The following is a 57070-nucleotide window of genomic DNA, read 5'->3' on the forward strand; positions in this document are numbered from 1 at the left end:
CGGCAGGACAGAGGGGGGTGGGAAGGATCGCCGCCTTGGTCATGATTGTGAATGCTTCAAGCGGCGTTTCTCCGCCACGACGGCCAGCCCTTCGACCGGTTGGCGGCGATCCTGCCGGATAATGGTTGGCTGCAGCGACAGGACCGAAAAGCCGTTGGCGGCCAGAACCCGCTCTACATAGCGTTGCGAATGCGCGTAGCGGCGCGACGGCTGCAGGGCGAAATCGCCGCTGCCGGACGAGTCGCCGCCGGCGAGCGTCTCGACGGAGAACGCAAACAGACCGCCGCCGGCAAGCATTCCGGCAATCTTGGTCACCACCCTGTCGAGTGCGCCGACATAGATGAACACATCGGCCGCCGTCACCAGATCGGCTTTCGAGCCAGAATAGCAAAACTCCTGCAGGTCCGTCTTGACGAGCAGATCGTAGACGCCTTTGGCGCGCGCCTGCCTCAGCATGCCGGCCGAGATATCGTAGCCCTCCAGCCGATCAGCGATCGGCCGCAGCCTCTGGCCCATCAGGCCAGTGCCGCAGCCGAGATCGAGCACCAGCGAAAACCGGCCCGGCCGTGCTGCCCGGACGGCACGGTCGAGGCATTCGGGCAGACGATAGCCGAGCCTGTCGACCAGCTCACCCTCGAAGCTCTCGGCATAGTGGTCGTACAGCGTCTCGACAAAGGCGCTGGGCGGCGCCGGAGCCGCCGCTGCCCTGCCGATCAATTGCAGCTTGAGCGCCGCGCCGAGCCTGTCCGCCGGGTCGAGCCGCAGTGCCGTCGCCCAGGCCTGCGCGGCGAGATCGGGCGCGCCCGCCGTCTCCTGCATCTCGCCGAGGCGGAACCAGCCGGCCGCCCAGTGCGGCGCCAGTTCGAGCGCGCCGAGCAGCAATTCCGCCGCTGCCGCATGATCGCCGGATGCATGGAGCATTTCGGCATAGTCGGCGCGGCGGTCGGCGGTCAAATCGCCGGACGAGGTCTGGAGCGGCTTCATGTGGTCGGGTTCCGCCGGGTGTTTGCAGCCGGCTTGCGCTCTATGCTGGAGTCAGCAGTGACTTACAACAGGCTTCCCGCGCCGGAATTAGCGCCTATCTTGGGGCCATGCGCGCCAGCGACCTGCTTCATCCCCGGCCGGAAGGGCTGTATTGCCCGCCCGGCGATTTCTTCATCGACCCGGTGCGGCCGGTCAACCGGGCGCTGATCACGCATGGCCATTCCGACCATGCCCGCTCCGGCCACCGCTCGGTGATGGCGACGCAGCAGACGCTCGACATTATGGGCCTGCGTTACGGCGACGGTTTTGCCGGAACGACGCAGGCCGCCGTGCTCGGCGAGACGATCGCGTTCGACGGCGTCACCGTCAGCTTTCACCCGGCCGGCCATGTGCTGGGCTCGGCGCAGATCAAGGTCGCGCATCAGGGCACATGCATCGTCGCATCTGGCGACTATAAGCGCCAGAAGGATGCGACCTGCGAGCCGTTCGAGCCGCTCAAATGCGACGTCTTCATCACCGAGGCGACGTTCGGCCTGCCGGTGTTCCGCCATCCGCCCGATAGCGAAGAGATTGCCCGGCTGCTGAGATCGACCGAGCAGTTTCCCGAGCGCACGCATCTGGTCGGCGCCTATGCGCTGGGCAAGGCGCAGCGCGTCATGCGCCTGCTGCGCGATGCCGGCTACGAAAAGCCGATCTACATCCATGGCGCGCTGGCCAAGCTCAGCGAATATTACCAGAGCCAGAATATCGATCTCGGAACATTGGAACCGGCGACCGTCGAGAGCGGCGCGAAAAGCGACTTTGCCGGCGCCGTCGTCGTCAGCCCGCCATCCGCCTTCGCCGATCGCTGGGCGCGGCGTTTTCCCGATCCGATGTCGTGCTTCGCCTCGGGTTGGATGCGCATCCGCCAGCGCGCCAAGCAGGGCGGCGTCGAGCTGCCGCTGATCATCTCCGACCATTCCGACTGGGACGAACTGACAGCGACGATCAAGGAGACCGGCGCGGAAGAAATCTGGGTGACGCACGGCCGCGAGGAGGCGCTGGTGCGCTGGTGCGAACTCGAAGGCATTGCCGCCAGGCCGCTGCATCTGGTTGGCTATGAGGACGAGGGCGATTGATGGTGGAAATCGCCGGTATAGCGTTCTGTCGCGCCCCCCTCTGGCCTGCCGGCCATCTCCCCCGCGAGGGGGGAGATTGGCTGCTTCGGCGCCGCGCTCATTCCTGCGACGTTCGGAATTGGCGAAACCAGTCGCGACATCCGATCTCCCCCCTTGCGGGGGAGATGGCCGGCAGGCCAGAGGGGGGTGTGACAGAGCGCAAACTTATCCTATTGGCGCCCCTCCCATGAACCGCTTCGCCGAGCTCCTCGATCGCCTCGTCCTGACGCCGTCGCGCAATGGCAAGCTGACGCTTTTGACCGACTATTTCCGCAGCGTCGAGGATCCGGACCGCGGGCTGGCGCTGGCGGCCATCACCGGCGATCTGTCCATCGCCGCGGTCAAGCCGGCGATGCTGCGCACGCTGGTCGTCGAGCGCATGGATCCCGTGTTGTTCGGCTATTCCTACGACTATGTCGGCGACCTGGCCGAGACCGTGTCGCTGGTCTGGCCGCAAGCGCCGGTCGATATTGCGAACCACGAGCCGACGCTGGCCGAGGTGGTGGCCAAGCTGCAGGCGGCGAGCCGCTCCGACGGGCCGCAGGTGCTGGCCCGGCTGCTCGACAGCGCTAGCACTTCGGCGCGCTTTGCCATCATAAAGCTGGTCACCGGCGGCCTGCGCATCGGCGTCTCGGCGCGGCTGGCCAAGCAGGCGCTGGCCGATTTCGGCAAGGTCGATATCGCCGAGATCGAGGAACTCTGGCACGGGCTGACGCCGCCTTATACGGCGCTGTTCGCCTGGCTGGAGGGCACGGCGGAAAAACCCAGGAAGACGGCACTGGCGCTGTTCAGGCCGGTAATGCTGTCGAATGCCGTCGGTGACGGCGACCTCGAAAAGCTCGACCCGGCCGACTACGCGGCCGAATGGAAATGGGACGGCATCCGCGTCCAGGCGGCTTGCGAAGGCGGCATTCGCCGGCTCTATTCGCGCACCGGCGACGATGTCTCCGGCGCCTTTCCGGATCTTGCCGAGGCGATGGATTTTTCAGGCGCCCTCGACGGCGAGCTTCTGGTCGGTGACCCCAGGCAGGCGACGGGCACGTTCTCGGACCTGCAGCAGCGGCTGAACCGCAAGAGCGTGTCACCCAAAATCCAGCAGCAATACCCCGCCTTCATGCGCTGCTACGATGCGCTGCAGATTGGTGACGAGGATGTGCGCGGACTTCCGTTCCGCGAACGGCGCGGCCGGCTCGAGGCCTTCGTGAGGACACTCGATCCGAGCCGCTTCGATCTGTCGCCGCTGGTCGAATTCACCAACTGGCAGGCGCTGGAGGAATTGCGCCGCAAGCCGCTGCATCCGGTCATCGAAGGCGTCATGCTGAAGCGCTGGGATTCGCCTTATGTGGCCGGGCGGCCGAAGGGCCCGTGGTTCAAATGGAAGCGCGATCCGCACACCGTCGACGCGGTGCTGATGTATGCCCAGCGCGGCCACGGCAAACGCTCGAGCTTCTATTCCGACTATACATTCGGCGTCTGGTCCGGGCCGGAAGGATCGGAGGAGCTGGTGCCGGTGGGAAAAGCCTATTTCGGCTTCACCGACGAGGAACTGAGGCAAATCGACAAATATGTCCGCGACAATACGATCGAGCGCTTCGGCCCGGTGCGCTCGGTACGGGCCGACCGCAGACAGGGCCTGGTGCTCGAGGTGGCGTTCGAAGGGCTCAACCGCTCGACACGGCACAAATCCGGCGTTGCCATGCGCTTCCCCCGCATTTCGCGGCTGCGCTGGGACAAGCCGACGGCCGAAGCCGATAGCATCGAGACGCTGCAGGCGCTGCTGGATAGTTAGGGAACGACTGAAACGCGGATCTCGTAGATGTCGACCGACTTGCCCTGCTTGTCGAAGTCGGAATTGATGGCGATGGTGCCGGCAGCACCCGGACGCTTGTCGGGAAAGCGCACGTCGAACAGATATTCATTGCGCTCGCGACCGACCGCATAGCGCTTGCGGCCGCAGTCGCCGAGTTCGCCGAAATTGCAGTCGACGGAAATCTGCGTCTCCTGGCCCTCCTCGGAGCGTGCGATGATGTCGAATGTGGCATGCTTGCCGGCGAGTTTTTCCAGCACGCCTTGCCCGACGTCGAAGCTGATGGCCGAGCCGGATGCACCCGAGCGGATGCGCAGGAAGGAACCGCTTTCGTCCTGGATAACGTCGGCCTTGGCGTCCGACGGTGCATTGACCTGCGTCGGGTCACCCGGCGAAAAGACGTTGATCCAGTCGTGCGCCTGGTCCTGCTCGCCCTGCTTCGGCGGCGAAGCGGTGTCGTCCGGCGTGAAATCATCGCCGTCGACCGTTGGCGGCGCTTCCGGTGGTGCCGTGTCGAGCTCGGTCGCCGATTTGAAGACGCCGGTCTGGTTGGCGAAATAAAGGCCGATGCCGGCGGCGGCGAGTAGCGTCACACCGAAGAAGATCGCGGTCAAAGGCAGGCGCCGCCGCCTCGCCCGCCGGTCGTCGCGGTCGGGCGTCACTTCCGCGTCGTCGATTTCGGCTTCGGTCGGAGCCGAGGCCCCCATGTCGATCACCGGCGCCTCGGGAACAGGCGCATCGGGCATGATGTCGGGGACGACGGGCAGGACGCGCGACCGGGGCGCATCGGATTCGGGCGGCTGCGCCGGGCCGTCGACGATGACATCGGGCGATGGCGCGGGCTCGGCTTCGGCTTCGGTTTCAGCCGGAGGCTCCACCGCCGGTGCTGCCTCCAAGCCGTCGGTCGGCGCGGCGACGTCGGGAATCGCCGGCAGGAATTCCGATTCGATTTCGGTGATCTTCGCCTGGACCGCCTTGCGGCGCTTGATGGCGACCTCCACGGTGACGTTTGGATTGGCCTGCAGGGCACGGTCGAGTGCCGCGAAAGCCGATCGATAGACCCGCTCGCGAAACGCCCGGTCGTCGGCATTGCCTTTCTCGAAGGCGTTGCGGATCGCTTTTTCGATCGCGTCCAAGCGAATTCCCTCTGCAATTTCACTCACATTGTCATGATCGTTAGCCGCAGGCGACCAATCAATCAACAAGCGAGCGGCCGCATTCTGCCGTACCGAGGGATACAAAGGTGATTTCGGCGCTTTTCGGTAAAGGAATCAACATTTTTCGCTGATTTTCCGGTCACGGCCAACGTGGCGGTCGCGCGGCGTACCGATGCGGCATCACGCGGCCGATGGTAGATCCGCGCGGCGGCTGCCCTTTGCGCCCGGCCGGAGACGGCACGAATTGGCTCGTCCTGAAATCGCGGCTGCCATCTTGAATTCGCAGCCGGTTGCGTCTATCACGCAGCCCATCTTGGAAGCTCGGCTTCCCGGGCCGCTTTAGCTCAGTTGGTAGAGCACATCATTCGTAATGATGGGGTCGCGTGTTCGAGTCACGCAAGCGGCACCAAAAATATCTCACAATAACAGTGATTTGAGGCAGTTTACGCTGCAAGCCGTTCTCATCCTAACAGCCATAGGCCACAGATAGCCACACAGAGCACCCCGCTTTTTTCGTTACGTTTGCCGAACCGGCTGCTGCCGGGACTCGCTCATCAGCGTTTCGCAACTAAGGATGAGTTGACGCCCGTACTGATTGGACGCCTCCATGACCGCCTTCTTGCCCACGCAAGATTGGGCAAGCGCCGGAAACCCGGCCCCAGTCCGCCCCAGCCACCCACGACGAAGGCGACAGGCCACGTGAGCACCAAGGCTCCCATCCACGCCAGTCCTACGATCTCTGACGGAGCGGGTTTGAGTGCAGAACGTTCAGAACCGGTCGAGAGCAGGACCCGTTCAACGCCGCATGCGCCGAAAAATTGTTATGACCACAATTGCAAAAATCAGCCCAAGCGTGAACCACGGTGCAACATCGAATAATATTCGAAGGCCACCCGCCATCTCGCTCGATCCTCTCGTTTGCCGGAGCCAGTCGATTGACCCTCAATATTCCACCCTCGACAGCAACACGCTCGTTTCACATGGCCGCGACGATTTGGCAAATCACCCCTCGGAGGCGGGCGTTATTTGGTCCCGGAGCCGATATGTTTGCTGCTGCCATAGGCATGAAGACTACAAAACAGGCAGACAACCAAGGCGGCGGCAAGACCTAGCGAAGCGGGCTGGATAGCCTCACTTCCGTGATGATAGCGTGAAAGAAACGCGTTCCATCGATCCAGCCCAAAGCCCATCTCATCGTCGGCCGTTCCGGCCTCACGTTCAACAGGGGGAGAAAATCATGGAAGAGGAGGACGATGTCCTAAGCGACCTGAGCTATGTCGCCGAAAATTTCGATGATGTGGCGAAGGAAACGGTCGTCCTGGTGCTGGAGGCTGCGATCGCCGAGATCATTGGCCTCAGAATTGCCCTGCGGACTGCCGCGCCGAAGGCGACATGGACGACAGACTGAGTTGCAGCCGGGTTTAACGAGCGCCTTAGCTCGGCGAGGTGTCGCCCAGCGTCGCCACGGTTTTCAGCGCGCCGTCGAGCATGTCGCCCTTTTCGTCCTTCAGCGCCGCTTCGCGCAGGCGCCGGATCCAGTCGGCGGCGTCCGGGCGGCCCTTGAGCAGGTCGAGCGCCGACAGCACCCGGTCGAATTTCGACTGTGCACGGGCGTGGGTGTCGCTGTAACCTTTGATCAGGCGGCGGCAGTTGAGGATCTCCGTGCCAAGCGCATAGTCCTCACCGACTTGGCCCAGCGCCAGCGCATACCAGCGCTCGAGATGCGCGGTCTCGACCTTGTGGCGCAGCAGCTTGCGGCGCCAGCGGCGCAGGCCGCCGATGAACCACAATGCGGCAAAGCCGGCAAAGCTGTCGGTGCGGATATGGCGGCCGCGGTTGATGCGGCGGTCGAGGAAGGCGGCGAGCTTCGGCCGGCTTTCGATGTAGCTGCCGAGCCCGGCCGGCAGCGTGCCGCAGAATTCCTCGATGCGCGGATGGAAATATTCGGTCACCTGCAGCACGGAGCCGTCCTTGACGCCGACCTCGCGGCGTACGCGTCGGTCGCGGCTAGAGCGCGTCTTCAGGTCGGCGACCCGGATCATGTCGTCGTAGCACATGGCGTTGGCCAGATGCTTGGCGGCGGCGATCGACAGCGCGTAACCATGTCCGGCATCGTCCAGGACGACCGCCCGATCGAGCCTGTCGAGATATTCGCCGCCATAGGCGACGTCCTGATAGTCGACCACTTTTTTCAGGCCGCGAAGGGCCATGTCGTGCACGGATACAGGCAGCGTGGCGACGCGCGCCGCGAGTTGTCGCCAGCCGCTCAACAGGCTTTCCGGACCGCTGACTTTTGTCGCCGCGCGCGAGCCGGTTTCAGCGGTCGCCGGTCCTGCAGTCTTGTCGCCCGAAGGCGCACTCGCGATGCCGCGCGCCCGATCATAGGCGGCGCCGAAGGCGGCGAGGCTGGCTTTGACGCCGCGGCCGCCGGCACTGACCGCCTGCTCATAGCTTTCGCGTGTGAACGGCAAGGCATCGGAGCCGGCCAGCGCGCCGAGCAGGCTGGCCGAGATCATCGAGCCATTGTCGGCGGCGATCTTCTCCATGTCGAAGGCGATGAAGCGCTTGGCCGCGGCTTCCGCCGTGGCGTGCACCTTGGAGGACGAGGCGCGGCCATCGCCGGGTTCGATCTTCTCCGAGACCGCTGCGATGCGATGCGACGAGGCGATCAGCGTCGTGCGCTCGGGCGTGACGAAGCCGCGGATGATGGCGCGGCCGGCCTCCATCAGTTCGGCGGCAATCAGGATGTCGACGTCGCCCTGCGACGGCGACAGCGCGAAGATTGGCAGCCGGCCGGTGTCGCGGCACATCTCGACGTAATAGATGGTGGCGCCGGTGCGCTGGGCGACACCGGCGACCGAGGTCGATTGCGCGACGTAACCGTTGCGCTCGGCGACATCGGTGATCCAGTCGGCCAGCACGCCGCCGCCCTGGCCGCCGACCGCCAGCACGGCGAGCTTGATAACGGGCTCGTCTTCAGTGGGGCCCGCCTTCGGGCGCAATGGCGAAGCGTTATCAAGCATCGGCGAAGGTCAGGCGCCGGCTCTCGCGACGACGCTGCAACAGGCTGATGGTGGCGCGGCGGGCGGCTTCGAGAAAGCGATCCCAGCGGCTGGGATTATGGACGACGTCGGCGCGGTAGAAGGACGGGCAAAGCACCGCCGCATCGGCCACCTCGCCGCAATTGCCGCAGCCGACGCAACTCTGGTCGATATGCGCCACCGGATCGTCGCGCAGCGGATCGTCGAGCGACTTTACCGACAGCGACGGGCAGCCGGACAGCCGCATGCAGGCGTGGTCGCCGGTGCAGATGTCCTCGTCGATGCCGAATTTCGGCTTGACGATGCGCTCGCCGTCCTTGATCGCCTTGTCGACCAGCGGCTTTTCGCGGCGCTGCCGGTTGAGCATGCATTCGGACGAGGCGACAATGACTTTCGGGCCCTTTTCGTCCGTCGTCAGCGCCTCGCGCAGCGTGTCCTGCATTTTGGTTACGTCGTAGGTGCGGTCGATGTGGCGCAGCCATTTGACGCCCATGCCTTTCACCGCCTCGGTGATCGGATGCTTGGTCGACTTGGTCTTGTTGCCGGCGCGGGACGACAGGATATCCTGCCCTCCGGTCGCGGCCGAATAGAAGTTGTCAACAATGACGATGACGCCGTCGTTCTTATTAAAGACCGCATTGCCGACCGAGGAGGTCAGGCCGTTGTGCCAGAAGCCGCCGTCGCCGACGAAGGAGATTGAGCGGCGCTTGGCATCGGGCGAATTGAACGCCGAGGCCGAGGCCGGCCCCAGCCCGTAGCCCATGGTGGTGGCGCCGAGCTCGAAAGGCGGCATGATCGAGAACAAATGACAGCCAATGTCGGAAGCGATGTGGTGCTTGCCCAACTCCTGCTCGACCAGCTTGGTGGCGGCGAAGATCGGCCGCTCCGGGCAGCCGACGCAGAAGCCGGGCGGGCGGCCCGGGACGACGTTGATCAGGTCGGCGGTATCGAGCCCGTCGCCGATCTTGTTCGGCGCGCGGACCTCGCTTGGCAGCAGATGCGGGATGGTGGCGCGCAGGAACGATCCGATGCCGTCGAGCATCACCTGGCCGGTGTATTCGCCGGCCATAGGCAGATGTTCCTTGCCGACGAGCTTGGTGCCGCGCCCGGCCTTGTGCAGCATCGCGGCGAAGGCCTGCTCGATGTAGTTGGGCTGGCCTTCCTCGACGACGAGCACGGCGTCCTTGCCTTCGCAGAAGGACAGGAATTCGTCATCGACCAGCGGGTATACGGCGTTGAGCACATAAAGCGGCACGTCGGTGTCGCCATAGGTGTCGGCGAGGCCGAGCCGCTGCAGCGCCCGGATGACCGAATTGTACATGCCGCCCTGCATGACGATGCCGACCGAGCCGTGTTCCGGGCCGAAAAACTCGTTGATCTTGTTGGTGCGGATAAAATCCACCGCCGCCGGCCAGCGTTTCTGCACCTTTTCCTTCTCGTGCAGGAAGGACGCGGGCGGCAGCACGATGCGGCCGGTGTCGCGGCGCGGCGCCTCGAGCGCATCGGCGACCGTCATTGCCGGGCGCTTGTTGTCCTTGGCAATGAAATGGCCGTGGACATGGCAGCAGCGGATGCGGACCTGCAGCATGACCGGCGTGTTGGAAACCTCGGACAGCTCGAAGCCGTCCTCCACCGCCTTGACGATCGACGGCAGGTTCGGTCGCGGGTCGAGCAGCCAGACCTGGCTCTTCATGGCAAAGGCGTGGCTGCGCTCCTGCATGATCGAGGAGCCTTCGCCGTAATCCTCGCCGACGATGATCAATGCACCGCCGGTGACGCCGCCGGAAGCGAGATTGGCGAGCGCGTCGGAGGCGACATTGGTGCCGACCGTCGACTTGAAGGTCGCCGCACCGCGGATCGGATAATGCACCGACGCGGCCAGCATCGCGGTGGCGGTCGCTTCGGAGGCGCTCGCCTCGAAATGCACGCCGAGCTCGCCCAGGATGTCCTGCGCGTCGGCCAGCACGTCCATCAAATGGCTGATCGGGGCACCTTGATAGCCGCCGACATAGCCGACGCCGCATTGCAGCAGCGCCTTGGTGATGGCGAGAATGCCCTCGCCGGAAAATTCCTCGCCGGCGCCGAGCCTGAGCTTTTCGACTTCCTTGGCAAAAGACCGTTCGGCCATTTTGGGCTCCTTCCGTTACCGCCCCGATGGCGGCGCGTAAGATCGTCAGATGTCGTGCTTGCGAATGTTCTTCAGCATCTTCTGCAATGTCGCGACCAGCGCCGCGTACTCTGCGTCATCGACATCGTCGAACATTGCCTCGAAAGCGTCGTGCATGGCCGGCCAGGCGCGCGCGAATTCGGCGCGGCCATCGTCGGTCAGGAACACATGGCGGATACGGCTGTCGGTGACGCCCTGCTCGCGCCGCACCAGCCCCTGCCCTTCCAGCGTGTCGAGCGTGCGGCTCAAGGTCGACTGTTCGATCACGGTATAGACTGAGAGGTCGTTGACGGTGACGCCGTCGGTGACCGACAGCACGGCCAAGGTGCGGACCTGCGGAATGGTCAGGCCCTGCTTGCGGAAATTGTCGCGCAAGGTGGCGTTGTAGCGGCCCATGATGCGGTTCATCAGATAGGGCGCGAACTGCTGCAGGCCGATCTGGCCCAAAGTCGAGATGCGCTGGCGCTTTTCAACCTTCTGTTCCATCACAGCCTCCCCGCCAGGAGAAAGCCGGAGCCGCCGCCCAAGCCAGCGCCGGGATGGGTCGAGGCGCCGATGTGGTAGAGTCCCTTGACCCCGGTGTCGTGATTGCGGCTCGTCTTGAACGGCCGCCACAGGAACGACTGGTCGATGGTCGAGGAACCGCCATAGGGGTCTCCGCCAACCAGATTGATGTTCATCGCTTCCAGATCGGCCGGCGAATAGGCACGACGTGCGATGACGCTGTCCTTGAACCCGCCGATATGGCTGGCGAGGATCGCTTCGGCACGGTCGGCATAGGCTTCGCGCAATGGCTCGGTCCAGCGGCCGTCCGCCGGTGTCTGCAGTTTGCCGGCGGCATCGCCCTTGATATGCCGTGGCGCCTCGGGCAGTTGCAGCCACAGGATCGCCTTGCCGTCCGGGCAGCGTGATGGGTCGAGCGCGTGCGGTTGACCGACACAGATGGTCGGCACCTCAGGCAGCATGCCGCGCACCGCCTCGTTGCAGGCCTTCGACACGCCATCCAACCCGGGCGTCAGATGCAGCAGCGCGACCTTGTCCAGGCCCTCGCCGCGCCATGCCGGCGGTTTATCCAAGGCATAGTGGATCTGGAAATTGCCCTTGCCGTAGCGGTATTTTTGCGCTGCCTCGACGTCGGCTTTCGGCGCCGCGTCGCCGAGCAGCCGCTCGTAGAGCTGGGTCGGCGTGACCGAGCAAATAACGCTCTTGTTCGCGGTGACCGTTTCGCCCGAAGCCAGCCGCACGCCTGTGGCGCGGCCTTCGCTTTGGACGATAGCCGCGACGTCGGCGCCGGTGCGGATTTCGCCGCCACGTTCCCTGATCAGGGCTTCGAACGCGGACAAAAGGTTTTTCGCTCCGCCCTTGACGATCGGCGCGCCGGCCGCCTCAAGCGCGAAGGCGATGACCTTGGCGATCTGGCCGGAGAACGCGTCTTCAGGCCCGAGGCCGGCATGCAGCACCCAGGGCGCCCACAGCGCGCGCATGGTTTCCGACTGGTAGGTGCTTTCCAGCCAGCCGCGCGCCGGCACCAGCGCGCTGCCGAGAAAGGCGGCAAGGCCGCGCGGGCCGCGTCGCCAGGCTTCGCCCGCCAGCAGCCTGGCCGTTGGGTAGGACCACAGGTTGCCACCGAGCAGTCCGAACAGCAGGCCGGCGTTGCGCTCGATCTCGCCGACATCGTTTGCGTGCCTGTCGCCGTCACCCGCGGCGATTGCATTGATCGCCGCTACATTGGCGGTACGGTCGGTGCGCAGGACGGCATGGCTGCCGTCCGGCCGCAGCACGCCGGTCGGCATGGAGGTGTCGCAAAACTCCAGGCCGTGCCGCGCCAGATCCTTGCCCAATGCCGCATAGGCCGGCGAGGTGATGAACAGGACGAAGGTCGTCGCCATCACGTCGTGGATGAAGCCGGGCGCGGTGATTTCCTCGGTGCGCACGCAGCCGCCGATGCGGTCGTTGCGCTCGAGCACCAGCACCTTCGCCCCCTTGCCGCCAAGCATCGCCGCGCAAACCAGCGCGTTGATGCCGCTGCCGACGATGATGTGATCGGGAGCGCTCATCGAGGGTTGCTCCCGGTGAGCGGAAGGTGGAATTCATTTGCGCGGGCTGGCGTTCCTGCGCGCCCCCCTCTGTCCTGCCGGACATCTCCCCCACTTGGGGGGAGATCGGCCGTCACCTTGGCCTTCGCCAATCTCCAATGCCGCAGGAATGAGCTAGGCACCAGAACTGCCAATCTCCCCACTCGTGGGGGAGATGTCCGGCAGGACAGAGGGGGGCGCCGTAGAGCCGCAGCCTTGCAGGACTGCCGCTCCCAACCCATCACCACAGCATTGCCTGCGCACATGATCTTCTCCCGAAGACCGCAGCTACCCTATTGCCTTGGCACCAATGCCAACGCGCGAATCGGGCTGCCGGTGCCGTGCTCGATCTTGAGCGGTGCCGCGATCAGGATCGCGCCTTTCGGCGGCAGCCGGTCGAGGTTGCAGAGGCTGGCGAGGCCGTAGCGGTTGGCCTTGTGCATCAGGCTGTGCGCCGGGAATGGCGGCTCCATGCCGCCGGCCTTGCCGGCATCGGTGCCGATCGTCTCGCTGCCCCAGCCCTTGATGTCCTTGCCGATCAGATACTGGATGGCTTCCGCGGTCGGGCCGGGCGTGTGCGGACCGGTCTCATTGGCGTTGAGGAACTCGGCTTCCGAGCCGTTGCGCTTATACCAGTCGGTGCGCATCACCACCCACTCGCCCGCGTTGATAGCGCCATGTTCGGCTTCCCATGCCTTGATGTGATCGACGGTGAGCAGGAAGTCGTGATCGGCTGCCGCTTGCTTCGAACAGTCGATGACGTTGACCGGGCCGACGAAGTTCTGCGCCGGAATGGTGTCGGTAGCGCCGTCCGGATAATCCTTGCCGGTAATCCAGTGGTTGGGCGCGTCGAAATGCGTGCCCGAATGCTCGCCGAGCTTCAGCCAGTTCCACGCCCACCACGGGCCATTCTTGTCATAGGCGGAGATGGCGTGGATCTCGATCCTCGGCGTGTCCACCGCCAGTTCTGGCGGCAGCTTGATCAGCGGCGTGTCGGGCCCGAGCGGCGCCGTCAGGTCGACCACCTGGATGGCGCCTGAAAGCAGCTGGCCGGCGACTTCGCCTAGAAGTTGTTGTGTGTCCATGGTCTCTGTTCCCTCTTTCTCGATGGTGCTGACGGCTCTCGCGGCCCTTAATATCCTACTAGACGAAAACATATGCATCTGCAATTATCTTTAAGCATAAAGGAAATGGGACGGGGCGTGAGCGAGTTCGACGCCATATTTGTCGGGGCAGGCCACAACAGTCTGGCATGCGCCGCGCATCTGGCGCTCAAAGGCTGGAAAACAGCGGTTTTCGAACGCAATCCAACGATCGGCGGCGCCGTCCAGACGCGCGAATTCACGCTTCCAGGCTTCCGGCACGATTTCGGCGCAATGAATCTGGGCCTGTTCGCCGGCTCGGCCTTTCACAAGAAATATGCAAATGAATTGAAAACCCACGGGCTGGAATTCGTGCCGGTGTCCGACTGTTTTGCCAGCGCCTTCTCCGACGGTCGCTGGTTCGGCGTCAGCAGCGACCTGGAGAAGACCACTGGACGGATGGCCGCTTTTTCCGAGGCCGACGCACAGACATGGCGTGGTCTGGTTGCGGCATTCCCGGCGGAGGCCGAGCATCTGTTCCGGCTGCTGGGCTCGCCGATGAGCGGCCGAGCACTCGCCGGCACCGCCTGGAACCTGTGGCGCAAGAAGGGTTTTGCCGGCGCGCTCGATACCGGTCGGTTGCTGCTTTCGTCACCCCGCGCGTGGCTCGAGGAGACTTTCCAGTCGCCGCATGTCAGGGCGACGCTCGCCACCTGGGGCATGCATCTCGACTTCGCGCCGGATATCGCCGGCGGCGCGGTGTTCCCTTACCTCGAATCCATGGCCAACCAGTGCTTCGGCATGGTGCTCGGCACGGGCGGCGCCGACACCATCATCCGCGCTTTGTCGGGCATGCTCACGGCTGCCGGCGGCAAGATCGTCACCGAGGCTGATGTCGCCGAGATCACGGTTTCCGCCGGCAAGGCGACCGGCGTACGGCTCGCTTCCGGCGAGACCCACACCGCCACCAGGGCCGTCATCGCCGGTGTCGCGCCCAAGGCGCTGACCGGGAAACTTTTGCGTAATGGATCGGGCGATGCCGGCTTCGACACGGCCATGAAAAACTTTCGCCATGCGCCGGGCACGTTGATGATCCATCTGGCGCTCGACGATCTGCCGGACTGGCGCGCGGGCGCCGAGCTTCGGCAGTTCGCCTATGTGCACCTTTCGCCGTCGCTCGATGCCATGTCGCGGACCTATCAACAGGCGATGTCCGGCATGCTGCCGGATGAACCGGTGCTGGTCGTCGGTCAGCCGACTGCGGTCGATCCCTCGCGTGCGCCGGACGGCAAGCATGTGCTCTGGGTGCAGGTGCGCATGCTGCCGGCCGAGATTGTGGGCGATGCGGCGGGCACGATCGCGGCGGCTCACTGGGACGAGGCTAGGGAGCACTACGCCGAGCGCGTCCTCGACATTATCGAGCGCTATGCGCCCGGCCTTCGCCGGAAGATCCTCGGCCGCGCCGTGTTCTCGCCCATCGACCTCGAACGCGAGAATCCGAACCTCGTCGGCGGCGACCAGATCTGCGGCAGCCATCATCTGGCGCAGAATTTCCTGTTCCGGCCGGCGCGCGGTTACGCCGGCTGGAACACGCCGGTCGGCAATCTGCACCTGACCGGGGCGGCAACATGGCCGGGCGCCGGCACCGGGGCGGCGTCGGGCTTCATGCTCGCGCAACAACTTGGCGGGAGGTAGGCTCCATTTTTCATCCAGGGTGAAGGAGGACAAGGCGCGGTTGCCCAAGGAGCCTGAACCCACCGATTGACAACGACACCGCGCATAAAAGCAACAGGGGAACGACCATGACAATCAACAGACGAGAATTGCTCGGATATGGCGCGGCCGCACTTGGCGCCACGGCGCTCGGCCTGCCGAAAATCGCCAAGGCTGCCGGCGAACTGACCATCGCCTACAATGTCAATCTGCCGTCCTGGGACCCGACCACCGGGCCTTCGGCGGTCAACCCGACCATCCAAGGTCTCTACCAATCGGTGTTCGACCAGTTCATCCCGCAGAAGCCGGATCTTTCTTTCGCGCCCGGCCTGCTCACCGAATGGGGCTGGAACGAGGATCGTAGCAAGATCATGATGACAGTGCGCGAGGGCGTGACCTGGCATGACGGCTCGCCATTTACGGCCGAAGACGTGGTCTGGTCGCTGCAGCGGGCGGGCGACGAAAAGACCGGCAACCCGATCCAGTTCGTCTGGAAGAACGTCAACAACTTCAAGATCGACGGCAACAAGATCACCGGCGACGTCGTGCAATTCGACCCGGTGTATTTCAAATGGATGTCGTTCCTCACCGGCTACATCATGCCGAAGGCCTATTACGAGAAGGTCGGCGCCGAAGGCTTCGAGAAAGCTCCGATCGGCACCGGGCCTTATATGGTCGACAAATTCGAGCGCAACGCCTTCCTGCGGCTTAAAGCCAACCCGAACTACTGGGGCGGCAAGCCGGCCTTCGAAAACGTGACCATCAAGTTCGTCACCGATGCCGCGAGCCGCGTCGCCGAGATCGAGTCCGGTTCCTCGCAGGTGACGCTGGAAATTCCTTACGAGGAATATGACCGCCTGATCGCCAAGGACGGACTTGCCGGCTCGTGCAAGAACGTTTCCGACATCGGCATGATCTTCTTCAACGACATCGACGTGATGCTGGACAAGAACGTCCGCCAGGCAGCGGTGATGGCGGTCGACAAAAAGCTTTTGGTCGATCGGTTGCTGCGCGGCTACGGCCAACCCATCGATACGCTGGAGACGCCGGAATACGCCGCCTACGATGCGTCGATCAAAGTCGAGCACAACCCGGAAAAGGCCAAGGAATTGCTGGCCGCATCCGGCTATTCGCCGGAAAAGCCGGTCAAATTCACGATACAGACGACCAAGGGCTTCAAGCCCAAGGACTACGAGATGATCCAGGCGATCGTCGGCATGTGGCGCAAGGTCGGTATCGAGGCGACGATCGAGGTGTACGAGATCGCCAAGCACTACGAGTTGCGCGCCGCCGACAAGCTGGCGCCGGCGGCCTTCTACAATTGGGGCAATGCCATCGGCGATCCCACGACGTCGACCGGCTTCGCCATGTATGGCCCAAGCCCGCATTCGGTATGGGACAGTCAGGACCTGATCGACATGATCAATCCGCTATGGGGTGAGAAGGACGAGGCCAAGCGCATCGCCGGCTGGAAGGCCGTCGACAAATACATCGCCGAACAGGCCTATGTGCTGCCGCTGATCCAGTATGCGCAGCCGATCGTGCATGCCAAGGGCGTCAACGTCGTGCAGCATGTGTCGGGCGCACTTCTGCCGGCGCTGATGAGCCCGGCCTGAGATCGGCGCGAGGAGGCCCGCGGTCGCAAGATAGCGTGCCTCCTCGGCTTGCGCAGGCCCCCTCATCCGGCCCTTCGGGCCACCTTCTCCCCAGCTGGGGAGAAGAGACTGGCTCAGCCGTCAGCGACCTCTTCTCCCCTCGGGGAGAAGGTGGCCGCGAAGCGGCCGGATGAGGGGGCCTGTTCGTTCCATCAGTCACTGAAACGCATTAGGCTTAAGCCAGAATGCTGCTGCAAAGATTCCTGATCCGTCTTCTGACGATGGCGATCACGCTGTTCGGTGTGGCCGTCGTCGTCTTTATCGTCATCCGCGTCGCGCCGGGCGACCCGATCGCGATGATGCTGCCGCCCGGCGCGACCGATGCCGACATCGCGCGGCTGCGCGCGCTTTACGGGCTCGACAAGACCATCGTCCAGCAATTCTTCATCTGGCTGGCCGGTGTCGTCAGAGGCGATTTCGGCACGTCGATCTCACTGCGTCAGGACGTGCTTGGGCTGGTCTTCAATCGCCTCCCGGCGACGCTGGAACTCGCCTTCGTCGCGCTTGTGATGGCGGTGGCGATCGGCGGCACGACGGCAATCCTCGGCGCGCGCGAGCGCGGCACCGCGGTCGAAGCCGGCATCGACATTGCCAGCGGTGCGGCGCTCTCGATTCCCGATTTCCTGTGGGGTCTGGTGCTGATCCTGTTGTTCGGCGTGCTGGTGCCTATCTTCGACATTTCCGGCCGGGTGTCGCCGCAGCTCGACCTGCCCTTCGCCACGCAATTCTATCTGTTCGAAAGCATCGTGCGACTGCGCTTCGACCTGACCAGGGACCTGCTGGCGCACATGCTGATGCCGGCGATCGCGCTGGCACTGCCGCTGGCCGCCATCATCTCGCAGCTGTTGAAACAGTCGCTCAAGGAAGTGCTCGACCTCGACTATGTCGTGCTAGCGCGGGTCAAAGGCTTTTCGGAAACGCAGGTCATCCTGCGCGAGGCGCTGAAGAACGCGGCGCTGCCGACGCTCACTCTGGTCGGCGTGCAGTTCACCTTCCTCATCGGCGGCACGGTCATCGTCGAGCGGCTGTTTTCCTATGAGGGCCTCGGCAATATGGCGATCGATGCCGTCATCAACCGCGACCTGCCGCTGATCCAGGGCATCGTGCTGGTGTTCGCGCTGCTGTTCGTGCTGATCAACCTTGCCGTCGATATGATGTACGCGCTGCTCAATCCGAGGCTGCGCCATGGATGAGGCCCGCATTTCAAGACATGGCTCGCGGGCACGCCTGTGGCTGGCCGGCGGCTGGCTATTGCTGGCGCTGCTGGCCGCAATTTTTGCGCCGCTGGTCGCGCCGCAGGACCCACTGGCGCAGGATTTGATGCTGGAGCGGCTGCCGCCGTTCTGGCTGAGCGGTGCCGAGCCCGGCTATTGGCTGGGCACCGACAGCCTCGGCCGCGATCTGTTGTCACGGCTGATCTTCGGCGCTCGCATCGCATTCATCGTCGCGTTCGCCGCCGCGATCGCCGCCTGCCTGGTCGGCTCGACGCTCGGCCTGATATCAGGCTATTTCGGCGGCTGGGCCGACCGCATCATCTCGCGCATCGTCGATGTCTGGATGGCGTTTCCGCCGGTGCTGTTTGCCATCCTTTTGGTTGCCGTGCTCGGCACCGGCTTGAGCTCGGTCATCATCGCGATCGCCGTCATCGACTGGACGCGCTTCTGCCGGGTGATCCGCGCCGAGGCGATGGGCCAGTCGCGAATGGACTATGTCGAGAACGCCCGCATCGCCGGCTATGGCCGCATCGGCATCATGCTGCGCGAGGTACTGCCAAATGTGGTGCCGTCGATCGTCGCACTGCTGTCGCTTGAGATGGGCATTGCCGTCATCGTCGAGGCGATCCTGTCCTTCGTCAATCTGTCGATCTCGACCGACGATCCGACCTGGGGCGGCATCATCGCCGAGGGCCGCCTGTCGATCCATCAGGCCTGGTGGGTGTTGGTGTTCCCGCTGGTCACGCTGATCCTGACGGTGCTGTCGTTCAGCCAGTTCGGCGAAGGTCTCAGGGCACGTTTCGATCCGGTGCTGCGATGAACGCGCCCGCGAAACCCTGCCTGGACATACGCCGCCTTAGCGCGGTGCTGCCTAATGGCTTGCGCGTGCTGCGCTCGGTGTCGCTCGCCGTCGAGCCCGGAGAAGTCCGGGCGCTGGTCGGCGAGAGCGGCGCCGGCAAGACGATGATCGGCAAGGCCGTGCTCGGCGTGCTGCCACCCAGCGTGCGCATCGTCGAAGGCGATATGCTGCTCGAGGGCGAGGACCTCGGCAAGCTTCAGCCCAAGGCAAGGCGCACGCTGATCGGCGCTCGCACGGCGCTGATCCCACAGGATCCCTTGACCGCGCTCAATCCGTCGCGCCGCATCGGCCCGCAGATGACCGACCGGCTGGTGCGCATCCTGCGCTGGAGCGGCGACAAGGCCGATGCACGCATCCGCCAATTGCTGGACGAGGTCCAGATCCGCGACCCCGAGCGTGTCCTCAAATGCTATCCGCACGAACTGTCCGGCGGCATGCGCCAGCGCGTGCTGATCGCCGCAGCGTTCGCAGCCGAACCAAGGCTGATCGTCGCCGACGAGCCGACCACGGCGCTCGACGTCACCGTACAGAAGCAGATCCTGCGGCTGATCGCGCAATTGCAGCGCGAGCATGGCACGGCGATCCTGTTCGTCACCCACGATCTCGGCGTCGTCGCCAAGATCAGCCAGAAAGTCTCGGTGCTCTATGCCGGCAAGGTGGTGGAGGAAGCCGAGACGGCTGCTCTCTTCGCCGCCCCGCAGCACGCCTACACACGGGCGCTGATGGCGGCGACGCCGCGCTACACCGATCCATACGCTTCGCTGAAACCGGTGGACGAGGCGGTGTTGGCTGGACTGGCCGCGGAGATCGCCGCTGCCGACCGGGGTTGGAGGCCGCCGCATGGTTGAGCCGCTGTTTTCCGTGCGCGGGCTGAAGGTCGCGCTGCCCGATATGACGCGCAAGCCGCTGATCGGCCGGGCGCCGCTGGCCGAGATCCTGAAGGGCCTCGATTTCGACCTGCCCAGGGGCTCGGTGACCGGCATCGTCGGCGAATCCGGCTCCGGCAAATCGACGCTTGGCCGTGCCTTGGTGCGGCTTCTGGAGCCGAGCGCCGGCAGCATCAGCTTCGAGGGCCGCGATATCACCCATCTGCCGGAAGCGGAGCTGCGGCCGCTGCGCCGCAATCTGCAGATGATCTTCCAGGATCCGATGTCGTCGCTCAATCCGCGCCGCACCATTGCCAGCATCATCGCAGCACCGCTCAAGCAGAACGGGCTTGGCGACAATCTCAAGGGGCGTGTCGCGGAGGCATTGCAGCGCGTCGGCCTGCCGCAAAGCTTTGCCAGCCGCTACCGCCACGAACTGTCAGGCGGCCAGCGCCAGCGCGTCGGCATCGCCCGGGCGCTGGCGCTGTCGCCGAAATTCGTGCTGGCCGACGAAATCGTCTCCGGCCTCGATGTGTCGACCCAGGCGCAGATCCTAACGCTGCTGGAAAAACTCGCCGCCGAAATGGGCCTGACCGTTGCCTTCATCAGCCATGATCTTTCTGTCATTCGGCGGCTGTGCCGGCAAGTGGTCGTCATGCGCGAAGGCGCGATCGTCGAAGCCAGCGCGACGGATACTTTGTTCGAGAAGCCGCAGCAGCCCTACACGCGCGACCTCCTGGCCGCCATTCCGCTGCCCGAGATCGATGACGGCTGGCTGCTTCCCGCCGCGAAGGCGACGGCATGAGAAAGCTCAACGCATCCGCACGCCGAAAAGCGGGCCTCGGAACGTGCGCCGACAAGTCAGCTCGCGAACGGAGGAGAACTGGAATGAAATACGCAATCAGAAACACGATGTTTGCGGCCGCCCTGCTCGGCTCGATGGGGACAGCCTCGGCTGATTCGATACCCGGCATGCGGGGCCACGACCACACCGGGGTCACCGTCCCCGACATGCAGCAGGCGGTCGATTTCTTCACCGAAGTGGTTGGCTGCAAGAAGGCGATGTCGTTCGGCCCGTTCGCCGACGACAAGGGCACATTCATGCAGGATCTGCTGGGCGTCGATCCCAAGGCGGTGATCGAGGAGATCACCCTGGTCCGCTGCGGACACGGGTCGAACATCGAGCTGTTCAAATACACAGCGCCGGACCAGAAGGACCTGACGCCTCGCAACAGCGACATAGGCGGCTTCCATATCGCCTTCTATGTCGACGACATCGCCGCCGCAAAAGCCTATCTTGACGGCAAGGGAGTCAAGACGCGGATGGGACCGCTGCCAGTTACCGAAGGCCCAGCCGCCGGCCAGACCATCCTCTATTTCCAGGCGCCTTGGGGCTTGCAGTTGGAAGCGATCAGCTATCCCAATGGCATGGCCTATGAAAAAGATGCGGAGACGGTGCTGTGGAGCCCGAAGAACCTGGAAAAATAGCCCGGGACGTCTCTGGCCTGCGCAAGCCGACTGCCGGCAAGCCGGGTTTCTGAGGCGGATTGTTTCAATCCTGAAACTTCAAGCTTGAATTAATCTGCCTCAGGCGTAAACTCGACAAATAGAAGCGAAGAGGAGATCGCACGATGAAAGTTGCGGTTCTCGGCGGCGGACCAGCCGGGCTCTACTTTGCCATCTCGCTGAAGCTCAGGGATGCCGCGCATGAAGTGACGGTGTTCGAGCGCAACCGTGCCGATGATACGTTCGGCTGGGGCGTCGTGCTGTCGGCCGAAACGCTGGAGAACCTGACCAAGAACGACCCGGTCAGCGCCGTCTGGATCCGCAAGCACTTCGCCTATTGGGACGACATTGCCGTCATCCATGACGGCGTGCGCACGGTCTCGACCGGCCACGGCTTTTGCGGCATCGGCCGCAAGCGGCTGCTCACGCTGCTGCAGCGGCGGGCGCGCGAACTAGGCGTCAAACTGGTCTTCGAAACCGACATCGCCGATCCCAAGCCGTATATGGAGACGCACGATCTGGTTGTCGCCGCCGACGGGCTGAACTCGAAAGCGCGGGGCGCCTTCATCGACGTGTTCAAGCCCGATATCGACATCCGCAAATGCAAGTTCGTCTGGCTCGGCACCCACCAGAAATTCGACGACGCCTTCACTTTCATCTTCGAGAAAACCGAGCATGGCTGGGTATGGGCGCATGCCTACCAGTTCGATAGCGATACCGCGACCTTCATCGTCGAATGCAGCGAGCAGACTTGGCAGCGCTTCGGCTTCGGCGCGATGTCGCAGCAGGAGTCGATTGCCGCCTGCGAGCGCATCTTTGCCAGCCATCTCGGCGGCCACGCGCTGATGACCAACGCCAATCATATCCGCGGCTCGGCGTGGATCAATTTCCCACGGGTCTTGTGCGAACGCTGGTCCTACAAGAACCTGACGCTGATGGGCGACGCGGCGGCGAGCGCGCATTTCTCGATCGGTTCCGGCACCAAGCTGGCGCTGGAAAGCGCGGTGGCGCTGGCCGACTATGTCGAGTCCGAACGGGACCTCGAGGCCGCCTTTAACAAATATGAGGATGCGCGGCGCACCGAAGTGCTGAAGCTGCAGTCGGCGGCGCGCAATTCGCTCGAATGGTTTGAGGAGGTCGAGCGCTATCTCGGCCTCGATCCGGTGCAGTTCAACTATTCGCTTTTGACACGCTCGCAGCGCATCAGTCACGAGAATTTGCGGCTGCGCGATGCCGAGTGGCTGGCCGGCGCCGAGGAATGGTTCCAGCGCCAGGCCGGCGCCGGGGGCAATAATCTGCGTCGCGCGCCAATGTTTGCGCCGTTCCGGCTGCGCGACATGGCGCTGCAGAACCGTGTCGTCGTCTCGCCGATGGCACAGTACAAGGCGGTCGACGGCTGTCCGACCGACTGGCATTTCGCCCATTATGCCGAACGGGCCAAGGGCGGCGCCGGCCTCCTCTACATCGAGATGACCTGCGTCAGCCCGGAGGGCCGCATCACGCCTGGCTGCCCCGGTTTCTATGCGCCCGAGCATGAGGTCGCCTGGAAGCGGCTGGTCGAGTTCGTCCATGGCGAAACCGAGGCCAAGATCTGCGCCCAGATCGGCCATTCCGGTGCCAAGGGGTCGACCATGCTCGGCTGGCAAGGAACCGACGTGCCGCTGACCTCGGGCAATTGGCCGGTCATGGCAGCGTCTTCCGTGCCGTGGTCGCTGGAAAACCAGGTGCCGAGGGCGATGAACCGCGCCGACATGGATATGGTGCGCGACCAGTTTGTCGGCTCGGCCGAGATGGCGGCGCGCTGCGGCTTCGACATGCTCGAAATACACGCCGCGCACGGCTATCTCCTGTCCTCCTTCATCACGCCCTTGACCAACCGGCGCACCGATGCCTATGGCGGCTCGCTGGAAAACCGCATGCGCTACCCCTTGGAAATCTTTCATGCGGTGCGCGCCGCGTGGCCGGCCGAGAAGCCGATCTCGATGCGCATCTCCGCCAATGACTGGCTGGGCATTGAAGGCGTGACGCCGGCCGATGCCGTAGAGATCGCGCGGCTGCTGCATGAGGCCGGCGTAGATATCTGCGACGTATCTGCCGGCCAGACTTCGGCCGTGGCAAGACCGGTCTATGGCCGCATGTTCCAGACGCCGTTTTCCGATCGTATCCGCAACGAGGTCGGCATGGCTACGATGGCGGTCGGCAATATCTATGAGCCGGACCACGTCAACTCGATCCTGATGGCGGGCCGTGCCGATCTCGTCGCACTGGCTAGGCCGCATCTTGCCGATCCCTACTGGACGCTGCACGCGGCTGTCACGCTTGGCGATCGCGGCGTCAAATGGCCGGATCCCTATCTGCCCGGCCGCGACCAGCTCTACCGGCTGGCCGAACGCGAAGCGGCAGCGGGGCTGAAAGTATGAGTGCCGCCGCGACGATCTCAGGGCGTCATGCGCTGGTCACCGGCGGCGGCTCCGGCCTCGGCCGCGCAATCGCGCTGGCACTGGCCGGTGCGGGCGTTAACGTGACCATCTGCGGCCGGCGCGAAGCGGCGCTGGCTGCGGTCGCCGCCGAGAACAAGCGCATCTTCGCCAATGCCGCCGACGTCGCCGACGAGGCATCGATGGCGTCGCTCTACCAGGCCGCGGAAGCGGCACGCGGACCGTTCGACATCGTCGTTGCCAATGCCGGCATGTCCGGCAGCGCCCCGGCGCAACGGACCTCGCTGGCAGACTGGCAGCGCACGCTCGACGTCAACTTGACCGGTGCGTTCCTGACCGTGAAGCCGGCATTGGCCGGCATGGCAGTGCGCAAGACTGGCCGTATCATCTTCGTCGCTTCCACTGCCGGACTGAAAGGCTATCCCTATGTCGCAGCTTATGTTGCCGCCAAGCATGGCGTCGTCGGCCTGATGCGGGCACTCGCTGTCGAGACCGCCAAGTCCGGCATAACAGTGAATGCCGTGTGCCCCGGGTTTGTCGAAACCGAGATGCTGGAGAGCGCCGTCCAGCGCATCGTCGAAACGACCGGCCGCTCGTCCGAGCAGGCACGGGCAAGCCTTGCCGCGACTAACCCGCAAGGCCGCTTCATCCAGCCGGAAGAAATTGCGGCCGCCGTACTTTATCTGTGTGGCGACGCCGCCCGGTCGATTACCGGGCAGACGATTTCGATCTCCGGAGGTGAGACATGGTAGCCGGTCCCCTACCTGCCCCGTCCGGACCCGGCAAAGACCGCCTGCGGCTGTGGATACGCCTGCTGCGCGCCTCGCGCACCATCGAGGCCGAGCTGCGCGAACGCCTGCGGCAAGAGTTCAACACGACGCTGCCACGCTTCGACGTGATGGCCGCGCTCTACAGGGCGCCGGAGGGCATGCTGATGAGCGATCTTTCGCGCTTCCTGCTGGTGTCCAACGGCAATGTCACCGGCATTATCGACCGCCTGGTCTCGGAAGGGTTGGTGATGCGGGCCCGACGCAATGGCGACCGCCGCACCTCGATGGTGCGGCTGACGACGGAGGGGTCGAAGACTTTCGCCGTGATCGCCGCCGCCCATGAGAAATGGGTCGGCGAGTTGCTGGGCAATGTGAGCGAGGACGAGGCGCGCCGGCTGACCGGCATGCTGACCTCCTTCCGCAGCAATTGGGAGGGACGGGAATGACGAAGATGGCGGGCCGCAAGCCGAAGCATTTCCTCTGGCAGGTCGAAGGCAAGGTCGCAAAGATCCGGCTCGACCGGCCCGAACGCAAGAACCCGTTGACCTTCGACAGCTATGCCGAATTGCGCGACACTTTTCGCGACCTCGTCTATGCCGACGACGTCGATGCAGTGGTGTTCCTGCCCAATGGCGGCAATTTCTGCTCGGGCGGCGATGTCCATGAAATCATCGGCCCGCTGGTCAAGATGGACATGAAGGCGCTGCTCGCCTTCACTCGCATGACCGGCGATTTCGTCAAGGCGATGTTGAATTGCGGCAAGCCGATTATTGCGGCGGTCGACGGCGTGGCGGTCGGCGCCGGCGCGATCATCGCCATGGTCTCCGATATCCGCATCGCCACGCCACAGGCCAAAACGGCTTTCCTGTTCACCCGCGTCGGCCTTGCCGGCTGCGACATGGGCGCCTGCGCGATCCTGCCGCGCATCATTGGCCAGGGCCGCGCCGCCGAGCTGCTCTATACCGGCCGCACAATGAGCGCCGAGGAAGGCGAGCGCTGGGGCTTCTACAACCGGCTGGTCGATGCCGCAACGCTCGAGGCCGACGCGCTCGACATGGCCGCGCGCATCGTTTCCGGCCCGACCTTCGCCCATGGCATGACCAAGACGCAGCTGAATCAGGAATGGTCGATGGGGCTTGACCAGGCGATCGAAGCGGAAGCGCAGGCGCAGGCGATCTGCATGCAGACCCGCGATTTCGAGCGGGCGTACACGGCTTTCGTCGCCAAGGAAAAACCGGTGTTCGAGGGGGATTGAGAATGATCGCTTCCATGGGCACGCTGGCGGGACAGCACCCCCCTCTGGCCTGCCGGCCATCTCCCCCTCAAGGGGGGAGATTGGATGTCAGGCCCGCTTTCGCCAATCTCCAAAATCGCAGGGAGAGCCGTGGCAGCGAAGCTGCCAATTTCCCCGCTAGAGGGGGAGATGTCCGGCAGGACAGAGGGGGGCGCCGTGGAGCGCCAGGGCCGGAGAACTGTGGAGGCAGCAATGCCTGACCGTTCCTTCCTCACCTGGCCGTTCTTCGAGGATCGTCACCGCGAGCTGGCGGAGCGGCTGGAGACATGGTGCGCCAAGAACCTGCCGGTTGCGCATGACGATGTCGACGCCGCCTGCCGCGAGCTGGTGGCCAAGCTCGGCAAGGACGGCTGGCTGAAGCCGACGGCGCCCGATACCGACAACCCCTCACCGCTCGACGTGCGTACGCTCTGCCTCACGCGCGAGACGCTGGCCCGGCATGACGGGCTGCCCGATTTCGCCTTCGCCATGCAAGGGCTCGGCACTGGTGCGCTCAGCCTGTTCGGCTCGCTCGAGCAGCAGCATTGGCTGGCTAAGACACGGGCCGGCAAGGCAATTTCGGCTTTCGCGCTGTCGGAGCCGCGCTCGGGATCGGACGTCGCCAATATGGAAATGACGGCCACGCGCGACGGCGACAGCTATCTCCTATCCGGCGAAAAGACCTGGATCTCCAACGGCGGTATCGCTGACTTTTATGTTGTCTTTGCCCGTACCGGCGAGGCGCCCGGCGCCAAGGGGCTTTCCGCCTTTGTCGTGCCTTCCGAAACCGAAGGGCTGATCGTTGCCGAGCGGCTGGAGGTGATTGCGCCGCACCCGCTCGCCCGGCTGTCCTTCGACAATGCACGCATTCCAGCCTCGGCGCTGATCGGCAAACCCGGTGACGGTTTTCGCATCGCCATGTCCGTGCTCGACGTGTTCCGTTCGACTGTCGGCGCAGCGGCACTCGGCTTTGCCCGGCGCGCGCTGGACGAAAGCATCGCAAGAGTGGCCGAGCGCAGGCTGTTCGGTGCGCCGATGGCGGAGCTGCAGATGGTGCAGGGCCACATCGCCGACATGGCGCTGGATGTCGATGCCGCCGCGTTGCTGGTCTATCGTGCCGCCTGGACCAAGGACATGGGCGCGGCTCGGGTTACCCGCGAAGCCGCCATGGCCAAGCTGTTCGCTACCGACAAAGCGCAAGAGGTGATCGACAAGGCTGTGCAACTGCATGGCGGCGACGGCGTCCGCAAGGGCCATATCGTCGAAAGCCTGTATCGTGAGATCCGGGCGCTGCGCATCTACGAGGGAGCGTCCGACGTGCAGAAGGTGGTGATTGCACGGCAGGTGATGGGGGCGGCCTGAGACCGGAGTTGTGTGGAAGAATTGATTGTCTTTGAGTTTTAAGCGACCGGATTTGAGCATTGGGAGGTTTTGACATGCACACCATCCTGCAGCCGGAAGGCTGGGCGAAACCCGTCGGCTACGCCAATGGCGTCGCCGCGCGTGGACAGCTTGTCTTCGTCGGCGGGCAGGTCGGCTGGAACGGACAGGGCCGCTTCGAGACCGATGATCTTGTCGGCCAGGTGCGGCAGACGCTGGCCAATATTGTCGCCGTGCTCGCCGAGGCCGGCGCCACGCCGGAGCATATCACCTCGATGACCTGGTACTTTACCGACAAGGCGGAATATCTGGCCAATCTCAAGGGGATCGGCGAGGTCTATCGCGAGGTGATCGGCCGGCATTTTCCGGCGATGGCCGCTATGCAGGTGATGGCGCTTGTCGAGGATCGCGCCAAGGTTGAGATCCAGGCCACGGCGGTTATTCCGGAGTGATGGCAACACGCGGCAATTTTTTAAGCTTAAAACTTTCGCCTTGAAAAGCGCGGTACTTTGGATAGCATCGATCTTACGACTGCCGTGCCGGGAGGGCTTTCCGGCAGTCCGGTCACTTGGCCTATCAAAACCGTGCGGGGCCAAACCCGTCCGATCACAACCAGAGGAACGAAAATGAACTTCACCCGTCGCAACCTGCTGCTTCTTGCTGCCGCCATCGGCATCGCCGGCGGCCCGGCCTATGCCGAAGGCACGCTGAATGTCGGCGCCTATCCGACCAATCCGCCTTTTGAATACAAGAACGAGAGCGGCACGTTCGAGGGTTTCGAAGTCGACATCATCAATGAGGCGGCAAAGCGTATCGGCATGACCACTGATATCGCCGATCTCGGTTTCCAGGCGCTGTTCGCCGCCACCACCTCGAAGCGCATCGACGTCGCCATCTCGTCGATCACCATCACGCCGGAGCGGCTGAAGTCTCAGTCGTTCACGCAGCCCTACTATGATTCCGACATGGGCATCGCCGCGAAGGCCGACAGCCCAATCAAAGCCGAGGCCGACCTCAAGGGCAAGATCGTCGGCGTGCTGTCCGGCTCGACCGGCGAAGCCTGGGTCAAGGCCCACCAGGAAGCGGACGGGTTCAGTGACGTCAAAGGCTACGACACGCAGCAGAATTTGCTGCTCGATCTCAGCTCCGGCCGCGTCGATGCGGCGGTCAGCGATATTCCGGGCCTGGAATATTCTTTCACCAGGATGAAGGATCTCGCCGTAAAAGAGCGCATCAAGACCGGCGAGCAGTACGGCCTGATGATGACCAAGGACCACCCGCTGCTCGGCAAGCTGAACGACGCGCTGACCGCGATGAAGAAGGACGGCACGCTGGCCGCGATCCACAAGAAGTGGTTCGGCAGCGACGCACCGGCCGATTCCTCGACCGTCAAGGAAATACCTATGCCGAAGGCCTGAACGTCAGTTCGCGCTTAAATGTCGTGCCGGCTTTCGTGCCGGCACGATTTCGGATTTCGGGCTCGGGCTCGAGCGTCGCGGGACGCCAAACGTTTCGGGAATGCTGCGATGTCGCTGCTGGACACCTTCTTCAACGCCGACGTCATGGTCTCCAGCCTGCCGGCGCTGCTGCGCGGTTTCCTGAACACGCTGCTGCTTGGAATCATGAGCATCGGCATCGGTATTCCCGTCGGCCTCGCGATCAGCCTGGTGCGGCTCTATGCGCCAAAGCCGCTTCGGCTGCTGGCTGTCGGTTACATCGACATTTTCCGGGCGATGCCGGTGCTGGTCGTGCTGATCCTGATCTACTATGCGCTGCCGTTCCTCGGCATTCGCCTGTCATCGTGGACTTCCGCGGTGATGGCGTTCGCCATCATCATGGCGGCCTATTCGGCCGAGGTGTTCCGCTCCGGTATAGAGAGCATTCCGCGCGGCCAGTTTGAGGCGGCGCAGGCGCTCGGCCTGCCGTTCTTGCTGACCTTGCGCAAGGTAGTGCTGCCGCAGGCGATCCGCGTGGTCATTCCGCCAATGACCAGCAATTGCGTTTCGATGTTCAAGGATACTTCGCTCGCATCCACCGTGGCGCTGCCCGAACTGCTGAAGGAAGCGACCAACGCGCAGTCGCTCTATGCCAACCCCTCACCGCTGATCGGCGCGGCGCTGGTCTATCTCATCTTTCTCTGGCCGATGGTCCGTCTCGTCAGCCTCCTTGAACGCCGCTTCCAAACCGAAAAGACCCGCTGAATCTGTCAGCGCACTTCGCAGGAGACGACCTTGAACCAGCATCAGATTTCGAAAACCGGCGATGCCGCAGCTTTCCCGGTCGAGACGATCCGCGCCATGTTTCCCGCCTTGCAGCAAGCCGGGGACTTCGTCTTCATGGACAATGCCGCCGGCGCACAGATCCCGCAAAGCGTGCTCGATGCGGTCACCAACCATTTGGTCGCGCATAATGTGCAGCGCGGCGGCCGCTATGGCCGCAGCGTCACCGTCGATCAAGCCGTCGCCGGCGCGCGCGAAAGCGTGGCCTTGCTGATCAACGCCACCAACCCGGCGGAAATCTGTTTCGGAATGAACGCCACTTCGTTCATCCGCCTGGTCAGCCTCGGCATCGGCCAGATGCTTTCCGAGCGACCAAACGAGGAGCGTGATGAGATCGTCATCACCGACATGGACCACGACGCCAATATCGCGACGTGGCTGGCGCTGGCGCCGGCCGGCGCCAAGTTCAAATGGTGGCGGATGCGCGAGGACGGTAATCTGCATGTCGACGATTTGCGCCCGCTGGTCTCCGAGCGCACCCGGCTCGTGGCCTGCACGGTGACGGCGCATTCGATCGGCTCGATTGTCGACGTTGCCTCCGTGGCTGGGATTGCGCATGCGGCAGGCGCTGAAGTGTTCCTCGACTGCGTGCATTACGGACCGCACGGGTTGATCGATGTGCAGGCCTGGGATTGCGACTATCTGGTCTGCTCCGGCTACAAGAATTTCTCGCCGCATATGGGCTTCCTGTGGGGCCGCTTCGAAACGTTGAAGCGCCTGCCGACCTTCCGCGAGGATTTCATCCCCGACGAGCCGCCTTACAAGATCGAGGCCGGTACCTTCATCTACGAGAACGTCTCCGGCATGGACGCCGCGGTGCGCTACCTCGAATCGATCGGCCGCAATTTCGCTCCAGCCAATAACCGGTCGCGCCGCGACAACATCGTCGCCGGTATGAATGCCATCCGCGACTACGAGCAGGTGCTGGCGCGCGAAATGCTGGCGGTGCTCAAAGATTGTGGCGCTACGATCTACGGCGTGGCCGAAGAGGCACGCCTCAGCGAGCGCGTGCCGACGTTCTGCTTCAACATCGGCACGCTGTCGCCGCAGAGGATCGTCGAGGAGATGGCCGAGATGCAGATCGGCATCCGCGACGGCCACATGTATGCGCCGCGCCTGATGAAGCGGCTCAATCTCAGCATGGACAGCGGCGCCGTGCGCGCCTCGCTGGTGCATTACAATACGATCGAGGAAGTCCGGCGCTTCGGCGAGGCGCTGCGCACCATCATCGCCCGGCTGTCCTGATCGGGCTGGCCGGCGGCGCCGGCGCAATTCTCGTGGAGCGCGAAGGCGGTCGCACCCGGGTTCTCCAGGCCCGGGCGCAATTGCATGCTTGGGATCAAGTAATCGCCACCATTCTGCTGCCGATAAGGAATGGGCCGGATTGTCTCGAGCGTCCGCATCCTCTCGCGCAGTCGCTCCGCGACAGGCTCGAAATCGGACTCCCCGAAACGGTCCACCCTGTAGACCACGAACGGCGGAAGCACGTCGTAGCCCGGATAGTAGAGAATCCCGTGATTGATCGGGAACAGCAGGTCGTCGATCGGGCCGTTGACGCCGCGGGCGGAATAATGCTCCTCCCAGCCGCCGGTGGTCACGATCAGCATCGCTCGCTTGCCGGCGAGCGTTCCCTCACCAAAGCGGTCGCCCCACCGCTTATCGCTGTGCTCGCCGACGCCATAGGCGAAGCCGTAGGCGTACACTCGATCGACCCAGCCCTTGAGGATCGCCGGCATGGCGTACCACCACAGCGGGAACTGGAGGATCAGGGTGTCGGCCCATAGCAGCTTGTCGATCTCGGCTTTGACGTCATCGGTCAGAGTGTTCGTCGCGAAAGCCTTTTTGGAGGCGCCGGCCGGCAGGAAACGTGCTTCGGGCGGCCACGACGGAAAGTCGGCACGGTCTACCTCGGATTTCCAGCCATCGGCATAGAGGTCAGACACCCGCACCTCGTGGCCCTGGGCCTCGAGTTCCCTGATGGCGACGTCACGCAACGCGCCGTTGAGCGAACGCGGTTCAGGATGAGCAAAAACAAGCAGGACTTTCATGGGTCTACTCCGAAGAAGGGCGATAGACACCAAAGGTAGCCAGCCGTTGGCTGATCCGCTATATGTAGGAAATGTATAAGATAATGCCGAATAATGGATAGATCGGACGTCACTCTCGAGCGCATGCGCACCTTCGTTCGCGTCGCCGAGCGCGGCAGCCTCTCGGCGGTGGCGCGCGAGCTCGGAGTTGGACAGTCGACGATCACACGGCATTTGCGGGAACTCGAGGAGGCCGTCGGCGTGCCCTTGCTCAGCAGGACCACCCGGCGTGTCACGATGACCGATGAAGGCAGCCGTTACTATGCCGACAGCGTCCAGATCCTGCGCCTCGTTGAGCAGGCCGGCGATGAGGCGCGGGGCACGCGCGGCGCGTCGGCCGGCACGATCCGGATATCCTGCACGGCGGCGCTCGGGGTCTTGCATGTCAGCCGGCTGATCTTCGGCTTTCAAGACAGCTATCCCGACATCGGCATCGATCTCAGCCTAACCGACGAGCGCATCGACCTTGTGCGGGAGGGCGTCGACATCGCGCTTCGTCTCGGTCCGCTCACCGACAGCTCGATGAAACTGCGGGCGCTCGGCCAGTCCCGACGTCTGCTGGTGGCGGCGCCGGCCTATCTGGCGGCGCGCGGCAGACCGGCTGTCCCGCAGGATCTGCCTGGCCATGAAGGCATCCGGATGTCGAACATCGCGGGAAGCGACATGCTCGTCCTGCAGGGGCCGGGCGGCGAGACTTTTGCGGTGCCCTTTGGCGGGCGATTTCGTGTGGACCATGTGCTTGCCGCGCGGGAAGCCCTTGTCGCCGGACGCGGTATCGCACCCGCCCACCACTGGCTTGTCGACGATCTCCTGGCGGCCGGCCGGCTGGAGGTGGTCATGCCGGGCTATTTTCCGCCTCCCGTCCCGCTGAGCATGCTGATCGTTCCGGAGCGTGCGGGCATTGCCCGGGTGCGGCTACTGGTCGACTTTCTCGTCGAGCAGACCTCCGGCATTCCGGGTATCGAGAAGCGGTAGCCAGCCGGCAAACCTCGCCGGATCAGGCGGCCTTCTTCTTCGCCAACCTGGCCTTGATGCTGGCGACGTCGGCACGCGGCGTCGCCGCAAACAGCGTCCTGGTGTAACTGTGCTTGGGGTCGGCGAAGACCTCGTCGCGCGAGCCGTATTCGACCGCTTCGCCGAAATACATCACCATCACGTCGTCGGCGATGTAGCGCACCACCGACAGGTCGTGGCTGATGAAAACATAGGTCAGCTGAAACTCGTCCTGCAGGTCGGCGAGCAGGTTCAGCACCTGAGCCTGCACCGACAGGTCAAGCGCCGAGACCGGCTCGTCCAGCACCAGGAGGCTGGGGTTGAGCATCAGCGCGCGGGCGATGGCGATCCGCTGGCGCTGGCCGCCCGAAAACATATGCGGGTAGCGATTATAGTGCTCGGGGCCGAGACCGACCTTCTTCAGCATCTTCATGGCAAGATCGCGCCGCTCGTCGGCCGTGCTGTCGGTGTTGATGAGCAGCGGCTCGCCAAGCACGTCGCCGATCTTCTGGCGTGGATTGAGCGAACCATAGGGGTTCTGGAAGACGATCTGCACCTTGCGACGCATTTCCTTCGACAGGCCGTCCCTGGCGATGTCCACCTTCTTGCCGTCGATGAAAAGCTCGCCGGAGGTCGCCGGATCGATCAGGGTGATGATGCGGGCAAGTGTTGACTTGCCGCAGCCGCTCTCGCCGACGATGGCCAGCGTCTTGCCCTTGTCGACGCTGAACGAAACACCCTTGACCGCATGAACCGTACGGGCAGGGCGGAAAAGCCCGCCGCCGACATGATAGTCGCGCACGATGTTCTTGCCTTCGACTACCGTCACGCTCATGAGGCGGTTCCTCCTGCGGACCGCGCTGCGACTACAGATGGGGCCGGCTCGAACAGCATGTCGGAAACAGTAGGCAACCGGTCGCCGACGGCGTTTTCCGGCAGCGCCGACAGGAGCGCGCGCGTGTAGTTGCTCTTGGGGGACTCGAACAGCGACAGCACGTCGGCCTCTTCCATCTTGCGGCCCTTGTACTGGACGATGACACGGTCGGCGGTCTCGGCGACCACCCCCATATTGTGGGTGATCATGATCAGGCCCATGCCATATTTGGCCTGCAGGCCGACCAGCAGATCGAGGATCTGCTTCTGGATGGTGACGTCGAGCGCTGTGGTTGGCTCGTCGGCGATCAAAAGCTTCGGATTGCAGGCGATGGCGATGGCGATCATGACGCGCTGGCACTGGCCGCCCGACATCTGGTGCGGGAAGGAGCCCAGCCGTTCCTCGGGGTCGGCGATGCCGACGAGCTTCATCAGTTCAATGGCGCGCGCCCGGCGCTGGGCGCGGTCCATACCCATGTGGAAGCGCAGCACCTCCTCAATCTGGAAGCCGACGGTAAAGCACGGGTTGAGGCTGGCGACCGGCTCCTGGAAGATCATCGAAATGTCCTTGCCGACGATCTTGCGCCGCTCGGATGGGCCGAGCTTAAGCAGGTCGATGCCGTCGAAGGCCATGCTGTCGGCCCTCACTGTCGCGGTGTTGGGCAAAAGCCCCATCACCGCCAGCATCGCCACCGACTTTCCCGAACCGGATTCGCCGACGATCGCCAGCACCTCGCGCGGTTCGACCGACAGGTCGATGCCTTGTACCGCCATGAATGGTCCGGCGGCGGTGTCGAACGAAACGGTCAGGTTCTTGATCTCGAGAAGAGGCATTGGATTATGACCTCTTCAGCTTGGGATCGAAGGCATCGCGCAAGCCATCGCCGATCAGATTGATGGCAAGCACAGTGATCAGGATGGCAAGGCCGGGGAAGGTCACCACCCAAGGCGCGCGCAGGATGAACTCGCGCGCCGAGGCCAGCATCGTGCCCCATTCCGGCGTCGGCGGCTGCGCACCGACACCGAGGAAGCCGAGCGCCGCAGCCTCGAGAATAGCGTTGGAGAAGGACAACGTGGCCTGCACGATCAGCGGTGCCAGGCAGTTCGGCAGGATCGTCCTCACCATCAAGCGAAGATGACCGGCACCAGCCACCTTGGCGGAGATCACATATTCGCGGTTCTTTTCTGCCATCACGGCGGCGCGGGTGAGGCGCGCGAAATGCGGCTGCAGCACCAGCGCGATCGCCAGCATGGCGTTGAACAGGCCTGGGCCGAGGATCGCCACCAGCACCAGCGCCAGAAGCAGCGACGGGAAGGCCAGGATGATATCCATGATGCGCATGATCAGCGTGTCGACCCAGCCGCGGAAATAGCCGGCGAGCACGCCAAGCACGATGCCGCTGGTGAGTGAGAAGACGACGACCACCAGGCCTATGAACAGCGAAAAACGCGCCCCGAAGATCAGCCGCGAAAGCATGTCACGGCCGACCGCATCGGTGCCGAGCAGGAACATCGATTTGCCGCCTTCCTGCCAGGCAGGAGGCGCCAGCAGTGCATCGCGAAACTGCTCGTCGGGCGAATGCGGGGCGACGAACGGCGCAAAGATCGCCACCAGCACCAGCGCCGAAAACACGACAAGGCCGATGACGGCCCCGGTGTTCATCGAGAAATAGTGCCAGAACTCGGCGAAAGCCCGTTGCCTGCCGCCTGTCGGGATGGAGGCGGCGGTAGCTTCGGCGGCGGATTCGTCGGTCATCTCACTGCACCCGGATGCGCGGGTTGATGACGGCGTAGAGCACGTCGACGATCAGGTTCACCGCCATGACGATCAGCGCGATGATCAGCAATCCGCTCTGCACGACGACATAGTCGCGCTTGCCGATGGCGTCGATCATCCATTTGCCGATGCCTGGCCAGGAAAAAATGGTCTCGGTCAGAATGGCGCCCGCCATCAATGTGCCGACCTGCAGGCCAATGGTGGTGACCACCGGGATCAGCGCGTTGCGAAAAGCGTGCAGACCGATGACGCGGCGCGGCGCCAGGCCCTTGGCGCGCGCGGTGCGGACATAGTCCTCGCCCAGCACCTCGAGCATCGCCGAGCGCGTCTGGCGCGCTATGACGGCGAGCGGGATCGTCGCCAGCACGATCGACGGCAGGATCAAATGGCTGACGGCAGATTTAAAAGCGCCGCTCCTGCCGGAGATCAGGCTGTCGATGAGCATGAACCCGGTCGTCGGCCTGAAGAAATACTGCAGGCCGATGCGGCCGGAAACCGGCGTCCAGCCGAGATAGCCGGAGAAGAAGATAATGAGCAGCAACCCCCACCAGAAGATCGGCATCGAATAGCCGGTCAGGGCGACACCCATCGTCGCCTGGTCGAACCACGAGCCGCGCTTGACCGCGGCGAAAATGCCGGCGGGGATGCCGAGCAGGACGGCGATGATCAACGCCACCGTCGCCAGTTCCAGCGTGGCTGGAAACAGCGCCTGGAATTCGCCGAGCACCGGCCGCTTGGTGGCAATGGATATGCCGAAATCGCCGGTGAGGACCCTGCCGATATATTCCAGGTACTGGATGACATAGGGCCGGTTGTAGCCAAACTGCTCGATGAGCTGGGCGTAGCGTTCGGGGCTGACGCCACGCTCGCCGGCCAGGGCCAGGATGGGATCGCCAGGCAGAAGCCGGACGAAGGCGAACGCCGCCAGCGATATGCCGAACACGGTCGGGATGATCAAAGCGAGCTTGTGGAGGAGATAACGGAGCATCTTGCTTCATAGAACGGCGGCGCGGGAAGTCCAGCGCCGCCGTTCAATTTCTCAGGACTTATTCGGTGACGTCGACGCCGTCAAACCGATGAATGCCGAGCGGGTCCATAACGAAGCCCGACACCTTCTTGTTCATCGGCATGAAGACCTTGGAGTGGGCGATGGTCAGCCACGGAGCCTCACGCTTGAACACCACCTGAGCTTCCTCGTAGATCTTGGTGCGCTCGGCGACGTCGGTCGTCGCCTTGCCCTTCTTCAGCAGATCGTCGAACTCCTTGTTGCACCAGATCGCATAGTTGGACTGGCCGATAGCATCGCAACCGAGCAGGAACAGGAAATTGTCCGGGTCGCCATTGTCACCGGTCCAGCCCAGTTCAAAGGCGCCGTCACGATCCTTGGCCTTGCCGCGTTGGCGGTATTCGGTCCATTCGTAGCTGACGATCTCCGCCTTGACGCCGACGGCAGCGTAGTCGGCCTGGATCAACTCGGCCACGCGCTGGGCGTTCGGGTTGTAGGGTCGGCTGACCGGCATTGCCCAGATCTTCATCGACAGATCCTTGACGCCTGCATCGGCCAGCATCTTCTTGGCCGCCTCGGGATCATAGGGATCGTCCTTGATGTCCTTGTTGTAGGACCACATGGTCGGCGGAATCGGATTGACGGCAACCTTGCCGGCGCCCTGATAGACGGCGTCGATAATCGCCTTCTTGTTGACCGCCATGTTGAGGGCCTTGCGGACCTCGACCTTGTCGAAAGGCGGCTGCGTCGTGTTGTAGGCGAGATAGCCTATGTTCAGGCCTTCCTGCTCGTCGACCTTGAGGTTCGCGTCACCCTGCAGCCCGGCAATGTCGGCCGGCGCCGGGTATGACATGATATCGCACTCGCCTGCCTTCAGCTTCTGCGCGCGCACGGCCGGATCGGGCGTGATGGCGAAGATCAGATCATCGATCTTCTGGCGGCCGCCATAGTAGCCGTCCCACGCCGCATAGCGCACGACCGCATCGACCTGATAGTCGACGAACTGGAACGGACCAGTGCCGACCGGCTTCTGGGTGAACTGCTGCCTGGTGCCGGCCTTGTCGAGCTGGTCGGCATATTCCTTGGAGACGATCGAGGCGAAATCCATGCCGAGGTCCGGCAGGAACGCGACTTCAGGCTTGTTCAGCACGAATTTCACCGTCAGGTCGTCGACCTTGACGATTTCCTTCAGGAGATCGGGGAAGCCCATGCCGGTGAAATATTCCCAGCCGGTGCCTTCCAGATAGCTGTACCACGGGCTTTCTTTCTTCCACTGGCGTTCGAAGGAAAAGATCACGTCGTCGGCGTTGAGGTCGCGCGTCGGCGTGAAATAATCGGTCGTCTGGAATTTCACACCCGGGCGAAGCTTGAAGGTGTATTCGAGACCGTCGTCGGAAACCGTCCAGCTCTCGGCCAGGCCGGGCGAGATGGTGGTCTTGCCATGCTCGAACTCGACCAGGCGCGAATAGATGGTGCGCGACGAGGCATCGAAGTCGTTGCCGCCGCTCCATGGCGACGGGTCGAAGCCGGCCGGCGAAGCCTCCGAGCAATAGACCAGTTGTTTTGCATTGGCCATGCCGCCGAGGACGCTTGCAGCCAGCAACGCGGCTGCAAAAGTCAGTTTCTTTTTCATTGAGCACTCCCTGATGTTCTTCCAAGCCCCTCTGTCAGGCTCGCGAAGGCCGCATATAAGCACCGTTTTTCTAGCTTTGGAACTGCTTGTTTGCCTAACCCACGGGAAGCAGAAAAAAATTCCGGCACGCGACAAATTGTGGAAAAAACGAGCCGAATCCGCAGATCACGACATTATTAGCGACTTCAATTTTTTGTTGATCGGTAATGCCGCCAATTGGGGGGAATCGAGCCGTTCGGCTCAAGAGATGCGCGTCCGAAAACCGGTCGCGGCCAAGAGGTTTGACAGCAAGTCTTACCGCACTCCAAGTGGCGAGGCTTGCACGGCCGCCGCGTGTGGCAATACATAGATAGATGGACAGTGTGCTGGATTTCCCAGGTTCCGGCCATGGCGGCAAGCGTGGGATACCTTTGTTGGTCAGGGGCGGCGGCGCGCAAGCATGCCGAAACAATAAGAACGATTGAGGGAGCGACAGGTGGCAAAACCGGCAAAGACAACCAACGCGGCGAAAGCAAAGGCCGAGGCAGCATCGAAAGCGGTCAAGTCAAAAACGGCCGCCGCCAAGCCGACGGCTACCGCGAAGGCAAGCGCGAAGCCGGCGGCGAAGACCACGGCTGGAACGGCTGCTAAACCGGCAACCGGCAAGACGGCGCCCGCTGCAAAGTCTGCCGCCAAGCCGGCGGCGAAGGCAATGCCGACAGCGCCAAAACCGCCGGCAGGTCCGGCCAAGAGATTACCGAAGGCGATCACGTCGCTGGCCGCCGGCCTGCCGGAAAAACCGTGGCTCAAGAGTTATCCAAAGATCGTGCCGGCCGAGATCGGCGCCCTGCCCTCCAGCTCGATCGGCGACTTTCTCGTCGCGGTGTGCAAGCAGTTTGCGAATCGGCCGGCCTTCGTCTGTATGGGCAAATCGATCACCTATGCCGACCTCGAGCGACAGTCGGCCGCCTTCGGCGCCTATCTGCAATCAACGGGACTGCAGAAGGGCGCGCGCGTCGCGCTGATGATGCCGAATGTGCTGCAATATCCGGTGGCGATTATGGCAGTGCTTCGCGCCGGCTATGTCGTGGTCAACATCAATCCGCTCTACACGCCGCGCGAGCTGGAGCACCAGCTCAAGGATTCCGGCGCTCAAGCCATTGTCATCCTCGAAAATTTCGCCTGCACCCTGCAGGCGGTGATCGCCAGGACCGCGGTCAAGCATGTCGTGGTCGCCTCGATGGGCGACATGCTCGGCGGGCTCAAGGGACCAATCGTCAACTTCGTTGTACGCCGCGTCAAGAAGATGGTGCCGGCATGGTCGCTGCCCGGCCATGTCAAGTTCAACGCCGCGCTGAAGGCCGGCACCGGCATGGCTTTCAGGCCCGCAAAGGTCGCGGCCGACGACATCGCCTTCCTGCAATACACGGGCGGCACGACCGGCATCTCCAAGGGCGCGATGCTTTTGCACAGCAACATTTTGGCGAACGTCGCGCAGAACGCGCTATGGGCCGAAGACGCCTTTACGGTCAAGCCGAAGCCGGCGCATATGAACTTCCTCTGCGCGCTGCCACTCTATCACATTTTTGCGCTGACGGCGAACGTGCTGGTAGGCATGCAGCAAGGCGCGCAAAACGTCCTCATCCCCAATCCGCGCGACATTCCCGGCTTCGTCAAGGAGCTGCAGAAATACCCGATCCACATCTTTCCGGGCCTCAACACGCTGTTCAATGCGCTGCTCAACAATGAGGATTTTCGCAAGCTCGATTTCAAGCCGCTGATCCTGACGCTGGGTGGCGGCATGCCGGTGCAGAGGGCCATCGCCGAACGCTGGAAGGCGCTGACCGGCTGCCCGATCAGCGAGGCCTACGGGCTCACCGAGACCTCGCCGGGGGCAACCATCAACAAGTTCAGCGACGGCGTTTACACCGGCACGATCGGCCTGCCGCTGCCCTCGACCGAGATCGCCATCCGCGACGACGACGGCAACAATTTGCCGCTCGGCGAAGTCGGCGAAATCTGCATCCGCGGACCGCAGGTGATGGCCGGCTACTGGAACCGGCCAGACGAGACCGCCAAGGTGATGACCGAGGATGGCTTCTTCAAGTCGGGCGACATGGGCTTCATGGACGAGCGCGGCTACACCAAGATCGTCGACCGCAAGAAGGACATGATCCTTGTTTCCGGCTTCAACGTCTATCCGAACGAACTCGAGGAGGTGGTGGCGCAGCATCCGGGCGTACTCGAAGTGGCGGCGATCGGCGTGCCGGACGAGCATTCGGGTGAAGTGCCGAAGCTGTTCGTCGTCAAAAAGGACCCGGCACTGACCGCCGAGATGCTGACGGCTTATTGCCGCGAGAACCTGACCGGCTACAAACGCCCCAGATATATCGAGTTCCGCACCGAACTGCCGAAGACACCGGTCGGCAAGATCCTGCGCCGGGCGTTGCGGGGCTAGGCGCAGCTTGAGTCATTGCATCGCCGACGCCCACGCCATGGATACAGGTGCGCGTCCGGACCCGGCAGAGTTCATCCGGGCGAACATGCGGATCGCGGCAGTGCCTGCGATTCCCGAAATTCGGCTTTACACCGCCCATCCGGGAAGCGGGCTCAGGCGGCTTGTCGAGTGGAACCAACACGCGACCGAAGAAGACGGCCCTGAACCGGAGCCACCGTACTGGGCCTATGTCTGGGCCGGCGGCGCGGTGCTCGCCCGCTACATACTCGACCGGCCGGAGACCGTGGCCGGCCGTCGCGTGCTCGACCTCGGCGCCGGTTCGGGTCTCGTCGGCATCGCAGCGGCAACAGCCGGGGCAAGCGCGGTCGTCGCGGCCGAGATCGATCGCAATGGTGTGGTTGCGCTCGGCCTCAATGCGACTGCGAACGGCGTTGTGATCGCGACGATCGGCGAGGACATCACCAGCGGTCCGCCGCCACCGGTGGACATCGTGGTGGTCGGCGACCTGTTTTACGCCCATGATCTTGCCGGCCGGGTCCTTCCTTTCCTCGACCGCTGCCTTGGGGCCGGCATCGCCGTGCTGATCGGCGATCCGGGCCGCGCCTATCTGCCCCGCTCGCGGCTTCGCCTGCTGGCCGAATACGAGGTGTCGGATGTCGGCGAAGGCAGGAATGCGGCGATGAAACCGAGCGGCGTGTTCTCGTTCGGACCAGCCAGCTGCGAGTCTAGACCGTCTCGCTGACTCGGGCGGAAAGAAAATCGGGCAGATCGGCAACTGAATCCAGGATGACGTCGGCGATCTGCGACAGCGATTCACGTGTGCCGGTGCCGGACAGCACGCCAATCGCCAGGCCACAGCCGCCGGCGCGCGCCATCTCCAGATCGTGGCGATTGTCGCCGACCATTGCGATCGTCGCCGGCCTGAGCCCTGTCAGATCCGAGAAGGCAAGGATCGTGTCCGGCGCCGGTTTTGGATTGGCCACCGCGTCGTAACCATAGGCGGCGTCGAAAAGCTGCGCGACGCCCAGCGTGACCAAGGTTTTTTCAGCGCCGCTGGTCGAGTCGTTGGTGGCGACGCCAAGCCGGTAGGATTTTCTGTGAAGCAGGCCAAGCGTCTCGACCACACCCGGTAGCGCCACCGCCATTGCCGATCCCTGCGCCGAAGTGATGGCGTTGAAGCGGGCGACGGCAAGCATCTGGTCCTCGTCGGACAGCCGTGGAAACCACAGCTCTACGACGTCCATGTTGGTGCCGGAGGCAAAAATCGAATCCGGCTTGAAGTGCTTGGTGGCGAAGTCGAAGCCCGCCGCCGCAAGCAGCCTGTCTGCTTTCCAGCGATCGCCTTCGGCCGCATCCATCGCCATGAAGTCGGCGATGCCCAGCCATGTCGCGTTGAAATCTACGAGCGTGCCGTCCTTGTCGAACAATATTGCCTTGATGTCCGCCAAGCTTTTCACTCCAGGCCGCGCAAGCGGTGAATGTAATCCACCAGTCCGGCAGTCGAGGCATCCCGCTTTGCGGCGTTCTCCTTGCCTTCAACGACGGGCAGCAGCCCGGTCGCCAGTTCCTTGCCAAGCTCGACGCCCCACTGGTCGAAGGAGTTGATGTTGAACAGGGTGCCTTCGACGAAGACGCGGTGTTCGTAGAGCGCAATCAGCCGTCCGAATGTGTGGGGGTCGAGTTTCCTGTAGAGGATCGTCACCGAGGGGCGGTCGCCGGAGAAGACGCGGTGCGGAGCAATCCTGTCGACATCAGCCGGCTTCATGCCTTTGGCCAACATCTGCGCGCGGGCTTCCTCAAGCGTGCGGCCCTTCATGAAGGCTTCCGACTGCGCCAGGCAATTGGCAAGCAGAAGGTCGTGGTGATGCTTCAGGTCCGGCTCGTGGCCGACGGCAGCGGCAAGGAATTCGACCGGAATGAAATCGGTGCCCTGATGCAGAAGCTGGAAGAAGGCATGCTGGCCATTGGTGCCGGGCTCGCCCCAGACCAGCGGGCCGGTCGGCGTCGTTACAGCGCCGCCGTCCAGGGTGACGCTCTTGCCGTTCGATTCCATGTCGAGCTGCTGCAGGTAGGCCGGCAGCCTGGACAGGCGCTGATCGTAGGGGATGACGGCGCGAGCGGGGTATTTGCAGACCACCCGGTGCCACCAGCCAATCAACCCCATCAGCGCCGGCAGGTTCTTCGCCAGCGGCGCGGTGCGGAAATGCTCGTCCATCTCATGGGCGCCGTCGAGAAAGGCGCGAAAATCCCTTGGCCCGATGGCGATCATCACCGGCAGACCGATCGCACCCCAGACGGAATAGCGGCCGCCGACCCAGTCCCAGAAGCCGAAGACGCGATCGGGTGCGATGCCGAAATTGGCTACCAGGTCGAGCGCCGTCGAAACGGCGGCGAAATGCTTGCCGACGGCTTCCTTGCCGAGCGCCTTCTCGACCCATCCGCGCGCGGTCTCGGCATTGGTCATCGTCTCGACTGTGGTGAACGTCTTGGAGGCGATGATGAACAGGGTGGTTTCGGCGGAAAGACCCTTCAGCGTGTCGTGGATATGGGCACCGTCGATATTGGACACGTAATGCGCGCGCGGCCCGTCATGATAGGGTGCCAGCGCCAGCGTCGCCATGGCCGGGCCGAGATCGGAGCCGCCGATGCCGATGTTTACGATGTCGGTGATCTTCTTGCCGGTCGCGCCGGCCGCCTTGCCGGAACGCACCGCGTCCGCGAAGGCACCCATCGCGTCAAGTACGGCAAGGACTTCCGCCTTCACGTCCTGGCCGTCGAGCACGATGCCCTTGCCGGTCAGGTTGCGTAGCGCCGTGTGCAGCACGGCACGGCCTTCAGTGACGTTGATCTTCTTGCCGGCAAACATCGCGTCGCGCCGGCCTTCGAGGTCGGCGGCCTCAGCCAGCTTCTCCAGCAACTCCATCGTCCGCGCATCGACCGCGCATTTCGACCAGTCGAGCAGCAGGTCGCCGTCGCTGGCGGAGAATTTCTCGAAGCGCTGCGGATCGGCAGCGAAAGCCTCGCGCATCGAGCCCGATTTGGCCGCACGATGATCGCGCAATGCGTCGAGCTGCTTTTGAAAGGACGATTGATCCACTGCTTCGCTCCGGTCTCTTGAGATGCATCTTATCAGGCCGGATGTTTCCGGCGCGTGTCGTCGCGGCAAACTATCGGGTCGAATTCCATCTGTTTCAATGCGCAGCGATGCCGCAGCGCGGCGCGGGCCGGCGCAAAGGATCACTGGCATAAATCCCAGCGATCAGAAAAATTGATTGGCGCAACACCTTGTGCCACCGGTACATTCGACTGGTCCAGCCAAGTGAAAAAGCTGGCCATCGAGGAACATCCCCATGCCACAGCGAAACGACACGGCCATATGGTCCGGCCTGTTCCGGATTTCGGCGGAATCCGGTCAGACCCTGCAGGCGCAGATCCGTCAGGCGATCGTCGCCGCCATCCTCGACCGGCAGATCGCGGCTTCCATGCCGCTTCCGTCCTGCCGGATTCTTGCCGAAAAGCTCGGCGTAGCGCGCGGCACCGTGGTGCTGGCCTTCCAGCAGTTGGTCGACCAGGGCTTCCTGGTGGCCCGCGAGCGCCGCGGCCATTTCGTCAATCCCGAAGTGCTGGCGACGCCGGCCAAGCCGCACCAGAAGGCGCCCGACCAGGCCAACGAGATCGACTGGAAGGCGCGCCGGCAGATCGCGGCGAGCGACATGCCACCGCCGGCCAAGCACGACAACTGGATCAAGTCGTCCTACCCCTTCGTCTATGGCCAGTTCGACCCGGCGCTGTTCCCGACCGCCGAATGGCGCGAGTGCAACCGCATGGCGCTGGCGGTGCTCGAAATCCGCAACTGGGCGTCCGACATGGTCGACCGCGACGATCCGCTCCTGATCGAGCAGATCCAGGCCCGGCTGCTGCCGCGACGCGGCATCTTCGCCAATCCCGACGAGATCATCGTGACGCTGGGCGCCCAGAACGCGCTTTACATGCTGGCGACGCTGTTGATGACCAAGGGCTCGAAGGTGGCGATGGAGGACCCGGGCTATCCCGATGCACGTTCGATCTTCCGGCTGGCCGGCGCCGAGATCCAGCCGGTTCCGGTCGACCACTCCGGCATCGTAACCTCGGCTATTCCCAATGATTCCGGCTTCGTCTTCGTCACGCCCAGCCACCATTGCCCGACCATGGTGCCGCTGTCGGCAGAGCGGCGGCAGGACCTTTTGGCGCGCGCCAACCGGCACAACCAGATCATCATCGAGGACGGCTATGACAGCCAGCTCTTGGACGAGGCGCCGCAGCAGGCGCTGAAGAGCCTCGATCGGTCCGGCCGCGTCGTCTATGTCGGCTCGATGTCGAAGACGCTGGCTCCCGGCCTCAGGCTCGGCTACATCGTCGCCTCGGCCGGGCTGATCTCCGAGCTTCGGGCGCTGCGCCGCTTCATGCTGCGCCATCCGCCGGCGAACAATCAGCGGGCCGTCGCATTGTTCCTGTCGCTCGGCCATCATGAGGCGCTGGTGCGGCGGCTGTCGAGCGCCTTCGACGAGAGGCGCAAGCGTCTGGTCCATGCGATTTCCGCCTTCCTGCCGGAGTGGCGCTCGACCGATTCGGCAGGCGGCACGTCGCTCTGGCTCGAGGGGCCGCGCGGCACCGATTCGCGCGGGCTGGCGGAGGCCGCGGCCTCGCGCAGCGTCATCATCGAGCCTGGCGACCGCTTCTTCGACCGCACCGAAAAGCCTTCGCGTTTCATGCGCTTGGGCATTTCCTCGATCGCGTTGCAGCACATCGAACCCGGCATCCGCGAACTGGCGACGGCAGCTGGACGCAGGCCGGCAGCGGCTTGATTACCCTTCTCCAATCGGAGCCGGCGCATGTAGTGCGGCTCCGGTTCTTTAGCTCCTTGGCATATGCGACGGGACCGGCTGGCACATAGGCTGTGCCAATGCCGGCGGCATAGTCGCTGTATAAAGGGGACGAAGCAGGCCGATGGTGGACCAACCGCCGCGCCCGCTCCGCAGCTAAAGTTGGAGTGCCTTCATGCCAATGGCCCATGAGAAGCAGGACGTGTCCGCAGACCAGCGTTCGCGGCGGTCCGGCGGCCGCGAGGCGCGCCGCGCCATGCGGGCGGCACCGCTTGCCGACGACGTCAAGCCGGTGCGTGCCGGCCTCGAAGGCGGAAGCTACAGCCCGCTCAGCGGCAATGATTGCGAACGTATTCATGAGGCCGTGCTTACCCTTCTGGAGACGGTCGGCTTCGCCAACGCCATCCCCTCCTGCATCGAGGCGCTGACCAAGGCCGGCGCGACCTTCAGTGAGGACGGCCGCCTGCGCTTTCCCCGCGGTCTCGTGCTCGACACCATCAAGAAAGCGGCACGGCACTTCACCCTCCACGGCCAGGATCCGAAGCATGACATGGTGATCCAGGGCAAGCGCGTGCATTACGGCACGGCTGGTGCTGCGGTGCATCTCGTCGATGTCGAAAAGCGTGAGTATCGCGAGTCGCTGCTGCAGGACATTTACGATGCCGCGCGCCTGGTTGAAGGGCTGGACAACATCCATTTCTTCCAGCGGCCGATGGTGCCGCGCGACATTCCCGACCCGCTCGATATGGATTTCAACACGCTCTACGCCTGCGTCATGGGCACGTCGAAGCATGTTGGCACCTCGTTTACCGTGCGTGAGAACGTCAAGCCGGCGCTCGACATGCTCTATGCGATCGCGGGCGGCGAAGAGAATTTTCGCGCCCGGCCTTTCGTCTCCAATTCCAACTGCTTCGTCGTGCCGCCGATGAAGTTTGCAGAGGACGCCTGCGGCGTACTCGAAGCCTGCGTCGAGGGCGGCATTCCGATCCTGCTGCTGTCGGCAGGACAGGCGGGTGCGACGGCACCGGCGGCGATTGCCGGCGCCGTGGTGCAGGCGGTCGCCGAAGTGCTCGTCGGCCTCATCTACGTCAACGCCATCAAGCCAGGCCATCCGGCGATTTTCGGTACCTGGCCGTTCGTCTCGGATCTCCGGACCGGCGCCATGTCGGGCGGTTCGGCCGAGCAGGCGGTGCTGACCGCGGCCTGCGCGCAGATGGCGCAATTTTACGACCTGCCTGGCGGTTCGGCCGCCGGCATGACAGATTCGAAACTGCCTGACATTCAGTCCGGCTACGAAAAGGGCATAACCGACGTGATGGCCGGTCTTGCCGGCCTCAACCTGGTCTATGAATCGGCCGGCATGCACGCCTCGCTGCTCGGCTTTTGCCTTGAGAGCCTGATCATCGACAACGACATGCTCGGCCACTGCCTGCGCTGCGTGCGCGGCATCGAAGTGACGGACGAATCGCTGTCGATCGACACCATTGCCGATGTCTGTCTGAAGGGCCCGGGCCATTATCTCGGCAACGAGCAGACGCTGCGGCTGATGCAGACCGAATATTTCTATCCAGCCGTCGGCGACCGCTTTTCGCCGAAGGAATGGAATGAGAAAGGCAGGCCCGATATCCTGCAGCGGGCGATCATCGAGAAGAAACGCGTGCTTGCCGAACGCTTCCCGCGCCACGTGCCGAAGCCGGTCGACGACAAATTGCGCGCCCGTTTCGGCGATATGATCAAGCTGCCGCGCGGCAGAATGGGCGGCTGAGCGTTACCCGCTCGCCGCCAGCAACAAGACACCGGCCAGCGCCGATCCGGCAAGCGTCGGCAGCATACCGATCTTCGGCTTCAGAATGGCGATCATCGAGGCAAGGAAAGCAGCGCCCCGCGCCAGTCTATCGATGAAAGCACCGGCACGTCCATTCCAAGCCCGACATTGCGCACTTCGCCGAAGATGACGTGTAAGCCAAATCATAGAGCGAGATTCATGATGACGCCGACGACGGCGGCGGTGATCGCACCGAGCGCCGCCGACAGCGCCTTGTTGCCGCGCAGCGCTTCGATGTAAGGCGCGCCAAGAAATATCATAAGAAGCACGGCGTAAATGTGGCCCACAATGTGAGCAATGCCCCAAGCGCGCCGGCGAGCAGCGGAGCAAGCGCGCCGGAGTGGCGGAAGGCGGCAACGTAACCGACGAACTGCAAGACCAGGATGAGCGGACCCGGCGTGGTTTCGGCAAGCCCAAGGCCGTCGACCATTTCACCCGGTGCCAGCCAGCCGAAGGACTCGACCGCTGTCTGCGCGACATAGGCAAGCACGGCGTAGGCGCCGCCGAAGGTGACGACCGCCATGACACTGAAGAAGCCACCGATTTGCGTCCAAACGCTGGCAGGGCCGGTGACAGCCCAGACCAGCAGAACAGGCCCCAGCCAGATCGGCAGCCAGATCGCCAAAGTGCGCGGCGCATGCTATCGCGTCGGCCTGACATGGGTCAGTTCGCCGCGCTCGAACATCAGATCGACCACGCCCTTTATGTCGGGAACATCGCCCTTGCCATGCGAAGCGCCGGAAAAAAAATGCCGGCGCACTACGGTTGCCGATCCAGCCTGCCAGGCCGGCAAGCAGCACGATCAGCGGAAACGGCACGTTCAACGCGTAGATGGCGATGAAGGCGGCGAGTGCGATCGACACCATGACCGGGTTTTTCAGCGCGCGTCTGCCGATCCGGATCACCGCCTCGATGACAATGGCGAGCACGGTCGCCTTGACCCCGAAAAACAGCGCCGCGACGAGTGGTACATCGCCATAGAGCGCATAAAGGCTGCTGAGGACGAGCATGACAAGCGCGCCCGGCACGACGAAGAGAAGGCCGGCGACAAGGCCGCCGGCCGTTTTGTGCAGCAACCAGCCGATATAGATGGCGAGCTGCTGGGCCTCGGGGCCAGGCAGCAGCATGCAGTAGTTCAACGCATGCAGGAAGCGCTGTTCGTCGATCCAGCGACGTTCCTCGACCAGTTCCTTGTGCATGAGCGCGATCTGCCCGGCCGGGCCGCCAAAGCTGAGCACGCCGATTTTCGCCCAGACCTTCACGGCCTCCCGGAAGCTCGGCACAGCGGGCTCCTGGATCTCCGCCGGCTTTTTCGAAAGGACGGCGCTCACGATGGTTTGCCCGCGCCGAGACTGACTGCGCCGGCGGCCGGCCAGTTATGCGTCTCCTCGGTGGCATCGCGGCACCAGCGGAAGAACGCATCGTAGAGCAGCATGCCGGCCTCGAGCTGCTCCAGATCGTCGCGAAACATCCGTGACAGGCCAAGCGAGGCCGCCAGGAACCCGGCTGCCTGCGGAACAAGATCGAGGCTCGCAGTATCGGCAGCGCGTATGATCATGGCCAGGCGATCGAGCGCTTCGGATTTAAGCCCGAACTCCTCGATCATGGTGTCGAAGGTGCAGCGTTCGCCGCGGTGGCTCCAGAACACGTTCTCGATGTCGAAAGGCACGGCCTGAAAGCGATCGGCGACGGCCGCCACTTCGGCCGGCTCGACGAAGAGAAAGACCGCGTGAAGATCGATGAAGCGCCGGATCAGCCAGGGGCAGGCGATGCGGTCGACCTTCGGGCGCGTACGCGTTACCCAAACGGTGCGGCCCTTGGCATCGGCGGGCGGTATCTTGTCCGCGTAAACGAGAAGGCCCTTGGCATCGCGCCATGCTTCAAACCCGCCGTCGAGCGATTCGGCGGCAATGCCCTCCTGCCGCAGCCATGCGGCCACGCCTTGCGAGAGCTTTTTTCCCTGCTGGCAAACGACCGTCACTTGCCTGCCGGCGAAGTCGGCAGCCCAGTTCGAGACAGTCCTGAAATCACGACGATCCGACCCCGGCAGCAGGCGCGGATCGGCGTTGTAGTCATCGTCGATGCGGACGTCGATGATTGCGGGTGCACCCGGCAGCCCAATCAGACGGGACAGTTGCGATACAGTGATAGCGGTTGTTGACGGCATGGCGTCCACCTCCTTGAAAGAGAAGCTTGGACGCGAACGTTGGGCTGACGCCTCACGGGGTCGTCGCGATGCACCCCTTAGGTTGATCGTGGATTTGTCACGCCCGCTTGTCAAGCATTCTGCTTGATCTTGACACGTCCAGCTTGCCGGACGCCCGGTAAAAAGCGGAACAGCCGAGACGAAATTCCTGCTGCAGGCGATCCTCACTCCTGCTCGATCGACTTGGCGCACTCGTTGAGCAGCACCAGCGCTTCGGCAAGACCTTCGGTGCGAAAGACCAGCGGCTGTTCGACACCCGTCACCCGCACGGTCATCGATCCGGCGCCGGCGATGGCCTTCTGCTCGTCCGTCGTCAGCGCATGGTCGAAGTCGACGATGTAGTCGACCGTGGTCATCGCGGTCATTTCCAGCGGCGTGTCGGCGTTGCCAAGTTGCAGCGTCGCGGTGACGCGCATGTCGTCCTAGACGGCACCCGGCCACAGGAACACGCGCATGACAATTCCCGTCCAGTCGCGCGTGCGCCCGAAATTCAGGCCGTTATAGGGCGTGGCGGCGAATTCAACCGGATCGCGGTTGGACGCGTTGCACCAGCGCCCAGCGACCGCAACCGTCCAGCCATTGGCCGTTACCGGAAATTCGGTGGCTGAAGCGACGAACGGCAACAACGAAGCAGCCGGTAAAAGAGCTGTACGCAGCAGTTTTCCCGGCCGCCTCATGCGACGGATCCTGGTCAGTGATTGTCCCTCGGTACGCCGCTCGTATGAGCCACATCCTGGTATTTCACCGCCGGCTTCAGCACCATGCCTTCGGAAAACTGATCGACCATGCCGCGCTGGATTTCCTGCCACGGCGTCTGGTGCTTCGGATAGTGATAGCCGCCATTGTTTTGCAGCTCGGCGCGGCGCCGTGTGATCTCGTCGTCGCTGACGAGGATGTCGGCGGTACCCTTGCGCAGGTCGATGCGGACGCGGTCGCCGGTCTTCAGCAGCGCCAGGCCGCCGCCGATGGCGGCTTCCGGCGAGGCGTTGAGGATCGATGGCGAGCCCGACGTCCCCGACTGGCGACCGTCGCCGATACAGGCCAGCGCGTGGATGCCCTTTTTGATCAGATAGGCAGGCGGCTGCATGTTGACGACTTCGGCGCCGCCGGGATAGCCGATCGGGCCGGCGCCACGCATAAACAGGATGGTGTGCTCGTCGATGCCCTGTGCCGGGTCGTCGATGCGGGCGTGATAGTCCTCGGGGCCGTCGAAGACCATGGCGTTGCCCTCGAAGGCTTCGGGGTCCTTCGGGTTCGACAGATAGCGCTCGCGGAATTCGGGCGAGATGCCGCTGGTCTTCATGATCGCCGAATCGAACAGATTGCCCTTGAGGTTGATGAAGCCGGCATTGGCTTTCAGCGGCTCGGCAACCGTGCGGATGACGTCGAGGTTCTCGTTGACGGCGCCGCTGCAATTGTCGCCGATGGTCTTGCCGTTAGCCGTCATGGCTTCCGGATAGGGCAGCAGGCCGCCCTTCATCAGTTCGGCGACCACGGCCGGCACGCCGCCGGCATGGTGATAGTCCTCGCCGAGATATTCGCCCGTCGGCTGCAGATTGACGATGAGCGGTATGTTGAGGCCGACCTTCTGCCAATCGTCATTGTCGAGCGGCACGCCGAGATGGCGGGCGATGGCGTTGAGGTGGATCGGCGCATTGGTCGAGCCGCCGATCGCCGAGTTGACGACGATGGCGTTCTCGAAGGCCTTGCGGGTCATGATGTCGGAGGGCTTCAGATCCTCATGCACCATGTCGACGATGCGCTTTCCGGTCTCGTAGGCGATCTGGCCGCGTTCGCGATAGGGGGCGGGGATAGCGGCCGAGCCCGGCAATTGCATGCCGAGCGCCTCGGCCAGCGAATTCATCGTGGTGGCGGTGCCCATCGTGTTGCAATAGCCGGTCGACGGCGCCGAGGAGGCAACGATATCCATGAACTCGTCATAGCCAATCTCGCCGGCCGACAGGCGCTGGCGCGATTCCCAGACGATGGTGCCGGAGCCGGTGCGCTTGCCCTTGTGCCAGCCGTTGAGCATCGGGCCGACCGAAAGCGCGATAGCCGGAATGTTGACGGTGGCCGCGGCCATCAGCATGGCCGGCGTCGTCTTGTCGCAACCGATGGTGAGCACCACGCCGTCGAGCGGATAGCCGTAGAGCACCTCCACCAGGCTGAGATAGGCAAGGTTGCGGTCAAGGGCAGCGGTCGGCCGTTTGCCGGTCTCCTGGATCGGGTGGCAAGGGAACTCGAAAGGGATGCCACCCATCGAGACGATGCCTTCGCGCACGCGCTTGGCCAGTTCGATGTGATGGCGGTTGCAGGGCGACAGGTCCGAGCCGGTCTGGGCGATGCCGATCAGCGGCTTGCCGGACATCAGTTCGGCCCGCGTCAGCCCGTAATTCAGGTAACGTTCCAGATAGAGTGCCGTCATGCCCGGATTGTCGGGATTGTCGAACCACTCCTGCGAGCGAAATTTTTTCTTGTGGGTGGGGGCGCCTGCCATCGTGGTCTCCGTATTTGTATGACAAATCGATATGACAACGCGCGGGAGCAGGCAAGGGGCACGCGCCATCCGAATCCGCACTTTGGTGCGATAGACACACATCTGCCTCCGCGCTAGACCGGATCGGGGTTTGTCAGCCCCCATCCCGGAAAAGTCGCGGCGTGTCGCCGCGGACCACACCCGGCCCTTCGAGCCACCCTCCCCTCAAGGGTCTCACTTGGGGGAGGACGTCCGTATCACTCGAATACGATGCTCGGCACTGCAGCCTCGGCCGCACCGCGCTCTTCATTGACGCGGTCCCAGACCTTGGCGGCGATGTCGCGGTAGATTTTCGCCTCAGCGCCATCGGGTTTCGAGACCACCACCGGCGTGCCGGCATCGGAGCTTTCGCGGATGCCCATCTCGAGCGGCACTTCACCAAGGAAGGTGACGCCGAGACGCTCGGCCTCGCGGCGCGCGCCGCCATGGCCGAAGATGTCGTAGCGTTTTCCCGTATCAGGGGCGAGAAAATAGCTCATGTTTTCGACGATACCCAATAGCGGCACGTCGACCTTTCTGAACATGTTGAGGCCTTTGCGCGCATCGATCAGGGCCAGGTCCTGCGGCGTCGAGACGATGACGGCGCCAGCCAGCGGCACCTGTTGGGCCATGGTCAGCTGGGCGTCGCCGGTGCCGGGCGGCATGTCGACGACGAGCACATCAAGCGGTCCCCATTCGACCTCGCGCAGCATCTGCGTCAATGCCGACATCACCATCGGCCCGCGCCAGATCATCGGCGTCTCCTCATCGACGAGGAAGCCCATCGACATGACCTTGAGGCCATAATTCTGCATCGGCTTCAGGATCTTGCCGTCGACGGTCTGCGGCCTGCCACGAATGTTGAGCAGACGCGGCATGGAAGGGCCATAAATATCGGCATCGAGCACACCGACCCGCAGCCCGTTGGCGGCAAGCCCAAGGGCGATATTGACGGCGGTGGTCGACTTGCCGACGCCGCCCTTGCCGGAAGCGACGGCGATGATCGCTTCGATGCCGGGTACGCCGCGCTTGCCCTGGCTGTGCGAGGCGGGCGCCTGCGGCGCGGGACGCGCAGGTGCGGCCGGCGGAGCGGGCCTCTGAGCCGGTCTTTGCGGAACCGGCGCCTCCATGCCACCGCCCTTCTTTTCCGCCGTCAGCGCGACCACGGCGCCGGCAACACCGGGGATCGCCTTGACGACACGCTCGGCCGCCGCACGCAGCGGTTCCATCTCCTGGGCACGGGCAGCGGGAACGGTGATCGAAAAGAACACCTTGGCATCGGCAATGAAAATCTCGGAAACCAGGCCGAGGTCGACGATATTGCCGGTGAAATCCGGCCCATTGACCGTTTTCAGGCGCTCGATAACGATTTCCTTGGTCACGTTTTCATTGGCGGCGGGCATGAGTTTTTCCTCTACTTTTCCGCTCCAGATAATGCAGTTCCGGAACAGAACCAAGCAATGGACCAACAGTTGCAGCGGCGTATCAGGGAGGCGGCGACCATATGACGGCATTTCCAGTGGGAGCAGCCGTCGCCAAATCGTCAACGCAGCCTATTTCAATGGACAGGGAATGACCGCCAGGGAAGGAGACGAACCATGCTCGCAAACAGCAACGCAACGGCCAATCTCGCTGTGAAGGACCTGGCCAAGGCCAGGGCTTTCTACGAAGGGGTGCTCGGCCTCAAAGAGGTGCACAATGAGGGTGGCGAACTGATCGTCTATAAAAGCGGCGATACCAGCATCAACGTGTACCGTTCGAACTTCGCTGGAACCAACAAGGCGACGGCTGTGACCTGGACGGTCGGCGACGAACTCGGCAAGATCGTTGAGGCATTGAAATCGAAGGGCGTGACCTTCGAGCATTACGACATGCCAGGCCTGACGCTGGAGGGTGACGTTCATGTCGGTCAGGGCATGAAGGTGGCATGGTTCAAGGATCCCGACGGCAACATCCTGAACCTTGTGGATAGGTAGATACGGCGCATCGCCTGCCGCGCAGTGCTACGGTGCTGTCACCATGCCAGGCTGACCGCGAGATAGGTGAGAGCCGCGATCGCCGCGGTTGCCGGCAGGGTGACGATCCATGCCACCACGATGTTGCCGGCAATGCCCCAGCGAACGGCGGAGACGCGGCGGGCGGCGCCGACGCCGATGATGGCGCCGGTGATCGTGTGCGTGGTCGAAACCGGAATACCGAGCCAGGTGGCGGCAAACAGGGTGATCGCACCGCCGGTCTCGGCGCAGAAACCCTGCATCGGGTTCAGCCGGGTGATCTTCGATCCCATGGTGTGGACGATGCGCCAGCCGCCGAGCAACGTGCCCAGCGCCAGCGCCGACTGACAGGTGATGACGACCCACAGCGGCACGTAAAAATTCGCGCCGAGCATGCCTTGCGAATAGAGCAGCACGGCGATGATGCCCATGGTCTTCTGCGCGTCGTTGCCGCCATGGCCGAGCGAATAGAGCGAGGCGGAAAAGAACTGCATGACGCGGAAGGTGCTGTCGACGGCGAACGGCGTCTGCCGCACGAACAGCCAGGAGACCGCGAGGATCAAGACGAGCGCCAGCAGAAAGCCTGCCGCCGGCGATAGCACGATGGCCGCCGTGGTCTTGCCCAACCCGGCCCAGACGATGGCACCGGTGCCTGCCTTGGCAACGCCGGCGCCGACCAAACCGCCGATCAGCGCGTGCGAGCTGCTGGACGGGATGCCGACGAGCCAGGTGACGATATTCCAGACGATGGCGCCGACAAGTGCTGCGAAGATCACTGCCGGCGTGACGATGCTGGCGTCGATGATGCCGGTTCCCAGCGTCTCCGCAACGTGGAGACCGAAGAACATGAAGGCGATGAAATTGAAGAAGGCCGCCCAGAACACCGCATAATGCGGCCGCAGCACCCGGGTGGAGACGATGGTGGCGATCGAGTTGGCGGCATCATGCAGGCCGTTGAGGAAATCGAAGAACAGCGCGACGACGACAAGGCCGACCAGCACGGGAAAGGCTATTGCGGCTTCCACTATACGTTCTCGATGACGATGCCGCTGATTTCGTTGGCGACGTCCTCGAAGCGATCGACCACCTTTTCCAGCTGGCCGTAAATCTCGCTGCCGATCAGATAGGCCATCGGATCGCTGCGGCCGTGCCGCTTGAACAGGTCCTTCAGACCTTGCTCGTGCAGGTCGTCGGCCCGGCCTTCCGCGCGCATGACTTCCTCGGCGATGGCATTGAGGCGCACCGTATGCGCCCCGACCTTGCCGAGCAGCGGGATCGCCTCGGCCACCAACTTGGCGGCCTCGACGATGACGCCCCCCATTTCCTGCATCAGCGGGTCGAATTCCTTCTTTTCGAACAGCCTTACCGTCTTGACGGTCTTGTGCATCATGTCGATGGCATCATCCATCGACTGGATCAGGTCCTTGATGTCGCCGCGATCGAAGGGCGTGATGAAGGAGCGGCGCACGGCCAGCAGCACTTCCGCGGTGATCTGGTCGGCTTCGTCCTCGAGATCGATGATCGTCTGACACCAGCGGTCGATGTCGTTGCCCTGCAAAAGCTGCTGCAGTGCCTCGGCGCCGCCGACCACGGTGCGGGAATGCCGCTCGAACAGGTCGAAGAAGCGATCTTCGCGCGGCAAAAGCTTGCGGAACCAGCCCAGCATGTTCGGTCTCCCGTCGTGTCCAGTCCACGACCCCGTCTCATCCACATAGCGCCGCATTCCATCGCGGGAAACAGTAAGCCGGCTGAAAGATGTGGATGCGGACGATTTACAGAGGCGGCTTGCGGCCGAAGGCGATTTCCACGACGTTGCGCGCTACGATCGGACACAGCGTCCGTGACAGGCTCCCGACGGCATGATCGACAAGCTGGAATTCTTCATAGCACTTGCCAGGGAAGAACATTTCGGCCGGGCGGCGGAGGTGTGCGGCGTCACCCAACCGACGTTTTCGGCCGGCATCAAGCAGCTGGAGGGCCAGCTCGGCGTGATGCTGGTGCTGCGCGGCTCGCGCTTCCAGGGGCTGACGCCGGAAGGCAAGCAGGTGCTGGTTTGGGCGCGCCGCATCGTCGGCGACAGCAGGACCATGCGCGAAGAGATGCGGGCGGCACGCCACGGCCTGTCGGGGCGCATCCGCATCGCGGCGATCCCGACGGCGCTCGCCATGGTGGCGCGACTGACGACGCCGTTTCGGGCAAAGCACCCCGGCGTTACCTTCTCGGTGCTGTCGCGGACCTCGATCGAGGTGCTGTCGCTGCTCGGCAATTTCGACATCGACGCCGGCATCACCTATCTCGATAACGAGCCGCTCGGGCGCGTCACCAGCGTGCCGCTCTACGACGAGCGCTACCAGCTGATCACCGCGGTCGGGAACCCCTATTTCGACCGCGACAAAGTGACATGGGCGGAACTCTGCCAGCTGCCGCTCTGCCTGCTGACGCCGGACATGCAGAACCGCCGCATCATCGACCAGCATCTGGCCGAAGCCGGCGTGCAGGTGCGGCCGACACTGGAATCCAACTCGATGATCGTGCTGTTCTCGCATATCCGAACCGGCAAATGGTCGTCCATCATGCCGCTTAACCTTGCGGAAACGTTCGGCTTTTCCGAGCCGATCCGGGCTATCCCGATCGTCGAGCCCGATGCCAGCCACACCGTCGGATTGGTGGCGGCGCCGCGCGAACCGCACACGCCACTGGTCTCGGCGCTGTTGGACGAGGCAATGGCGCTGGCGGACGATTTCCGCGCCCGTCGCTAGGCTAAAAATGCTGGTGACCGCCAACGATAGAAAATTTCTATCGAGCAACGGATCGGCTTTATTGATTTAGCGGGTTTCCTCTGATTTCCTAAGCACTTAGCGGAAGACCGCCACGACCAGGGAGGGCGCTGCATGACGATGCAGCCTGCAAGTACCGAGATCACATCGCGCACGGCGGCGATCATCCACGAGCTGAAAGGCCTCGAAGGCCCGCTGTTGCCGATCCTGCACGGCATACAGGAAGAGTTCGGCTATGTGCCGCAGGACGCGCTGCCGGTCATCGCCGAGGCGCTGAACATCTCCAGGGCCGAGGTGCATGGCGTCGTCACCTTCTATCACGATTATCGCAGCCAGCCGGCCGGCCGCCATGTGCTGAAGCTCTGCCAGGCGGAAGCCTGCCAGTCGATGGGTTCGGATGCGATCGCCGCCAAGCTCAAATCATTGCTGGGCATCGGCTTCCACGAGACGGCGCGCGACGGCTCGGTGACGCTGGAGCCGGTCTATTGCCTCGGCCTTTGCGCCTGCTCGCCGTCGGCGATGCTGGACGGCGAGGTGATAGGGCGGCTCGACGACGAAAAACTCAATGAAATCGTTGCCGAGGTGCGCTCATGATCCCGCGTATCTATATTCCCGGCGATTCCGGCGCGCTGGCGCTGGGTGCGGAAAAGGTCGCCAAGGCG

General features: G+C 63.6%; 51 protein-coding genes, 1 tRNA gene and 1 pseudogene (1 of these 53 cut by a window edge). 30 read left to right on the forward strand and 23 right to left on the reverse strand.

The genetic code is table 11. The features are described 5' to 3' along the window. Nucleotides 1-39: 39 nt before the first annotated feature. Nucleotides 40-984 (reverse strand): class I SAM-dependent DNA methyltransferase, encoded by a 945-nt coding sequence (locus tag NKJ46_RS12820; protein WP_352665325.1) that lies wholly within the window; start codon nt 982-984, stop codon nt 40-42. Between the two features lie 107 nt (nt 985-1091). On the opposite strand from NKJ46_RS12820, the gene NKJ46_RS12825 reads away from it, so the two are divergent. Together NKJ46_RS12825 and NKJ46_RS12830 are read left to right on the forward strand one after the other, a co-directional pair. Then, on the forward strand, nt 1092-2102 hold the full coding sequence (locus tag NKJ46_RS12825) for a ligase-associated DNA damage response exonuclease (RefSeq protein WP_352665326.1): 1011 nt from the start codon (nt 1092-1094) through the stop codon (nt 2100-2102). A 226-nt stretch (nt 2103-2328) separates the two neighbouring features. After that, nucleotides 2329-3930: a cisplatin damage response ATP-dependent DNA ligase gene (locus NKJ46_RS12830; RefSeq protein WP_352665327.1), complete on the forward strand. Its 1602-nt coding sequence runs from the start codon at nt 2329-2331 to the stop codon at nt 3928-3930. Here the strand turns inward: NKJ46_RS12830 and NKJ46_RS12835 are convergent. Then, nucleotides 3927-5084 carry a hypothetical protein gene (locus tag NKJ46_RS12835; protein ID WP_352665329.1) on the reverse strand — a complete coding sequence of 386 codons (1158 nt, stop codon included), beginning with the start codon at nt 5082-5084 and terminating at the stop codon, nt 3927-3929. The genes NKJ46_RS12830 and NKJ46_RS12835 overlap by 4 nt on opposite strands. Nucleotides 5085-5438: 354 nt before the next feature. On the opposite strand from NKJ46_RS12835, the gene NKJ46_RS12840 reads away from it, so the two are divergent. Together NKJ46_RS12840 and NKJ46_RS12845 are read left to right on the forward strand one after the other, a co-directional pair. Further along, a tRNA-Thr gene (locus NKJ46_RS12840) sits at nt 5439-5514 on the forward strand. A gap of 828 nt (nt 5515-6342) precedes the next feature. After that, nucleotides 6343-6513, forward strand: a complete 171-nt coding sequence (locus NKJ46_RS12845; RefSeq protein ID WP_352665330.1) for a hypothetical protein — start codon at nt 6343-6345, stop codon at nt 6511-6513. Nucleotides 6514-6538: 25 nt separating this feature from the next. On the opposite strand, the gene NKJ46_RS12850 is transcribed toward NKJ46_RS12845, so the two are convergent. The 5 genes from NKJ46_RS12850 to NKJ46_RS12870 all read right to left on the reverse strand — a co-directional run bounded on the left by NKJ46_RS12850 (nt 6539) and on the right by NKJ46_RS12870 (nt 13473). After that, entirely contained in the window at nt 6539-8128 is a 1590-nt protein-coding gene (locus tag NKJ46_RS12850) for an indolepyruvate oxidoreductase subunit beta family protein (protein ID WP_352665332.1), read from the reverse strand. Beyond that, complete coding sequence (locus NKJ46_RS12855; protein WP_352665333.1) at nt 8121-10274, reverse strand: thiamine pyrophosphate-dependent enzyme; 2154 nt, start codon at nt 10272-10274, stop codon at nt 8121-8123. Before NKJ46_RS12855 ends, NKJ46_RS12850 begins: the two co-directional genes overlap by 8 nt. A gap of 45 nt (nt 10275-10319) precedes the next feature. Further along, nucleotides 10320-10799: a MarR family winged helix-turn-helix transcriptional regulator gene (locus tag NKJ46_RS12860; protein ID WP_352665334.1), complete on the reverse strand. Its 480-nt coding sequence runs from the start codon at nt 10797-10799 to the stop codon at nt 10320-10322. After that, nucleotides 10799-12370 carry a phytoene desaturase family protein gene (locus NKJ46_RS12865; RefSeq protein ID WP_352665336.1) on the reverse strand — a complete coding sequence of 524 codons (1572 nt, stop codon included), beginning with the start codon at nt 12368-12370 and terminating at the stop codon, nt 10799-10801. Before NKJ46_RS12865 ends, NKJ46_RS12860 begins: the two co-directional genes overlap by 1 nt. A gap of 311 nt (nt 12371-12681) precedes the next feature. Beyond that, nucleotides 12682-13473 (reverse strand): cyclase family protein, encoded by a 792-nt coding sequence (locus NKJ46_RS12870; RefSeq protein ID WP_352665337.1) that lies wholly within the window; start codon nt 13471-13473, stop codon nt 12682-12684. A 117-nt stretch (nt 13474-13590) separates the two neighbouring features. Here NKJ46_RS12870 and NKJ46_RS12875 point away from each other — a divergent pair, with 117 nt between their 5' ends. The 16 genes from NKJ46_RS12875 (at nt 13591) to NKJ46_RS12950 (ending at nt 30668) form a co-directional block, all read left to right on the forward strand. Next, the gene (locus NKJ46_RS12875; RefSeq protein ID WP_352665338.1) at nt 13591-15165 is read left to right on the forward strand and encodes a phytoene desaturase family protein; all 1575 of its coding nucleotides are present in this window, start codon (nt 13591-13593) and stop codon (nt 15163-15165) included. A 107-nt stretch (nt 15166-15272) separates the two neighbouring features. Further along, entirely contained in the window at nt 15273-16799 is a 1527-nt protein-coding gene (locus NKJ46_RS12880) for an ABC transporter substrate-binding protein (RefSeq protein ID WP_352665339.1), read from the forward strand. A 224-nt stretch (nt 16800-17023) separates the two neighbouring features. Then, complete coding sequence (locus NKJ46_RS12885) at nt 17024-18031, forward strand: ABC transporter permease (RefSeq protein ID WP_352665340.1); 1008 nt, start codon at nt 17024-17026, stop codon at nt 18029-18031. Continuing rightward, complete coding sequence (locus NKJ46_RS12890) at nt 18024-18872, forward strand: ABC transporter permease (protein ID WP_352665341.1); 849 nt, start codon at nt 18024-18026, stop codon at nt 18870-18872. The genes NKJ46_RS12885 and NKJ46_RS12890 overlap by 8 nt, the downstream gene beginning before the upstream one ends. After that, nucleotides 18869-19759, forward strand: a complete 891-nt coding sequence (locus NKJ46_RS12895) for an ABC transporter ATP-binding protein (RefSeq protein WP_352665343.1) — start codon at nt 18869-18871, stop codon at nt 19757-19759. Before NKJ46_RS12890 ends, NKJ46_RS12895 begins: the two co-directional genes overlap by 4 nt. Beyond that, the gene (locus tag NKJ46_RS12900; protein ID WP_352665345.1) at nt 19752-20582 is read left to right on the forward strand and encodes an ATP-binding cassette domain-containing protein; all 831 of its coding nucleotides are present in this window, start codon (nt 19752-19754) and stop codon (nt 20580-20582) included. The genes NKJ46_RS12895 and NKJ46_RS12900 overlap by 8 nt, the downstream gene beginning before the upstream one ends. An 83-nt stretch (nt 20583-20665) precedes the next feature. Beyond that, complete coding sequence (locus NKJ46_RS12905) at nt 20666-21265, forward strand: VOC family protein (RefSeq protein WP_352665346.1); 600 nt, start codon at nt 20666-20668, stop codon at nt 21263-21265. Nucleotides 21266-21408: 143 nt separating this feature from the next. Then, nucleotides 21409-23703, forward strand: coding sequence for a bifunctional salicylyl-CoA 5-hydroxylase/oxidoreductase (locus tag NKJ46_RS12910; protein ID WP_352665347.1), 2295 nt, complete (start codon nt 21409-21411; stop codon nt 23701-23703). Further along, on the forward strand, nt 23700-24473 hold the full coding sequence (locus tag NKJ46_RS12915; RefSeq protein WP_352665348.1) for an SDR family NAD(P)-dependent oxidoreductase: 774 nt from the start codon (nt 23700-23702) through the stop codon (nt 24471-24473). The genes NKJ46_RS12910 and NKJ46_RS12915 overlap by 4 nt, the downstream gene beginning before the upstream one ends. Continuing rightward, nucleotides 24467-24937 carry a MarR family winged helix-turn-helix transcriptional regulator gene (locus NKJ46_RS12920; RefSeq protein ID WP_352665350.1) on the forward strand — a complete coding sequence of 157 codons (471 nt, stop codon included), beginning with the start codon at nt 24467-24469 and terminating at the stop codon, nt 24935-24937. Before NKJ46_RS12915 ends, NKJ46_RS12920 begins: the two co-directional genes overlap by 7 nt. After that, entirely contained in the window at nt 24934-25746 is an 813-nt protein-coding gene (locus NKJ46_RS12925; RefSeq protein WP_352665351.1) for an enoyl-CoA hydratase family protein, read from the forward strand. Before NKJ46_RS12920 ends, NKJ46_RS12925 begins: the two co-directional genes overlap by 4 nt. A gap of 231 nt (nt 25747-25977) precedes the next feature. Beyond that, nucleotides 25978-27126 carry an acyl-CoA dehydrogenase family protein gene (locus NKJ46_RS12930; protein ID WP_352665352.1) on the forward strand — a complete coding sequence of 383 codons (1149 nt, stop codon included), beginning with the start codon at nt 25978-25980 and terminating at the stop codon, nt 27124-27126. Between the two features lie 74 nt (nt 27127-27200). Then, nucleotides 27201-27596, forward strand: a complete 396-nt coding sequence (locus tag NKJ46_RS12935) for a RidA family protein (protein ID WP_352665353.1) — start codon at nt 27201-27203, stop codon at nt 27594-27596. A gap of 174 nt (nt 27597-27770) precedes the next feature. Further along, nucleotides 27771-28562 carry an ABC transporter substrate-binding protein gene (locus NKJ46_RS12940; RefSeq protein ID WP_352448543.1) on the forward strand — a complete coding sequence of 264 codons (792 nt, stop codon included), beginning with the start codon at nt 27771-27773 and terminating at the stop codon, nt 28560-28562. Between the two features lie 108 nt (nt 28563-28670). Next, nucleotides 28671-29345 carry an amino acid ABC transporter permease gene (locus tag NKJ46_RS12945; RefSeq protein WP_292656040.1) on the forward strand — a complete coding sequence of 225 codons (675 nt, stop codon included), beginning with the start codon at nt 28671-28673 and terminating at the stop codon, nt 29343-29345. Between the two features lie 30 nt (nt 29346-29375). Then, the gene (locus NKJ46_RS12950) at nt 29376-30668 is read left to right on the forward strand and encodes a cysteine desulfurase-like protein (protein WP_352665354.1); all 1293 of its coding nucleotides are present in this window, start codon (nt 29376-29378) and stop codon (nt 30666-30668) included. Here NKJ46_RS12950 and NKJ46_RS12955 read toward each other — a convergent pair. Then, nucleotides 30599-31471, reverse strand: coding sequence for an NAD(P)H-dependent oxidoreductase (locus NKJ46_RS12955; protein WP_352665355.1), 873 nt, complete (start codon nt 31469-31471; stop codon nt 30599-30601). The two genes, NKJ46_RS12950 and NKJ46_RS12955, sit on opposite strands and share 70 nt — an antisense overlap. A gap of 93 nt (nt 31472-31564) precedes the next feature. Here NKJ46_RS12955 and NKJ46_RS12960 point away from each other — a divergent pair, with 93 nt between their 5' ends. Continuing rightward, nucleotides 31565-32485 carry a LysR family transcriptional regulator gene (locus NKJ46_RS12960; protein WP_352665356.1) on the forward strand — a complete coding sequence of 307 codons (921 nt, stop codon included), beginning with the start codon at nt 31565-31567 and terminating at the stop codon, nt 32483-32485. Nucleotides 32486-32507: 22 nt separating this feature from the next. Here the strand turns inward: NKJ46_RS12960 and NKJ46_RS12965 are convergent, their stop codons facing one another. The 5 genes from NKJ46_RS12965 to NKJ46_RS12985 are packed head-to-tail and all read right to left on the reverse strand — an operon-like array spanning nt 32508 to nt 37792. Then, nucleotides 32508-33338 carry a dipeptide ABC transporter ATP-binding protein gene (locus NKJ46_RS12965; protein ID WP_352665357.1) on the reverse strand — a complete coding sequence of 277 codons (831 nt, stop codon included), beginning with the start codon at nt 33336-33338 and terminating at the stop codon, nt 32508-32510. Continuing rightward, entirely contained in the window at nt 33335-34210 is an 876-nt protein-coding gene (locus tag NKJ46_RS12970; RefSeq protein WP_352665358.1) for an ABC transporter ATP-binding protein, read from the reverse strand. Before NKJ46_RS12970 ends, NKJ46_RS12965 begins: the two co-directional genes overlap by 4 nt. A gap of 4 nt (nt 34211-34214) precedes the next feature. Beyond that, nucleotides 34215-35132, reverse strand: coding sequence for an ABC transporter permease subunit (locus NKJ46_RS12975; RefSeq protein WP_023676823.1), 918 nt, complete (start codon nt 35130-35132; stop codon nt 34215-34217). Between the two features lies 1 nt (nt 35133). Then, nucleotides 35134-36141 carry an ABC transporter permease subunit gene (locus NKJ46_RS12980; RefSeq protein WP_023676822.1) on the reverse strand — a complete coding sequence of 336 codons (1008 nt, stop codon included), beginning with the start codon at nt 36139-36141 and terminating at the stop codon, nt 35134-35136. Nucleotides 36142-36199: 58 nt separating this feature from the next. Beyond that, nucleotides 36200-37792: an ABC transporter substrate-binding protein gene (locus NKJ46_RS12985; protein ID WP_352665360.1), complete on the reverse strand. Its 1593-nt coding sequence runs from the start codon at nt 37790-37792 to the stop codon at nt 36200-36202. A 387-nt stretch (nt 37793-38179) separates the two neighbouring features. Between NKJ46_RS12985 and NKJ46_RS12990 the strand changes: the two genes are divergently transcribed. From NKJ46_RS12990 to NKJ46_RS13000, 3 genes are all read left to right on the forward strand, one after another. Continuing rightward, nucleotides 38180-38422 carry a hypothetical protein gene (locus NKJ46_RS12990; RefSeq protein ID WP_352665362.1) on the forward strand — a complete coding sequence of 81 codons (243 nt, stop codon included), beginning with the start codon at nt 38180-38182 and terminating at the stop codon, nt 38420-38422. Nucleotides 38423-38483: 61 nt separating this feature from the next. After that, a complete protein-coding gene (locus tag NKJ46_RS12995; protein ID WP_352665363.1) occupies nt 38484-40229 on the forward strand; it encodes a long-chain fatty acid--CoA ligase in 1746 nt (581 codons plus the stop codon). A gap of 37 nt (nt 40230-40266) precedes the next feature. Next, entirely contained in the window at nt 40267-40971 is a 705-nt protein-coding gene (locus NKJ46_RS13000; RefSeq protein WP_352665475.1) for a class I SAM-dependent methyltransferase, read from the forward strand. Here the strand turns inward: NKJ46_RS13000 and NKJ46_RS13005 are convergent. Then, nucleotides 40955-41677 carry an HAD family hydrolase gene (locus NKJ46_RS13005; RefSeq protein WP_352665364.1) on the reverse strand — a complete coding sequence of 241 codons (723 nt, stop codon included), beginning with the start codon at nt 41675-41677 and terminating at the stop codon, nt 40955-40957. The two genes, NKJ46_RS13000 and NKJ46_RS13005, sit on opposite strands and share 17 nt — an antisense overlap. A 5-nt stretch (nt 41678-41682) precedes the next feature. Then, entirely contained in the window at nt 41683-43326 is a 1644-nt protein-coding gene (pgi, locus tag NKJ46_RS13010) for a glucose-6-phosphate isomerase (RefSeq protein WP_352665366.1), read from the reverse strand. Between the two features lie 253 nt (nt 43327-43579). Here pgi and pdxR point away from each other — a divergent pair, with 253 nt between their 5' ends. Further along, a complete protein-coding gene (gene pdxR, locus NKJ46_RS13015; RefSeq protein WP_352665367.1) occupies nt 43580-45073 on the forward strand; it encodes a MocR-like pyridoxine biosynthesis transcription factor PdxR in 1494 nt (497 codons plus the stop codon). A 193-nt stretch (nt 45074-45266) separates the two neighbouring features. Further along, a complete protein-coding gene (locus NKJ46_RS13020; protein ID WP_352665368.1) occupies nt 45267-46856 on the forward strand; it encodes a trimethylamine methyltransferase family protein in 1590 nt (529 codons plus the stop codon). A gap of 3 nt (nt 46857-46859) precedes the next feature. Here NKJ46_RS13020 and chrA read toward each other — a convergent pair. The 6 genes and pseudogenes from chrA to NKJ46_RS13050 all read right to left on the reverse strand — a co-directional run bounded on the left by chrA (nt 46860) and on the right by NKJ46_RS13050 (nt 53040). Beyond that, nucleotides 46860-48250: pseudogene (gene chrA / locus NKJ46_RS13025) on the reverse strand (chromate efflux transporter). Beyond that, on the reverse strand, nt 48244-49083 hold the full coding sequence (locus NKJ46_RS13030; RefSeq protein ID WP_352665369.1) for a chromate resistance protein ChrB domain-containing protein: 840 nt from the start codon (nt 49081-49083) through the stop codon (nt 48244-48246). Before NKJ46_RS13030 ends, chrA begins: the two are co-directional and overlap by 7 nt. A gap of 203 nt (nt 49084-49286) precedes the next feature. Then, entirely contained in the window at nt 49287-49538 is a 252-nt protein-coding gene (locus NKJ46_RS13035; RefSeq protein ID WP_352665370.1) for a hypothetical protein, read from the reverse strand. Between the two features lie 6 nt (nt 49539-49544). Continuing rightward, nucleotides 49545-49799, reverse strand: coding sequence for a hypothetical protein (locus NKJ46_RS13040; RefSeq protein WP_352665371.1), 255 nt, complete (start codon nt 49797-49799; stop codon nt 49545-49547). A 14-nt stretch (nt 49800-49813) separates the two neighbouring features. After that, nucleotides 49814-51619: an IlvD/Edd family dehydratase gene (locus NKJ46_RS13045; RefSeq protein ID WP_352665372.1), complete on the reverse strand. Its 1806-nt coding sequence runs from the start codon at nt 51617-51619 to the stop codon at nt 49814-49816. Nucleotides 51620-51855: 236 nt separating this feature from the next. Further along, nucleotides 51856-53040 carry an Mrp/NBP35 family ATP-binding protein gene (locus NKJ46_RS13050; protein WP_352577477.1) on the reverse strand — a complete coding sequence of 395 codons (1185 nt, stop codon included), beginning with the start codon at nt 53038-53040 and terminating at the stop codon, nt 51856-51858. Between the two features lie 195 nt (nt 53041-53235). Here NKJ46_RS13050 and NKJ46_RS13055 point away from each other — a divergent pair, with 195 nt between their 5' ends. Beyond that, a complete protein-coding gene (locus NKJ46_RS13055) occupies nt 53236-53613 on the forward strand; it encodes a VOC family protein (protein WP_352448526.1) in 378 nt (125 codons plus the stop codon). Between the two features lie 38 nt (nt 53614-53651). Here NKJ46_RS13055 and NKJ46_RS13060 read toward each other — a convergent pair whose 3' ends face one another. Both NKJ46_RS13060 and NKJ46_RS13065 read right to left on the reverse strand, forming a co-directional pair. Further along, a complete protein-coding gene (locus tag NKJ46_RS13060; RefSeq protein ID WP_352665373.1) occupies nt 53652-54656 on the reverse strand; it encodes an inorganic phosphate transporter in 1005 nt (334 codons plus the stop codon). Then, complete coding sequence (locus NKJ46_RS13065) at nt 54656-55297, reverse strand: DUF47 domain-containing protein (RefSeq protein WP_254816177.1); 642 nt, start codon at nt 55295-55297, stop codon at nt 54656-54658. Before NKJ46_RS13065 ends, NKJ46_RS13060 begins: the two co-directional genes overlap by 1 nt. A 193-nt stretch (nt 55298-55490) precedes the next feature. On the opposite strand from NKJ46_RS13065, the gene NKJ46_RS13070 reads away from it, so the two are divergent. From NKJ46_RS13070 to NKJ46_RS13080, 3 genes are all read left to right on the forward strand, one after another. Then, nucleotides 55491-56390 carry a LysR family transcriptional regulator gene (locus tag NKJ46_RS13070; protein ID WP_352665374.1) on the forward strand — a complete coding sequence of 300 codons (900 nt, stop codon included), beginning with the start codon at nt 55491-55493 and terminating at the stop codon, nt 56388-56390. A 132-nt stretch (nt 56391-56522) separates the two neighbouring features. Continuing rightward, entirely contained in the window at nt 56523-57002 is a 480-nt protein-coding gene (locus NKJ46_RS13075; protein WP_352665375.1) for a formate dehydrogenase subunit gamma, read from the forward strand. Then, a protein-coding gene (locus NKJ46_RS13080; RefSeq protein WP_352665376.1) for a formate dehydrogenase beta subunit crosses the window boundary here: on the forward strand, nt 56999-57070 show its 5' end (the start). It continues 1485 nt past the right edge of the window; the window shows 72 of its 1557 coding nt (coding positions 1-72); its start codon is at nt 56999-57001; its stop codon lies beyond the right edge, outside the window. The genes NKJ46_RS13075 and NKJ46_RS13080 overlap by 4 nt, the downstream gene beginning before the upstream one ends.

This window comes from Mesorhizobium sp. M0166, from assembly GCF_040322255.1.
Lineage (GTDB): Bacteria > Pseudomonadota > Alphaproteobacteria > Rhizobiales > Rhizobiaceae > Mesorhizobium.

Coding starts and splice junctions, on each gene's coding strand:
- NKJ46_RS13020 (WP_352665368.1), top strand. CDS start 45,267: ATGCCAATGGCCCATGAGAAGCAGGACGTGTCCGCAGACCAGCGTTCG.
- NKJ46_RS12890 (WP_352665341.1), top strand. CDS start 18,024: ATGGATGAGGCCCGCATTTCAAGACATGGCTCGCGGGCACGCCTGTGG.
- NKJ46_RS12820 (WP_352665325.1), bottom strand. CDS start 984: ATGAAGCCGCTCCAGACCTCGTCCGGCGATTTGACCGCCGACCGCCGC.
- NKJ46_RS12920 (WP_352665350.1), top strand. CDS start 24,467: ATGGTAGCCGGTCCCCTACCTGCCCCGTCCGGACCCGGCAAAGACCGC.
- NKJ46_RS12935 (WP_352665353.1), top strand. CDS start 27,201: ATGCACACCATCCTGCAGCCGGAAGGCTGGGCGAAACCCGTCGGCTAC.
- NKJ46_RS12885 (WP_352665340.1), top strand. CDS start 17,024: ATGCTGCTGCAAAGATTCCTGATCCGTCTTCTGACGATGGCGATCACG.
- NKJ46_RS13040 (WP_352665371.1), bottom strand. CDS start 49,799: ATGAGGCGGCCGGGAAAACTGCTGCGTACAGCTCTTTTACCGGCTGCT.
- NKJ46_RS12925 (WP_352665351.1), top strand. CDS start 24,934: ATGACGAAGATGGCGGGCCGCAAGCCGAAGCATTTCCTCTGGCAGGTC.
- NKJ46_RS13000 (WP_352665475.1), top strand. CDS start 40,267: ATGGATACAGGTGCGCGTCCGGACCCGGCAGAGTTCATCCGGGCGAAC.
- NKJ46_RS12985 (WP_352665360.1), bottom strand. CDS start 37,792: ATGAAAAAGAAACTGACTTTTGCAGCCGCGTTGCTGGCTGCAAGCGTC.
- NKJ46_RS12980 (WP_023676822.1), bottom strand. CDS start 36,141: ATGCTCCGTTATCTCCTCCACAAGCTCGCTTTGATCATCCCGACCGTG.
- NKJ46_RS12900 (WP_352665345.1), top strand. CDS start 19,752: ATGGTTGAGCCGCTGTTTTCCGTGCGCGGGCTGAAGGTCGCGCTGCCC.
- NKJ46_RS13070 (WP_352665374.1), top strand. CDS start 55,491: ATGATCGACAAGCTGGAATTCTTCATAGCACTTGCCAGGGAAGAACAT.
- NKJ46_RS12915 (WP_352665348.1), top strand. CDS start 23,700: ATGAGTGCCGCCGCGACGATCTCAGGGCGTCATGCGCTGGTCACCGGC.
- NKJ46_RS12830 (WP_352665327.1), top strand. CDS start 2,329: ATGAACCGCTTCGCCGAGCTCCTCGATCGCCTCGTCCTGACGCCGTCG.
- NKJ46_RS12850 (WP_352665332.1), bottom strand. CDS start 8,128: ATGCTTGATAACGCTTCGCCATTGCGCCCGAAGGCGGGCCCCACTGAA.
- NKJ46_RS12945 (WP_292656040.1), top strand. CDS start 28,671: ATGTCGCTGCTGGACACCTTCTTCAACGCCGACGTCATGGTCTCCAGC.
- NKJ46_RS12860 (WP_352665334.1), bottom strand. CDS start 10,799: ATGGAACAGAAGGTTGAAAAGCGCCAGCGCATCTCGACTTTGGGCCAG.
- NKJ46_RS12845 (WP_352665330.1), top strand. CDS start 6,343: ATGGAAGAGGAGGACGATGTCCTAAGCGACCTGAGCTATGTCGCCGAA.
- NKJ46_RS13035 (WP_352665370.1), bottom strand. CDS start 49,538: ATGCGCGTCACCGCGACGCTGCAACTTGGCAACGCCGACACGCCGCTG.
- NKJ46_RS12955 (WP_352665355.1), bottom strand. CDS start 31,471: ATGAAAGTCCTGCTTGTTTTTGCTCATCCTGAACCGCGTTCGCTCAAC.
- NKJ46_RS12910 (WP_352665347.1), top strand. CDS start 21,409: ATGAAAGTTGCGGTTCTCGGCGGCGGACCAGCCGGGCTCTACTTTGCC.
- NKJ46_RS12895 (WP_352665343.1), top strand. CDS start 18,869: ATGAACGCGCCCGCGAAACCCTGCCTGGACATACGCCGCCTTAGCGCG.
- NKJ46_RS12905 (WP_352665346.1), top strand. CDS start 20,666: ATGAAATACGCAATCAGAAACACGATGTTTGCGGCCGCCCTGCTCGGC.
- NKJ46_RS12970 (WP_352665358.1), bottom strand. CDS start 34,210: ATGCCTCTTCTCGAGATCAAGAACCTGACCGTTTCGTTCGACACCGCC.
- NKJ46_RS13075 (WP_352665375.1), top strand. CDS start 56,523: ATGACGATGCAGCCTGCAAGTACCGAGATCACATCGCGCACGGCGGCG.
- NKJ46_RS12990 (WP_352665362.1), top strand. CDS start 38,180: ATGGCGGCAAGCGTGGGATACCTTTGTTGGTCAGGGGCGGCGGCGCGC.
- pdxR (WP_352665367.1), top strand. CDS start 43,580: ATGCCACAGCGAAACGACACGGCCATATGGTCCGGCCTGTTCCGGATT.
- NKJ46_RS12865 (WP_352665336.1), bottom strand. CDS start 12,370: ATGAGCGCTCCCGATCACATCATCGTCGGCAGCGGCATCAACGCGCTG.
- NKJ46_RS13045 (WP_352665372.1), bottom strand. CDS start 51,619: ATGGCAGGCGCCCCCACCCACAAGAAAAAATTTCGCTCGCAGGAGTGG.
- NKJ46_RS12940 (WP_352448543.1), top strand. CDS start 27,771: ATGAACTTCACCCGTCGCAACCTGCTGCTTCTTGCTGCCGCCATCGGC.
- NKJ46_RS12975 (WP_023676823.1), bottom strand. CDS start 35,132: ATGACCGACGAATCCGCCGCCGAAGCTACCGCCGCCTCCATCCCGACA.
- NKJ46_RS12960 (WP_352665356.1), top strand. CDS start 31,565: ATGGATAGATCGGACGTCACTCTCGAGCGCATGCGCACCTTCGTTCGC.
- NKJ46_RS13030 (WP_352665369.1), bottom strand. CDS start 49,083: ATGCCGTCAACAACCGCTATCACTGTATCGCAACTGTCCCGTCTGATT.
- NKJ46_RS12995 (WP_352665363.1), top strand. CDS start 38,484: ATGCCGACAGCGCCAAAACCGCCGGCAGGTCCGGCCAAGAGATTACCG.
- NKJ46_RS12870 (WP_352665337.1), bottom strand. CDS start 13,473: ATGGACACACAACAACTTCTAGGCGAAGTCGCCGGCCAGCTGCTTTCA.
- NKJ46_RS12825 (WP_352665326.1), top strand. CDS start 1,092: ATGCGCGCCAGCGACCTGCTTCATCCCCGGCCGGAAGGGCTGTATTGC.
- NKJ46_RS12880 (WP_352665339.1), top strand. CDS start 15,273: ATGACAATCAACAGACGAGAATTGCTCGGATATGGCGCGGCCGCACTT.
- NKJ46_RS12965 (WP_352665357.1), bottom strand. CDS start 33,338: ATGAGCGTGACGGTAGTCGAAGGCAAGAACATCGTGCGCGACTATCAT.
- NKJ46_RS13065 (WP_254816177.1), bottom strand. CDS start 55,297: ATGCTGGGCTGGTTCCGCAAGCTTTTGCCGCGCGAAGATCGCTTCTTC.
- NKJ46_RS12930 (WP_352665352.1), top strand. CDS start 25,978: ATGCCTGACCGTTCCTTCCTCACCTGGCCGTTCTTCGAGGATCGTCAC.
- NKJ46_RS13055 (WP_352448526.1), top strand. CDS start 53,236: ATGCTCGCAAACAGCAACGCAACGGCCAATCTCGCTGTGAAGGACCTG.
- NKJ46_RS13050 (WP_352577477.1), bottom strand. CDS start 53,040: ATGCCCGCCGCCAATGAAAACGTGACCAAGGAAATCGTTATCGAGCGC.
- NKJ46_RS12855 (WP_352665333.1), bottom strand. CDS start 10,274: ATGGCCGAACGGTCTTTTGCCAAGGAAGTCGAAAAGCTCAGGCTCGGC.